At 52.1% G+C, this 57,338-nt stretch carries 52 protein-coding genes, 2 tRNA genes, 2 other RNA genes and 2 pseudogenes (1 of these 58 running past the window's edge); 23 read left to right on the top strand and 35 right to left on the bottom strand.

Annotated features, from left to right (window positions below):
* Positions 1 to 714: the 3' portion of a tyrosine--tRNA ligase gene (gene tyrS, locus ACSZO4_RS04200; RefSeq protein ID WP_437887590.1), read on the top strand. Its footprint begins 561 nt before the window's first position; only the last 714 of its 1,275 coding nucleotides appear in the window; the start codon falls outside the window, past its left edge; it ends in the stop codon at positions 712 to 714.
* Between the two features lie 55 nt (positions 715 to 769).
* Here the strand turns inward: tyrS and gstA are convergent, their stop codons facing one another.
* Entirely contained in the window at positions 770 to 1,372 is a 603-nt protein-coding gene (gstA, locus tag ACSZO4_RS04195) for a glutathione transferase GstA (RefSeq protein ID WP_437887589.1), read from the bottom strand.
* Between the two features lie 104 nt (positions 1,373 to 1,476).
* Entirely contained in the window at positions 1,477 to 2,982 is a 1,506-nt protein-coding gene (gene dtpA, locus ACSZO4_RS04190; protein ID WP_437887588.1) for a dipeptide/tripeptide permease DtpA, read from the bottom strand.
* Between the two features lie 744 nt (positions 2,983 to 3,726).
* Here dtpA and ACSZO4_RS04185 point away from each other — a divergent pair.
* The gene (locus ACSZO4_RS04185) at positions 3,727 to 4,158 is read left to right on the top strand and encodes a CopD family protein (RefSeq protein WP_437887587.1); all 432 of its coding nucleotides are present in this window, start codon (positions 3,727 to 3,729) and stop codon (positions 4,156 to 4,158) included.
* 11 nt (positions 4,159 to 4,169) lie between these two features.
* Here the strand turns inward: ACSZO4_RS04185 and nth are convergent, their stop codons facing one another.
* The 11 genes and pseudogenes from nth to blr form a co-directional block, all read right to left on the bottom strand.
* Positions 4,170 to 4,805 (bottom strand): endonuclease III, encoded by a 636-nt coding sequence (gene nth, locus ACSZO4_RS04180; protein ID WP_437887586.1) that lies wholly within the window; start codon positions 4,803 to 4,805, stop codon positions 4,170 to 4,172.
* Positions 4,805 to 5,497 carry an electron transport complex subunit E gene (locus tag ACSZO4_RS04175; RefSeq protein ID WP_437887585.1) on the bottom strand — a complete coding sequence of 231 codons (693 nt, stop codon included), beginning with the start codon at positions 5,495 to 5,497 and terminating at the stop codon, positions 4,805 to 4,807. The genes nth and ACSZO4_RS04175 overlap by 1 nt, the downstream gene beginning before the upstream one ends.
* Positions 5,498 to 5,499: 2 nt before the next feature.
* Positions 5,500 to 6,120 (bottom strand): electron transport complex subunit RsxG, encoded by a 621-nt coding sequence (rsxG, locus tag ACSZO4_RS04170; protein WP_437887584.1) that lies wholly within the window; start codon positions 6,118 to 6,120, stop codon positions 5,500 to 5,502.
* 9 nt (positions 6,121 to 6,129) lie between these two features.
* Complete coding sequence (gene rsxD, locus ACSZO4_RS04165; protein WP_437887583.1) at positions 6,130 to 7,182, bottom strand: electron transport complex subunit RsxD; 1,053 nt, start codon at positions 7,180 to 7,182, stop codon at positions 6,130 to 6,132.
* Entirely contained in the window at positions 7,183 to 9,285 is a 2,103-nt protein-coding gene (gene rsxC / locus ACSZO4_RS04160) for an electron transport complex subunit RsxC (RefSeq protein WP_437887582.1), read from the bottom strand. It abuts the gene before it with no gap.
* Positions 9,278 to 9,856 (bottom strand): electron transport complex subunit RsxB, encoded by a 579-nt coding sequence (gene rsxB / locus ACSZO4_RS04155; protein WP_437887581.1) that lies wholly within the window; start codon positions 9,854 to 9,856, stop codon positions 9,278 to 9,280. The genes rsxC and rsxB overlap by 8 nt, the downstream gene beginning before the upstream one ends.
* Complete coding sequence (rsxA, locus tag ACSZO4_RS04150) at positions 9,856 to 10,437, bottom strand: electron transport complex subunit RsxA (protein ID WP_437887580.1); 582 nt, start codon at positions 10,435 to 10,437, stop codon at positions 9,856 to 9,858. Before rsxA ends, rsxB begins: the two co-directional genes overlap by 1 nt.
* Before the next feature lie 76 nt (positions 10,438 to 10,513).
* The gene (locus ACSZO4_RS04145; protein WP_437887598.1) at positions 10,514 to 10,879 is read right to left on the bottom strand and encodes a DUF2569 domain-containing protein; all 366 of its coding nucleotides are present in this window, start codon (positions 10,877 to 10,879) and stop codon (positions 10,514 to 10,516) included.
* Positions 10,858 to 10,951: pseudogene (locus ACSZO4_RS04140) on the bottom strand (DUF2569 domain-containing protein); the annotation flags it as partial. The gene ACSZO4_RS04145 and the pseudogene ACSZO4_RS04140, both read right to left, overlap by 22 nt.
* A gap of 74 nt (positions 10,952 to 11,025) precedes the next feature.
* On the bottom strand, positions 11,026 to 11,241 hold the full coding sequence (ydgT, locus tag ACSZO4_RS04135; protein ID WP_044177000.1) for a transcription modulator YdgT: 216 nt from the start codon (positions 11,239 to 11,241) through the stop codon (positions 11,026 to 11,028).
* 245 nt (positions 11,242 to 11,486) lie between these two features.
* Positions 11,487 to 11,624 (bottom strand): division septum protein Blr, encoded by a 138-nt coding sequence (blr, locus tag ACSZO4_RS04130; protein WP_437887579.1) that lies wholly within the window; start codon positions 11,622 to 11,624, stop codon positions 11,487 to 11,489.
* 226 nt (positions 11,625 to 11,850) lie between these two features.
* Here blr and ACSZO4_RS04125 point away from each other — a divergent pair, with 226 nt between their 5' ends.
* Complete coding sequence (locus tag ACSZO4_RS04125) at positions 11,851 to 12,891, top strand: oxidoreductase (protein ID WP_437887578.1); 1,041 nt, start codon at positions 11,851 to 11,853, stop codon at positions 12,889 to 12,891.
* A gap of 45 nt (positions 12,892 to 12,936) precedes the next feature.
* On the opposite strand, the gene add is transcribed toward ACSZO4_RS04125, so the two are convergent.
* The 3 genes from add to malX all read right to left on the bottom strand — a co-directional run bounded on the left by add (position 12,937) and on the right by malX (position 16,852).
* Complete coding sequence (gene add, locus ACSZO4_RS04120) at positions 12,937 to 13,938, bottom strand: adenosine deaminase (protein WP_437887577.1); 1,002 nt, start codon at positions 13,936 to 13,938, stop codon at positions 12,937 to 12,939.
* Positions 13,939 to 14,038: 100 nt separating this feature from the next.
* The gene (locus tag ACSZO4_RS04115; RefSeq protein ID WP_437887576.1) at positions 14,039 to 15,211 is read right to left on the bottom strand and encodes a MalY/PatB family protein; all 1,173 of its coding nucleotides are present in this window, start codon (positions 15,209 to 15,211) and stop codon (positions 14,039 to 14,041) included.
* Positions 15,212 to 15,259: 48 nt separating this feature from the next.
* Positions 15,260 to 16,852, bottom strand: a complete 1,593-nt coding sequence (gene malX, locus ACSZO4_RS04110; protein WP_437887575.1) for a maltose/glucose-specific PTS transporter subunit IIBC — start codon at positions 16,850 to 16,852, stop codon at positions 15,260 to 15,262.
* 155 nt (positions 16,853 to 17,007) lie between these two features.
* Between malX and malI the strand changes: the two genes are divergently transcribed.
* Positions 17,008 to 18,036 carry a Mal regulon transcriptional regulator MalI gene (gene malI, locus ACSZO4_RS04105; RefSeq protein ID WP_437887574.1) on the top strand — a complete coding sequence of 343 codons (1,029 nt, stop codon included), beginning with the start codon at positions 17,008 to 17,010 and terminating at the stop codon, positions 18,034 to 18,036.
* Between the two features lie 28 nt (positions 18,037 to 18,064).
* Here malI and ACSZO4_RS04100 read toward each other — a convergent pair whose 3' ends face one another.
* Positions 18,065 to 19,621, bottom strand: a complete 1,557-nt coding sequence (locus ACSZO4_RS04100; protein ID WP_437887573.1) for a YdgA family protein — start codon at positions 19,619 to 19,621, stop codon at positions 18,065 to 18,067.
* Between the two features lie 99 nt (positions 19,622 to 19,720).
* Positions 19,721 to 20,899, bottom strand: a complete 1,179-nt coding sequence (gene manA, locus ACSZO4_RS04095) for a mannose-6-phosphate isomerase (protein ID WP_437887572.1) — start codon at positions 20,897 to 20,899, stop codon at positions 19,721 to 19,723.
* A 197-nt stretch (positions 20,900 to 21,096) separates the two neighbouring features.
* Here manA and fumA point away from each other — a divergent pair, with 197 nt between their 5' ends.
* Both fumA and fumC read left to right on the top strand, forming a co-directional pair.
* Positions 21,097 to 22,743, top strand: coding sequence for a class I fumarate hydratase FumA (gene fumA, locus ACSZO4_RS04090; protein WP_437887571.1), 1,647 nt, complete (start codon positions 21,097 to 21,099; stop codon positions 22,741 to 22,743).
* A gap of 145 nt (positions 22,744 to 22,888) precedes the next feature.
* On the top strand, positions 22,889 to 24,289 hold the full coding sequence (fumC, locus tag ACSZO4_RS04085) for a class II fumarate hydratase (RefSeq protein ID WP_437887570.1): 1,401 nt from the start codon (positions 22,889 to 22,891) through the stop codon (positions 24,287 to 24,289).
* Here the strand turns inward: fumC and tus are convergent.
* The 3 genes from tus to rstA all read right to left on the bottom strand — a co-directional run bounded on the left by tus (position 24,286) and on the right by rstA (position 27,327).
* Entirely contained in the window at positions 24,286 to 25,215 is a 930-nt protein-coding gene (gene tus / locus ACSZO4_RS04080) for a DNA replication terminus site-binding protein (RefSeq protein WP_437887569.1), read from the bottom strand. The genes fumC and tus overlap by 4 nt on opposite strands.
* A gap of 78 nt (positions 25,216 to 25,293) precedes the next feature.
* Positions 25,294 to 26,583 (bottom strand): two-component system sensor histidine kinase RstB, encoded by a 1,290-nt coding sequence (rstB, locus tag ACSZO4_RS04075; RefSeq protein WP_437887568.1) that lies wholly within the window; start codon positions 26,581 to 26,583, stop codon positions 25,294 to 25,296.
* A 27-nt stretch (positions 26,584 to 26,610) separates the two neighbouring features.
* Positions 26,611 to 27,327, bottom strand: a complete 717-nt coding sequence (gene rstA / locus ACSZO4_RS04070) for a two-component system response regulator RstA (protein ID WP_437887567.1) — start codon at positions 27,325 to 27,327, stop codon at positions 26,611 to 26,613.
* A gap of 128 nt (positions 27,328 to 27,455) precedes the next feature.
* Between rstA and ACSZO4_RS04065 the strand changes: the two genes are divergently transcribed.
* Positions 27,456 to 27,791, top strand: a complete 336-nt coding sequence (locus ACSZO4_RS04065) for a GlpM family protein (protein ID WP_437887566.1) — start codon at positions 27,456 to 27,458, stop codon at positions 27,789 to 27,791.
* Here the strand turns inward: ACSZO4_RS04065 and folM are convergent, their stop codons facing one another.
* The 3 genes from folM to ydgH all read right to left on the bottom strand — a co-directional run bounded on the left by folM (position 27,792) and on the right by ydgH (position 31,056).
* A complete protein-coding gene (gene folM / locus ACSZO4_RS04060; protein WP_437887565.1) occupies positions 27,792 to 28,514 on the bottom strand; it encodes a dihydromonapterin reductase in 723 nt (240 codons plus the stop codon).
* Between the two features lie 33 nt (positions 28,515 to 28,547).
* Positions 28,548 to 29,930, bottom strand: coding sequence for an amino acid permease (locus tag ACSZO4_RS04055; RefSeq protein ID WP_437887564.1), 1,383 nt, complete (start codon positions 29,928 to 29,930; stop codon positions 28,548 to 28,550).
* A gap of 181 nt (positions 29,931 to 30,111) precedes the next feature.
* Positions 30,112 to 31,056 carry a DUF1471 family protein YdgH gene (gene ydgH / locus ACSZO4_RS04050; RefSeq protein ID WP_437887563.1) on the bottom strand — a complete coding sequence of 315 codons (945 nt, stop codon included), beginning with the start codon at positions 31,054 to 31,056 and terminating at the stop codon, positions 30,112 to 30,114.
* A gap of 524 nt (positions 31,057 to 31,580) precedes the next feature.
* Between ydgH and pntA the strand changes: the two genes are divergently transcribed.
* A complete protein-coding gene (gene pntA / locus ACSZO4_RS04045) occupies positions 31,581 to 33,110 on the top strand; it encodes a Re/Si-specific NAD(P)(+) transhydrogenase subunit alpha (RefSeq protein ID WP_437887562.1) in 1,530 nt (509 codons plus the stop codon).
* A gap of 10 nt (positions 33,111 to 33,120) precedes the next feature.
* Complete coding sequence (gene pntB / locus ACSZO4_RS04040) at positions 33,121 to 34,509, top strand: Re/Si-specific NAD(P)(+) transhydrogenase subunit beta (RefSeq protein ID WP_437887561.1); 1,389 nt, start codon at positions 33,121 to 33,123, stop codon at positions 34,507 to 34,509.
* 154 nt (positions 34,510 to 34,663) lie between these two features.
* On the opposite strand, the gene ACSZO4_RS04035 is transcribed toward pntB, so the two are convergent.
* The 6 genes from ACSZO4_RS04035 to ACSZO4_RS04010 form a co-directional block, all read right to left on the bottom strand.
* Positions 34,664 to 34,795, bottom strand: a non-coding RNA gene (locus tag ACSZO4_RS04035) — RtT sRNA.
* 44 nt (positions 34,796 to 34,839) lie between these two features.
* Positions 34,840 to 34,924 (bottom strand) — tRNA-Tyr (locus tag ACSZO4_RS04030).
* 29 nt (positions 34,925 to 34,953) lie between these two features.
* A non-coding RNA gene (locus ACSZO4_RS04025) (RtT sRNA) lies at positions 34,954 to 35,084 on the bottom strand.
* Between the two features lie 43 nt (positions 35,085 to 35,127).
* A tRNA-Tyr gene (locus ACSZO4_RS04020) sits at positions 35,128 to 35,212 on the bottom strand.
* Between the two features lie 162 nt (positions 35,213 to 35,374).
* Positions 35,375 to 36,217, bottom strand: a complete 843-nt coding sequence (purU, locus tag ACSZO4_RS04015; RefSeq protein WP_437887560.1) for a formyltetrahydrofolate deformylase — start codon at positions 36,215 to 36,217, stop codon at positions 35,375 to 35,377.
* Positions 36,218 to 36,265: 48 nt separating this feature from the next.
* Positions 36,266 to 36,724, bottom strand: a complete 459-nt coding sequence (locus tag ACSZO4_RS04010) for a YchJ family protein (protein ID WP_437887559.1) — start codon at positions 36,722 to 36,724, stop codon at positions 36,266 to 36,268.
* 111 nt (positions 36,725 to 36,835) lie between these two features.
* On the opposite strand from ACSZO4_RS04010, the gene ACSZO4_RS04005 reads away from it, so the two are divergent.
* From ACSZO4_RS04005 to galU, 3 genes are all read left to right on the top strand, one after another.
* Positions 36,836 to 37,309, top strand: a complete 474-nt coding sequence (locus tag ACSZO4_RS04005) for a patatin-like phospholipase family protein (RefSeq protein ID WP_437887558.1) — start codon at positions 36,836 to 36,838, stop codon at positions 37,307 to 37,309.
* A 93-nt stretch (positions 37,310 to 37,402) separates the two neighbouring features.
* A complete protein-coding gene (rssB, locus tag ACSZO4_RS04000; protein ID WP_437887557.1) occupies positions 37,403 to 38,416 on the top strand; it encodes a two-component system response regulator RssB in 1,014 nt (337 codons plus the stop codon).
* A 198-nt stretch (positions 38,417 to 38,614) separates the two neighbouring features.
* The gene (galU, locus tag ACSZO4_RS03995) at positions 38,615 to 39,526 is read left to right on the top strand and encodes a UTP--glucose-1-phosphate uridylyltransferase GalU (RefSeq protein ID WP_437887556.1); all 912 of its coding nucleotides are present in this window, start codon (positions 38,615 to 38,617) and stop codon (positions 39,524 to 39,526) included.
* A 241-nt stretch (positions 39,527 to 39,767) separates the two neighbouring features.
* On the opposite strand, the gene hns is transcribed toward galU, so the two are convergent.
* Positions 39,768 to 40,181, bottom strand: coding sequence for a histone-like nucleoid-structuring protein H-NS (gene hns / locus ACSZO4_RS03990; RefSeq protein ID WP_437887555.1), 414 nt, complete (start codon positions 40,179 to 40,181; stop codon positions 39,768 to 39,770).
* 554 nt (positions 40,182 to 40,735) lie between these two features.
* On the opposite strand from hns, the gene tdk reads away from it, so the two are divergent.
* On the top strand, positions 40,736 to 41,344 hold the full coding sequence (tdk, locus tag ACSZO4_RS03985; RefSeq protein ID WP_437887597.1) for a thymidine kinase: 609 nt from the start codon (positions 40,736 to 40,738) through the stop codon (positions 41,342 to 41,344).
* A gap of 94 nt (positions 41,345 to 41,438) precedes the next feature.
* Here the strand turns inward: tdk and adhE are convergent, their stop codons facing one another.
* Positions 41,439 to 44,123, bottom strand: a complete 2,685-nt coding sequence (gene adhE / locus ACSZO4_RS03980) for a bifunctional acetaldehyde-CoA/alcohol dehydrogenase (RefSeq protein WP_437887554.1) — start codon at positions 44,121 to 44,123, stop codon at positions 41,439 to 41,441.
* Between the two features lie 474 nt (positions 44,124 to 44,597).
* On the opposite strand from adhE, the gene ACSZO4_RS03975 reads away from it, so the two are divergent.
* From ACSZO4_RS03975 to oppF, 6 genes are all read left to right on the top strand, one after another.
* Positions 44,598 to 45,245 carry a YchE family NAAT transporter gene (locus ACSZO4_RS03975; protein ID WP_437887553.1) on the top strand — a complete coding sequence of 216 codons (648 nt, stop codon included), beginning with the start codon at positions 44,598 to 44,600 and terminating at the stop codon, positions 45,243 to 45,245.
* A 771-nt stretch (positions 45,246 to 46,016) separates the two neighbouring features.
* Entirely contained in the window at positions 46,017 to 47,648 is a 1,632-nt protein-coding gene (gene oppA / locus ACSZO4_RS03970) for an oligopeptide ABC transporter substrate-binding protein OppA (protein WP_437887552.1), read from the top strand.
* A gap of 84 nt (positions 47,649 to 47,732) precedes the next feature.
* Positions 47,733 to 48,653: an oligopeptide ABC transporter permease OppB gene (gene oppB, locus ACSZO4_RS03965; protein WP_437887551.1), complete on the top strand. Its 921-nt coding sequence runs from the start codon at positions 47,733 to 47,735 to the stop codon at positions 48,651 to 48,653.
* A gap of 14 nt (positions 48,654 to 48,667) precedes the next feature.
* A complete protein-coding gene (gene oppC, locus ACSZO4_RS03960; protein ID WP_437887550.1) occupies positions 48,668 to 49,576 on the top strand; it encodes an oligopeptide ABC transporter permease OppC in 909 nt (302 codons plus the stop codon).
* An 11-nt stretch (positions 49,577 to 49,587) separates the two neighbouring features.
* Positions 49,588 to 50,601 (top strand): ABC transporter ATP-binding protein, encoded by a 1,014-nt coding sequence (locus tag ACSZO4_RS03955; RefSeq protein WP_437887549.1) that lies wholly within the window; start codon positions 49,588 to 49,590, stop codon positions 50,599 to 50,601.
* The gene (gene oppF / locus ACSZO4_RS03950) at positions 50,598 to 51,602 is read left to right on the top strand and encodes a murein tripeptide/oligopeptide ABC transporter ATP-binding protein OppF (RefSeq protein WP_437887548.1); all 1,005 of its coding nucleotides are present in this window, start codon (positions 50,598 to 50,600) and stop codon (positions 51,600 to 51,602) included. The genes ACSZO4_RS03955 and oppF overlap by 4 nt, the downstream gene beginning before the upstream one ends.
* Before the next feature lie 46 nt (positions 51,603 to 51,648).
* Here the strand turns inward: oppF and ACSZO4_RS03945 are convergent, their stop codons facing one another.
* On the bottom strand, positions 51,649 to 51,978 hold the full coding sequence (locus tag ACSZO4_RS03945; RefSeq protein WP_437887547.1) for an HI1450 family dsDNA-mimic protein: 330 nt from the start codon (positions 51,976 to 51,978) through the stop codon (positions 51,649 to 51,651).
* A 34-nt stretch (positions 51,979 to 52,012) separates the two neighbouring features.
* The gene (gene cls / locus ACSZO4_RS03940) at positions 52,013 to 53,473 is read right to left on the bottom strand and encodes a cardiolipin synthase (protein ID WP_437887546.1); all 1,461 of its coding nucleotides are present in this window, start codon (positions 53,471 to 53,473) and stop codon (positions 52,013 to 52,015) included.
* Positions 53,474 to 53,613: 140 nt separating this feature from the next.
* Between cls and ACSZO4_RS03935 the strand changes: the two genes are divergently transcribed.
* The 3 genes and pseudogenes from ACSZO4_RS03935 to ACSZO4_RS03925 all read left to right on the top strand — a co-directional run bounded on the left by ACSZO4_RS03935 (position 53,614) and on the right by ACSZO4_RS03925 (position 55,928).
* Positions 53,614 to 53,787 carry a YciY family protein gene (locus tag ACSZO4_RS03935; RefSeq protein ID WP_437887545.1) on the top strand — a complete coding sequence of 58 codons (174 nt, stop codon included), beginning with the start codon at positions 53,614 to 53,616 and terminating at the stop codon, positions 53,785 to 53,787.
* Positions 53,788 to 53,932: 145 nt separating this feature from the next.
* A complete protein-coding gene (locus ACSZO4_RS03930; protein ID WP_437887544.1) occupies positions 53,933 to 54,271 on the top strand; it encodes an SMR family transporter in 339 nt (112 codons plus the stop codon).
* 143 nt (positions 54,272 to 54,414) lie between these two features.
* Positions 54,415 to 55,928: pseudogene (locus tag ACSZO4_RS03925) on the top strand (anion permease).
* 76 nt (positions 55,929 to 56,004) lie between these two features.
* Here ACSZO4_RS03925 and ACSZO4_RS03920 read toward each other — a convergent pair.
* Positions 56,005 to 56,301: a YciI family protein gene (locus ACSZO4_RS03920; RefSeq protein ID WP_437887543.1), complete on the bottom strand. Its 297-nt coding sequence runs from the start codon at positions 56,299 to 56,301 to the stop codon at positions 56,005 to 56,007.
* Between the two features lie 220 nt (positions 56,302 to 56,521).
* Between ACSZO4_RS03920 and tonB the strand changes: the two genes are divergently transcribed.
* Positions 56,522 to 57,241, top strand: coding sequence for a TonB system transport protein TonB (tonB, locus tag ACSZO4_RS03915; protein WP_437887596.1), 720 nt, complete (start codon positions 56,522 to 56,524; stop codon positions 57,239 to 57,241).
* Positions 57,242 to 57,338: the final 97 nt, after the last annotated feature.

The raw sequence follows: 57,338 nt of genomic DNA, 5'->3' as shown, positions 1-57,338 counted from the left end.
AATCTGCACGGCGTTGCGCTGCAAATCGGCGGTTCCGATCAGTGGGGTAACATTACCTCCGGTATCGACCTGACCCGTCGTCTGCACCAGAACCAGGTCTTTGGTCTGACGGTCCCGCTGATCACCAAAGCTGATGGCACCAAGTTCGGTAAAACTGAAGGCGGCGCAGTCTGGCTGGATCCGAAGAAAACCAGCCCGTACAAGTTCTATCAGTTCTGGATCAACACCGCCGATGCGGACGTTTATCGCTTCCTGAAATTCTTCACCTTCATGGATATTGCGGAGATCAATGCCCTGGAAGAAGAAGATAAAAACAGCGGTAAAGCGCCACGTGCGCAGTATGTGCTGGCCGAACTGGTCACCCGCCTGGTGCATGGTGAAGAAGGGCTGGTGGCTGCCAAACGCATTACCGAAAGCCTGTTCAACGGCACCTTAAGCGCGTTGAGTGAAGCGGACTTCGAACAGCTGGCGCAGGATGGCGTGCCGATGATCGAAATGGAAAAAGGTGCGGACCTGATGCAGGCGCTGGTGGATTCCGAGCTGCAACCGTCCCGTGGTCAGGCGCGTAAAACCATCGCATCAAACGCAGTGACCATTAACGGTGAAAAACAGGCCGACCCGGAATATTTCTTCGCCGAGAGCGATCGTCTGTTTGGGCGTTATACGCTGCTGCGTCGTGGTAAGAAGAACTACTGCCTGATTTGCTGGAAATAAGCGGGCGGGAATGTAACAGAAGGGAGTGAGAAATCACTCCCTTTTTTTTGGCGACTTAAATACCTTCCGCAGCCATCGCGGCGGCAACCGCAGGACGGGCGGCCACACGCTGCATCCAGCCACCGATATGCCCCGTCTCTGGCAGCGTCAGTTTTACCGCAACGGCCCAGCGCAACACGGTAAACAGGTAAGCATCGGCAATGGAGAAGTGCTGACCATTAATCCACTGCTGATGTGCCAGCGCGTCTTCAACGTACTGGAGTTTTTTCTCCAGAAGCGCGCGGGCCGTAGGCTTGAACTCTTCCGGCGTATCCGGGCGGAACAGGGGCGTAAAGCCTTTGTGCAGCTCGGTGGCAACGAAGTTAAGCCACTCCAGCGTCTTGTAACGGGTAAAGTCCCCGACAGGCGCCAGCAGATGACTGTCCGGCGCGCTGTCTGCAACGAACTGCATAATGGCGACGCCTTCGGTTAACAGGGTGTCGGCGTCAATTTGCAGGGCAGGGATCTGCCCTTTAGGGTTGATGGCAAAAAAGTCATCACCGTTTTCCAGACGCTTTTTCATCAAATCCACGCTGATAAGCGTTACATCTTTCTCTGCTTCACGCAGGACAATATGGGAAGCCAGCGAGCAGGCGCCTGGTTTATAAAACAGTATCATGCATTACTCCGGATGGTTTTATTCCGCTATAGATTATTCCCTGCGGGAATAAAAAAAAGCCGCTAACAAAAAGTTAACGGCTTTGTAAGCTTTAGCAGCAAACCTTAAGCGGTTGCCGTCTCAGCGGTTTTCTCGTCTTTGCTGTCAGACTGCGTCATGCGGTTCAGTTTCGGGGCTGCCAGGATCATCAGCACCGAGATAACGGCAGTCACGATCCCAATTTGCAGGAAGACACGACCGTAAATTTCCAGCGACATCAGTGGGTCAGTCACGTTTTCCGGGATCGCCATCTGGTTGGCGACGTAACCGGCGATAATGTTAGCGCCCGCAGTGGTCAGGAACCAGCTACCCATGATAAAGCCCATCAGACGCTGAGGAACCAGCTGCGCCACCATTGCCAGGCCCAGGCCTGAGATCATCAGCTCACCAATACTCTGCAAACCATAGCTTGCCACCAGCCAGCTCACGGAAACGATACCGGCATCAGAGGCGAATTTGGTCCCCAGCGGCAGCACCAGGAATGCGGCACAGCACAGCACCATACCAATCGCGAATTTGTGCGGCATCGGCAGCGTGTCGCCCATCTTGTTATAGATAGCGGCCAGAATAGGGCTACCAATGATGATCCAGAACGGGTTCAGCGCCTGGAACTGTTCCGGCTCGAAGGCAATACCCAGCAGGGTGTGTTCAACGTTGCGAATGGCGAAGAAGTTCAGGGAAGTCGGCATCTGGCTGTACAGCACGAAGAAGATAATCGCCTGCAACATCAGAATAAAGGCCACAATCATTTTACGACGTGCCGCACCCTGAAGGGCGAAGGTCTCTTTGGCGAAGATGCAGACAATACACAGAGCCACGACACCCAGCACCATACGGGCGATCCCCTGGTTGTGCAGCAGCCATGTTGCGATAGTCACCAGCACCACGACGCCGACGATGGTTGCCAGCAGGTAGCCAACGCGCAGCGGTTCGAAGTCCGGTTTGGAACCATAGTTTTTGACCCAGCGCTTACAGAAGGCGAAGTTGACGATGGTGATCAGCAGGCCGACAACGCTCAGGGCGAAGGCGACGCTCCAGCCAAACTGCGCGGCAAGCCACGGGGTGGCAAGCATAGAGAAGAAAGAACCAACGTTAACGGACATATAGTACATTGTGAATGCACCGTCCAGGCGTGGATCATCCTTAGCATAGCAAGTGGAGAGCAGGGATGAGGGGTTGGCTTTGAACAGGCCGTTACCCACGGCAATTGCCGCCATACCCATATAAACGATACCTGCATCATGACCGGACCATGCCACCAGCGCGTAACCTACCGCCAGTACGATTGCGCCCAGCATAATCACGCGCTTGGTACCCAGCACCTTGTCGCCTAACCAGCCGCCGATGGCGACGAGGCCGTAGACCAGCGCACTAAAAGAGGAGAACAGGGTAATAGAATCTGACTCAGACATGCCCAGTTGTTTAACCAGGTAGACCGCCATGATCCCTTGCAGACCGTAAAAGCCGAAACGTTCCCACAACTCAATGGAGAAGATCAGATAAAACGCTTTTGGTTGTTTGAAAGCGTTCAGGCTCACGCTTTCCGTTGGTTTATTGTTTGCAGTAGACACAAATACCTCTTTTTTTACATCCCATTTTAACAGGGGTGATTCGACACGCGATTCCCAGTATTCATCGCGCTTATAATTATTGCGGGAAGGAAAACGGCGGGTAATGTTCCTTATCCTGGAGTTTGAGGCAATACTTTTGCAATAAACTGTTACATTTATCTTTTCCGATATTATAATCCGCGTCGACAAATATTATTCAGCGTTAAATTTCGCAACTTCAGTTATGGCAGCTTTTTTGACTACACAGCACCCTCTGATTTTCCTTTCAAGTGATATCTTCTGCTGTTTTGCTTTCAAGGTAGTTTATCGGACTATTATGATTTAATTTTATGGTGGTATCTGTTGTGTTTTGGCGAGTGTCAGGTGGGCTACGCAATCGTTATCGTCGCCGTGATCCAAAAATTAACATAATTTGATCGAGGCGCTAGCATTTATAACTGAGTAGAATTTTTTTGCTATAAAAAAACTATGCGCCAGGATAAATGCTAATAAGCAACATTAAGTGTAATAGCATGACGGTTTATGCGGGATAATCAGCGTGAAATACAGTCTGTCGCAGAGATGGCCTGCTTAACCCTACTGCTTTGCTTGTGTTGCGGTCGATAAGGGTACAAACCGGCGCGGGCGACAGTCTGTAGTAGATCAATGTTTTTGCGGATTTTGTTGTGCGACAGGCAGTAGTCGATGACAGCTCCGAAAGGCACTGGCAGACTTCTAACCACACTTTTTCTCGGAGTTTACCCCATGAATTTACACCCATGGCTGAATGCTGTGCATATCATTGCGGCCATCATCTGGATTGGCGGAATTTTGGTGATGGCCGTTGTCGCCAGCTGGTGTCAGCACCGGGTCAATCAACAGGCCGCCATACCCACGGAACTGCTCTCATTCGTCCGCCAGTGGAGTCGTAAGATAACGTCGCCGGCGATGGTGCTGTTATGGCTGGTGGGGATAGCGATGGTGATTATTCATGGCAAGATGCCGCACCTGTGGCTGGTGCTGAAAATCCTGCTGGTTGTGGGGTTGTCCGGCATCCACGGGGTGTTGACCGCAACCTTGAGAAGACTGGCAACAGGCACGACGACCCGGATCCCGGCGATTATCGGCCATGCCTCTGCCATTGTGCTGCTGCTGGTGACCCTGATTATACTGCTGGCAATCATCAGGCCGTTCTGAAAAGCGTAAATTCAGAGTTCTGTTTTGCTCTCGAATTCGCACAGATCTTCAATGATGCATGAGCCGCAGCGTGGTTTGCGCGCCACACAGGTATAACGGCCGTGCAAAATCAGCCAGTGGTGACAATCAACTTTAAATTCCGCCGGGACGACGCTGAGCAGTTTATCTTCCACCTGCTCGACGTTTTTACCCGGCGCAAAATGGGTACGATTGCAGACGCGAAAAATATGCGTATCAACGGCGATAGTCGGCCAGCCAAAGGCCGTGTTAAGCACCACGTTAGCGGTTTTACGCCCGACGCCGGGCAGCGCCTCCAGCGCCGCTCTGTCTTCAGGCACCTCGCCCGCGTGCTGTTCCAGCAGAATACGGCAGGTCTTAATCACGTTTTCGGCTTTGGTATTAAACAGGCCAATGGTTTTGATATAGCTTTTAAGCCCGTCGACGCCCAGCGCAAGCATGGCCTGCGGCGTGTTCGCGACAGGGTAGAGCAGCGCCGTGGCCTTGTTAACACTCACATCAGTGGCCTGTGCTGAGAGCAGCACGGCAATCAGTAGCTCAAAGGGGGAGTTAAAATTGAGTTCCGTTGTCGGATGCGGGTTGTTATCCCGCAGGCGGGTGAGAATTTCCCGCCGCTTCATTTTATTCATTAAGCCTTCCCGGGCAGCGTCTGAGTCGTTTCGCTGGCTTGCACCACCGCACGGCGCTTCTTCGAACGTTCATCAATCAGGTATTTAATCGCCAGCAGCATACCCAGGCCGATAAATGCGCCAGGAGGCAGCATGGCCAGCAGAAATGATGAATCGGTGTGGAACACTTCAATACGCAGTACTTTCGCCCAGTTACCCAGCAGACTGTCAGCACCGTCAAACAGGGTGCCATTGCCGAGAATTTCGCGAATCGAACCAAGGGTAAACATGGTACAGGTGGCGCCCATACCAATTGAAAAGCCGTCCAGAGCTGAAAGACCTGGCCCTTTTTTGGCGGCGAAGGCTTCGGCGCGACCCACCACAATACAGTTGGTTACGATCAGCGGGATGAAGATACCCAGCGACTGATACAGCCCGTAGGCATAGGCGTTGATCAGCATTTGCACGATGCTCACCACTGAGGCGATGATCATCACGTAAATAGGAATGCGGATTTCCGACGGCGTCCAGCGGCGCACCAGAGAGATGGTGAAGTTGGTCAGGGTTAAAACCAGCGTGGTGGCAAGACCCAGACCTAAAGCGTTGGTGGCGGTGGAGGTGACCGCCAGCAGCGGACACATTCCCAGCAACTGCACCAGCGCGGAGTTATTTTTCCACAATCCCTGGACGATAATTTCTTTAATTTCGCTCATGGTTACTCCCCACAGGTCGGTAAGCTGGCAAGTTGCGTCGGCAACGTTTGGGCATAAAGGCCTGCGCGTTTTACGGCGTTGACTACCGCGCGCGGGGTGATGGTTGCCCCGGTGAACTGATCAAAATCACCGCCGTCTTTCTTCACGGCCCAGTGCGTGTCATTCGCGCCAGCGATCTTTTTGCCCGTAAAATGAGTTATCCAGTCGGAAATGCGCAGCTCTATTTTATCCCCAAGTCCCGGGGTTTCGTGATGTTCCGTCACGCGGGTACCGAGCACCGTTCCGTTGAAATCCGCGCCAACCAGCAGCTGGATCACCCCGGAATAGCCATCGGGCGCGGTGGCTTCGATCACGGCGCCTGTCGGGGTGTCGTCGCGGCGGGCAATATACACCCGGTGTTTGCCTTTACCCAGCTCCGGCGCGTCGACCAGATAGCAGCTGTTTTGCAATGCATTATTATAGCTGTCGGCAGGCAGGACCTGACTAAACAACGCTTTTTGTTGCAGTACTGCCTGTTCGGCAATGGTGGATTTGGTCAACTGGTTAATGGCCGCAGTCATACCGGTTGACGCCGCAGCAAACAGCGTCAGGGTCATGCCATATTTACGCATAGTATCCAGCATGGCGGTTCCTTAGCGATGGCCGTACACGCGCGGGCGTGTAAAGTAATCAATTAATGGCACGGTAATATTCGCCAGCAGGACGGCGAAAGCAACGCCGTCCGGGTAGCCGCCGAAACTGCGGATAAGCCACACCAGCAACCCGGCCAGCGCGCCAAAGATCAGGCGACCTTTGTTGGTCGTCGAGGCGGTGACCGGATCGGTCAAAATAAAGAAGGCGCCCAGCATGGTGGCTCCGGAGAGCAAATGCAGCTGCGGCGAGGCCAGGCTTTCAGGTGACAACACCCAGCCAAGCGTGGCGCAGATCGCAAGCGACAGCAAGAAACTGAGTGGGATATGCCAGCGGATGGTTTTGCTCCATAGCAGCACCACGCCACCAAGCAAATAACCTAAGTTAACCCACTGCCAGCCCATGCCTGCCAGCACGCCGCCATAGATGGGGGCCTGGAGGATCTCATTGACGCTGTGCCCGGCATGCAATGAGGTCTTGAAGGTATCAAGCGGGGTTGCCTGACTGATACCGTCAATGCCCATACGCAGGCCATCCATCGTAAGACCTGTCGCGGTATGGCCGCTGAAAATAATGCCGAGCGCATCCATAAATCCGGGTACTGTTTTTGCGATTTCATAAGGCGGCAGCCAGCTGGTCATCTGCACCGGGAAAGAGATCAGCAAAACGACGTAGCCTATCATCGCCGGGTTAAATGGGTTATGGCCCAGACCACCGTAAAGCTGTTTGGCAATAATAACGGCGAACACCGTCCCCAGCACTACCATCCACCAGGGGGCGAAGGGCGGAATACTGATGGCCAGCAACAGCCCGGTGAGCAGGGCGGCGTTATCCGCCAGGATTGCTTTCACATTTTGCTTTCGCAGGCGCAGAACCAGTGCCTCTGCGGCAAGCGAAGTGGCGATGGCGAGAAGGATTTGGATCAGCGTCCCCCAGCCAAAAAACCACAGTTGCGCCGCGATGCCAGGCAGGGTCGCAAGGACAACCAGCAGCATAATGCGCGATGTCTGGCGCTGGTTATGGGTATAAGGGGAGCTTGCGATTCTGAAAACCATTTAATCCTCGTTAACAACGTGCTGTGCGGCTTTTTTTGCCTGAACCCGAGCGATGGCTGCCGCTACTGCCGCTTTACGGGGATCATCATTTGCGGCATCCGTCGGTGCGGTCTGCTGCTGTAATTTTCTGGCTTTCGCTCTGGCGATGGCGGCCTCAACGGCGGCTTTGCGTGGGTCAACCGGCTCTGCCACCGGCGCAGGCTCTTCAGCGCGTGGTGCGGTCTCCGCCGCCGTCTGCTGCTGTAATTTTCTGGCTTTCGCTCTGGCGATGGCGGCCTCAACGGCGGCTTTGCGTGGGTCAACCGGCTCTGCCACTGGCGCAGGCTCTTCTGCGCGTGGTGCGGTCTCCGTCGCCGTCTGCTGCTGCAATTTTCTGGCCTTCGCTCTGGCGATGGCAGCCTCAACGGCCGCTTTACGGGGATCGGCAGATTCAGTAGCGTCAGCAACAGGCGTGGTTGCCTCATTAGCCTGCAAGGCTTTTTCTGCCTGGCGGGCGCGCGCCTGCGCTTTGCGCGCTTCACGGGCGGCAATCACATCGCTGTTATCCGGCGTGCTGCCAGCCTGCACCACCAGGGTCTGAGCCGCAGAGGTGTGTTTTTCTCGCACCCGGGCCAGGGCGGCGTCAATGGCCTGCTGATCCTGGGCTGCGGGTTGCGCGGCGGCTTGTTTATGGCGCTGGGCACGGGCCGTTTTTTCTCGTTCCAGGCGTGCTTGGCGGGCTTCAAAGCGGGCTTTGGCTTCCGCATTGCGCTTTTCTTCCTCAGCGATGGCATAGATTTCTGCCTTCTCCTGACGGAAGTATTGCACCAGCGGAATACTGCTCGGACAGACCCAGGCGCAGGCGCCGCACTCAATACAGTCCGAAAGATTATGGGCTGTGGCTTTATCGTGTTGCTGGCCTTTGCTGAACCAGTAAAGCTGCTGGGGTAACAGATCCGCAGGGCAGGCATCAGCACAGGCGCTGCATCGAATACAGCCTTGTTCTTCCTGCTGTTCACCCATTTCACTGGCGGAGGGGGCGAGCAGACAGTTGGTGATTTTTACCACCGGCACATCCAGCCACGGCAGGGTAAAGCCCATCAGCGGTCCACCCATAATCACCAGTTGTTCAGCCCCAGGACAGAATCCTGCGTTATCCAGCAGATGACGCACTGGCGTACCCAGACGCGCCCAGACGTTACCCGGTTGGTTGATGCTTTCGCCGGTCAGGGTCACCACGCGTTCAGTTAACGGCTCACCATCGATAATGGCGCGCTTTATGGCATAAGCGGTGCCGACGTTCTGCATCAGGATACCGATATCAGATGAACGGCCGCCGTGCGGAACCTGTTTGCCGGTCAGAATTTGGGTCAGCTGTTTGGCCCCGCCGGATGGATACTTGGTCGGGATGACGCGCAGTTGAATATCATGAGAATTCGCCAGCACGGCGCGCAGCATTGAAATCGCCTGTGGCTTATTATCCTCGATACCAATCAGTACCTGACGCGGTTGCAGGATATGCATCAGGATACGAACACCTTCAATAATTTGCGCGGCGCAATCCTGCATCAGGCGATCGTCGGCAGTGATGTAAGGCTCGCATTCGGCAGCATTGATAATCAGCGTTTCGATCAGGTCGCCGCCACCTTTAAGCTTCACCCCGGTCGGGAATCCGGCGCCGCCTAATCCAGCCACGCCGAACTGATGAATGCGCTCAATCAGCGCACTGCGGTCGCGAGTGCGGTAATCGTTCCAGCCGTCACGTTCAATCCATCTGTCTTCGCCGTCGGCATCAATGATGACGCTCAGCTCCGGTAACGCGGAAGGGTGGGCTGTGGAGTGGGGGGCTATCGCACTAATTATACCGGAGGTAGGAGCATGCACCGGTAGCATACGGCCGCGTCCACGGGTTAAGGGCTGCCCGCGCAGAACCCGATCGCCGACGCTTACGCACAGCTCGCCTTCAGCGCCAATATGCTGTTTTAGCGGAATAGCAAAACGTGTCGCCAGCGGCACATGGCGCAGCGGCGTGCTGGCAGACTGCATTTTCATCTCAGGCGGATGAATGCCACCGTGGAAATCCCACAGTTTGTCTTTGCGAAAAGCGGAAAATAACTTAAGCATGTTGTTCCACGGGAATAATACGCACGGGAATTGTGTGCAGGTCCCATTTCCAGCTGGCGGTCGTTGTGGCCACCGGACGCAACTCAATACAGCGGGTCGGACACGGATCGACACACAGATTACAGCCAGTACAAAGGTCGCTCATTACCGTATGCATGGCCCGCGTGGCGCCAACAATGGCGTCAACCGGGCAGGCCTGAATACATTTGGTGCAGCCAATACAGTTGGCTTCATCAATGATGGCGAGCATACGTACGGGTTCCTGCGCTGTCTCGTCACCGTCGACAGGCTGGGGATCCACATTTAACATTTCGGCGATTTTGAGCATCACCGCTTCTCCGCCGGGTGCGCAGCGGTTAATTTTTTCGCCTTGCAGGCCAACGGCCTCAGCGTAAGGGCGGCAGCCAGGATAGCCGCATTGCCCGCACTGACTTTGAGGCAGCAGGTTATCAATTTTTTCGACAACCGGATCGTCCGCAACCGCAAAGCGGCGCGACGCATAACCCAGAATGACGCCGAACAACAGCCCGAGAATGCTCAGGGCGACAATGGCTATCCAGATTGCATTCATTACAACTTCACCAGCCCACTAAAGCCCATAAAGGCCAGAGACATTAAACCTGCGGTGATCAGCGCAATGGCATTACCGCGAAACGGTGCGGGCACATCGGCAACGACAAGGCGTTCGCGAATGGCGGCAAACAGCACCATAACCAGTGAAAATCCGACGGAGGCAGAAAAACCATATAACGCGGATTGCAGGAAATTATGCCCAAGGTTGATGTTGAGCAGCGGCACACCGAGTACAGCGCAGTTGGTGGTAATTAACGGCAGAAAAATACCCAGCAGACGATAGAGCGCAGGACTGGTTTTACGCACCACCATTTCGGTGAACTGCACCACTACGGCAATAACCAGAATGAAAGCCAGGGTCCGCAGGTAGACCAGATCCAGAGGGATAAGCAGCCAGGTGTCGAGGATCCACGCGCAGACTGAAGCCAGCGTGATCACGAACGTCGTGGCAAGCCCCATGCCCATTGCGGCTTCGAGTTTTTTGGATACGCCCATAAACGGACACAGGCCAAGAAACTTCACGAGAACGAAATTATTGACCAGAACGGTTCCGATAAAGAGCAGCAGATAGTCTGTCATGAGATGGCCTGAAATAAAAAAGCCGCCTATTATCCGTCAAATGACAGCAGGCGACAACTGTATAACTGTAAGGTTATTACGGATTCACAAAAGTCTGTTTGACCCGCTGTGAGCGTTTGAAATAAGGCACTGTCAGTGCGGTGGCAACAAGAGCATACAGCAACTCACGGACGGCCACATCATCCGAAACGGCGGAAAAGGCAAACATCTTTAACGCCAGCAGGAGGGTGATAAGTAGCCAGACGATCATATGTTTTAAGACGCTGCGACGGCGCTTAAAAAAGGCCGCTACCAGCCACAGCGTGTAGCACCAGACTCCAAGAGCAAAGGCGAACGAGAGAAACCAGAGAGCAATGCTGGCGAAGGGAACATTACCGACGGCGGCAATAACCTGCGGAACCAGATCGCGGATAATATAAAATAAACTCCGTGACTGGCCCAATAGTGAAACCAGCAACCACGCCAAAGGGGCCAGTAGCCAGCCTCCAATTCTCTCGTCAGGCATCGTTGTCATGCTTTATCCTCGTCAACCATCAGGAATTTACCGGCCTGGGAGTATAAAGCATTATGCAGCGAATGCTACCGGCACTATTGAACGTAATGCCAGACTGATTTAGGTACACAGCCAATATCGAACAAACGGCCGCCAGAGACCAGTTCGGCACGGCGATGATCGGCAGCGCGGTACATGTTAATGATTTCCGTGTTATCAGTCAGAGTGTAGTTGAGGTGATCGAACAGTTTTTCCAGACTTTCAAGGGAACTGATTTTGCGAAATTTTAATAAATAGTCCTGAACGGTCATGTTAAGCGTTATCCATATAATAGAAAGACAATAAAACATTCGCGGGTAATTCGTTTGAATAATAAACTGGCCGGACAACGTGTAATTGTCCCAGAATGCCCAGCCAGCATTAATTAAGAATTTTCTTTAAAAGGTTACAACAGACACCAGAACGCTGTCTGGTGATGAAGATTAGCGCTCTTCGCAACACCTGGCAATACACAACTGATTGCCATAATTAAGGATGTGCGCGTTCTCTTTGCCCTTTATTTCTTCTGCGTGACGATACTCTGCTCAGGCGGTTGGTAATTATCGATATGACTGGCGAAGACTAAAAGAACGGTCGAAACGCCCAGCACAACCCACCCCATTAATTCAATGATACGATTGAAGATTGAGACCATCTGTTTACTACTCCCTGCTAAAACTCCCTGAACTCAGTTAACGGATGTTACCGATGAGAGAAGATAACGACAAGATACTGTCTGTATTTTTCAGCAAATACCGCTAACTGAGATGAATTACTGCGAATATTCCTGGTTCTCCGGCTATTGTTACTGACTAACTCATTGTTGTGAGCGAGTGAGAGATAGTGTGAAATAGCTGTTCCAGTGAAATGAGGCCGCGAGTATGAGTGAAAATATCCGTGTTGGATTAATAGGCTATGGTTATGCCAGTAAAACCTTCCATGCACCGCTGATTGCGGGTACGCCAGGTATGGAGCTGGCTGCAATATCCAGTAGCGATGCCGCCAAAGTAAAAGCGGACTGGCCTGCAGTGCCGGTTGTTGCGCAACCAAAGCACCTGTTTGACGACCCCAAAATTGACCTGATTGTCATCCCGACGCCCAACGATACCCATTTCCCACTGGCGAAAGCCGCGCTGGAGGCGGGTAAACATGTGGTGGTGGATAAACCCTTCACCGTCACGCTGTCGCAGGCAAGAGAGCTGGACGCGCTGGCAAAAAGCGCCGGACGTGTGTTATCGGTTTTCCATAACCGTCGCTGGGACAGCGACTTTCTGACCCTGAAAGGGCTGCTTGCCGATGGCTCGCTGGGTGAGGTGACATACCTGGAGTCGCATTTTGACCGCTATCGCCCGGAAATCCGCAACCGCTGGCGTGAACTGGCGGGGCCGGGGAGTGGTATCTGGTACGATCTTGGTCCGCATCTGCTGGATCAGGTGGTGAATCTTTTCGGCTTACCTGTCGCCCTGAATGTCGATCTGGCTCAGTTACGGCCAGGAGCCCAGGCAACGGATTATTTCCACGCGGTGCTCACTTATCCACAGCGACGGGTTATTCTGCACGGTACTTTACTGGCGGCTGCGGAGTCCGCACGCTATATCGTGCATGGCACCCGGGGCAGTTTTGTTAAATTCGGCCTCGACCCACAGGAAGAGCGGCTTAAAAGTGGTGCTCGTCTGCCGCAGGAAGACTGGGGCTACGATATGCGTGATGGGGTACTGACACGTGTTGAAGGGGAAGAGCGGGTGGAAGAGACCTGGCTGACCGTTCCGGGAAATTATCCGGCCTATTACGCCGGTATCCGTGATGCCTTGACTGGCCTCGGTGAAAATCCGGTTCCGGCAAGCCAGGCGATTCAGATAATGGAATTGATCGAACTTGGGATCGAGTCCGCAAAGCATCGAGCGACACTCAGTCTGACCTGATGATACTGCCGCTCTACAGAGCGGCGTAACTTCTGCATCGAGTGTTTAGCCCCGAAGCACTTTATCTTTCAGCGCCTGTTTTTCTGCCGCGCTGAGGAAGGCCATTTCCAGACCGTTAATCTGCGCCTGGCGGATCTGTTCGCGGCTTAAGCCCGCAGCAGGCGCTGCAACGTTATATTCATGGCCGATCTCCACGCCCTGGACCGCAGGGTCATCGGTGTTAATCGACGCCAGCACGCCCTGTTGCAAGAAGGTTTTCAGCGGATGGCACGCCAGCGAAGGGACGGTGCTGGTTTGAATATTCGAGGTTAAGCAGGACTCGATACCAATACGCTGCTCAGCGAGAAACGCCACCAGCGCCGGATCCTCAATAGCTTTTACCCCATGACCAATACGCTCGGCGCCCAGCTCGCGAATAGCCTGCCAGATACTTTCAGGGCCAGCGGCTTCACCCGCATGTACGGTAATATGCCATCCCGCGTCGCGGGCGCGATTGAAGTGAGGCAGGAAAAGGGCGCCCGGGAAACCCAGCTCATCACCGGCAAGATCAAGCGCCGTAATTCCATCACGATGGGCGAGCAGGGCCTCAAGCTCCTGCAGACAGGCGGCTTCGCCAAAGGTACGGCTTAAAATACCAATCAGTCGCGCTTCAACGCCAAAGGCTTTACTTCCTTCGCGCACGCCGGCAATCACCGCCTCCACCACACCGGCAACGGGGAGATGATGGGTCATTGCCATATAGCCAGGTGAAAAGCGCAGTTCGACATAATGCAGACCGTTTCGCGCTGCATCTTCCATATTCTCGAAGGCTACCTGACGGCAGGCATCAAGAGAAGCCAGCACTTTCACTCCCCAGTCCAGTTTTGCCAGGAAGCTTACCAGGTCCGGCTCGTTTTGGGTGACTTGTACATGGGGGATAAGGCTTTCCAGCGTTTGTGCAGGCAGATTGAGATTAAACTCACGGCCAAGATCGAGGATGGTTTGTGCCCGAATGTTGCCGTCCAGGTGGCGGTGAATATCAGTTAAAGGCAGGTTAGTATCAATCATGGTCGCACTCTTATTTTAGTTAAAGTGCCGTCCATTATAAAAAGAAACGAAGCTAAAAAGCCATGTTGCGCAAAAAACATCATTCCTCACGCAATCAGGGTCAGCAAATGGCACGGATCCCGGCCAGCAAACGCGCCACGCCCTGCTCGAGTTTTTGCCGCGGGCAACCGGCATTCAGACGGACAAATTGCTGGTAAGGTGCGCCATAGGTCAGCCCTGGCATGATGGCCACCTTCTGGTTGTTGATAAGCTCTTGTTGCAGTGCGTTATCATCAATGTCCAGTGGGGTCAGATCAATCCAGGCCAGATAGGAGGCGTCGGATACCTGCCAGGCCAGTTGTGGGAAAGCGCTATTCAGCGCATCGGCGACAAAGCGCAGGTTTTCCCTGAGGTAGCAGCGCAGAGCATCAAGCCAGGGCGCGCCATCACGGTAAGCGGCAATATGTGCCACCAGCGAGAGTACCGCAGGGGAGGATAGACCGTCTCTGCCTTTGAGAGCTGAAAGGTAGCTTGAGCGCGACGGATCATCGGCAATAAACCCGTAGGCTCCCGTCAATGCCGGAATATTGAAACTCTTGGAAGCGGAGGTAAACAGCGCCCAGGGGCCCCGGGCCACATTGCTCCACGGAATATGCTGATGTTTACTCCACACCATATCCATATGTATTTCATCACTGATCACTTTTACGCCATAGCGTTCACAGAGCAGGGACATTTCGTTGAGCTCATCGCGCGTCCAGACCTTACCGGTGGGATTATGGGGACTGCACAAGAGTAAAATTTTGTTCTGCGGCTGTGCTAGTGCAGACTCCAGCCGTACCATATCGCACTGCCAGCCTGTTTCATGATGTTCCAGTGCAACGGGAACAAGCTGGCGCTGATTTTCAGCGATTGTTTTATAAAACGCATCATACATCGGGGTATGTACCACCACGCCATCACCGGGCTGTGACCACTGGCGGATCATTTCAGCAATCATATAGATAACAGATGGACCGTAAACCAGCGTATTGCTGTCGGTTTCAGTATTAAAACGCTCCCGGAACCAGTGATGTATTGCGCCACTAAACTCTTCATTTTGCCAGCGACTGTAGCCGAGTACGCCGTGACTCAGGCGCTGCTGGATGGCTGAGAGCACGCAAGGGGCGGTGGCGAAGTCCATGTCAGAAATGGTGAACGGGAGCAGCCCCGCGTCACCAAACCGATCTGCAACATAGTCCCATTGGGTACACCATGTGCCGTGGCGATCCACCGTCTGTGAAAAATCAAACATCTGGCCTTCCTTCTGGCAATCGCCCCCAGCGAAGTGAGGGCGGTAATATTAAGCCTGTACTGAGTTCATCAACTCGGTCATTTCGTCTTTTACCGACTGCACCTGCGGGCCAATGACGACCTGCAAATTGTGCTGATTCAACTGAACAATCCCAATCGCGCGATTGGCCTTCAGTGCATTGGTGTCAACCTGCGACATCTCTTTTACCGACAGACGCAGACGTGTGATGCAGTTATCGAGCGTGATAATGTTTTCACTGCCGCCGAGTGCGGCAAGGATCGCTGGTACGTCATAGCCCGACTTGCCCGTTACGCCGCTGACTGCTTTTTCTGGATTGTTTGCGATATCAGTTTCACGTCCAGGTGTTTTAATGTTGAAGCGCAGAATGGCGAAGCGGAAAATAGCGTAGTAAGTAACAAACCAGACGGCAGCTACCACTGGCACCAGATACCATTTGGTCGCCAGCCCGTGCAGAATACCGAACACCACAAAATCGATCACGTTGCCGTCAGTATTGCCGATGGTCACCCCCAGAACGGCCATTACGGTAAAGCCCAGACCGGTAAGCACTGCATGGATGGCGTACAGCGCCGGAGCGACAAACAGGAACAGGAATTCAAGCGGTTCAGTGGTGCCTCCGACCATACAGGCTATAATGCCGGAGATTAACAACCCTTTAATTTTGTGGCGATTTTCCGGTTTCGCACAATGGTACATCGCCAGTGCCGCACCCGGTAATCCACCAAGGAATGCGGGCATTTTACCCTGCGACAGGAAGCGGGTCGCACTCTCGGAGAAACCCTGGGTCGTCGGGCAACTCAGCTGCGCCTGGAAAATGGTTAACGCACCGCTCACACTATGTCCGCAGACATCCATCGTCCCGCCTGCTTCCGTAAAGCGAATAATCGCCACCAGAATATGTTGCAGGCCGAAGGGGAGTAACAGACGTTCGCCGGTGCCAAAGATCATCGGGCCGAAATTACCCGCACCGTTGATAATCTGGCCAAGACCGGTGATGCCCATGGCGAAGTATGGCCAGACCAGGGGGATGAGCAGCCCGACCAGGCCCATAACGACGCTGGTTATGATCGGCACAAAGCGCGTACCACCGAAGAAGGCCAGCGCATCGGGCAGGCGAATGGTATTAAAACGCTCATGCAGGTTCCAGATAATAATCCCGGCAATAACTGCGCCAAGGATCCCGGTATCAATAGACTGGATCCCCAGTACATTCTGGATATTGTTGGCTTTCAGAATAGCCGCATCGGTGGTGGGTAAGATTCCTTTGGCGGTAAGCCAGAAATTGACGGCCAGGTTCATAACCGCGTAGCCCACGAACCCGGCGAAGGCGGCAACGCCTTTGTTTTCACGGGCCAGCCCCAGCGGGATTGCGATACAAAACATTACCGGCAGGAAGCTGAACGCAAAAGAGCCAACTTTTCCCATCCAGATAAAAATCGCCTGCAAAATAGGATTACCCAGTACGGGCAACAGTGTGATAACGCTCTGGCTGCTCAGCGAGCTACCAATCCCCAGCATGATCCCGCAGAAAGAGAGCAGGGCAACAGGCAGCATAAACGTTTTTCCTAATTGCTGGAAAAACTCCCAAAGCGATATTCTTTGCCTTTTTCTACCGGGCATACGTGCTCCTGATTCTTATGTTGAGGTAGTAATGGGCAACAAGATAAAACGTTTTACCTAATTTTAGTGCGAAATAAATCACATATTCAGAGCTGACTTTAGTTTATAAATAACGATATTGATAAATCGTTTTATCTGGCAATAACGATCCCGCTATGTCGATAGTTAAAAAAATCACAATTAATGATGTGGCGCTGGCGGCTGGTGTTTCCGTCACGACGGTTTCTCTGGTGCTCAGCGGTAAAGGTCGCATTTCTGCCCAGACCGGGCAGCGCGTGCATGACGCAATTGAAGAATTGGGATTTGTGCGTAACCGGCAAGCTTCAGCGCTGCGCGGGGGGCAAACGGGGGTTATTGGACTGATTGTCTGCGATCTTGCGCAAACCTTCTATGCGGAAGCGACCTCCGGGTTAAGTGAAGCGCTGGAAAGCGAAGGGCGTATGGTTTTTTTGCTTCACGGCGGGCGAGAGGGTGAGCATATGCTGACGCGCCTGAACACCTTGCTGACACAGGGCGTTGATGGGGTGATTGTGGCCGGTGCGCCGGATGAACAGGGTATGGCATTGCGTGCACGGGCAAAAGAAGTCGGAGTGCCGCTGATTTTTGCTTCGCGTGCCAATTACCCTGATGACCAGGATACCGTACGTCCCGACAATATGCTGGCAGCACAACGGGTGACGGAGCATCTTATTCAAAAGGGACATCAGCGCATTGCCTGGTTAGGGGGGGAAAGCTCGTCGCTGATTCGTGCCGAGCGTGTCGGCGGTTACTGCGCCACACTGCTAAAGTTTGGTCTGCCGTTTCATAGCGACTGGGTTGTAGAGTGTGACGCCAGCCAGAAGCAGGCCGCAGAAGCGATACAGCTACTCCTTAGCCATAATCCAACGATTGATGCGGTTGTCTGCCATAACGGTCCTACTGCCGTAGGTGCATGGTTCGGTCTGATGCGGGCGGGACGCCAGACCGGAAGTGGAATGGATCGCTACTTCGAACAGCAGGTATCGCTGGCCGCTTTTGCCGACGCATGGGAACAAGGGCAATATGATATCCCGGTCACCTGGGCTACCCTCTCGGGCAAAGAAATGGGCTATCTGCTTGCAGAGCGTATTCTGCAACGTATTGAGGAGCCTGAGCGAGCATTGCACCATGTGATGTTGACGCCGGGGCTGGAGGTTAGCCCATAAAAAAGCCCCTCCGCAGAGGGGCCATTCATTACTGTTGCGGTACCGCAGGTACGGCGGGCTCTGCTGGATCCGCCGGAGCTTCTTCTTCCGGTTCTTCTGCGCCCATCTGCCCCAATGCTGGCAGGCCGAACATACCGACAAACTCTTCAAGCGACATCTTTTCGCCATTGAGCGTTACCTGGCCATTCGCGTACTGAAGGCTGGCGCCGATAGTGTTGTTTTCCAGGGTAGTGATGCGGAACATCTGTCCCATCGCCGCTAAGCCTTTTACCTGCTGACTGGCGAGTTTTTCCGCTTCAGCCTGCTGATAATCCTCAAGTTTTGCTACCTGGGTCATAAACTCAACCGCCATATCCATTGGGATGGTGAGTTTGCTGTCCAGTGATTTCACATTACGATCCACTTCATCGGCAAGCGTCTGCGCCGGCGCGGTGTTTGTTGCCGGATCCTTCAGGAACAGTGACAGGTTAAACGCCGTCTCGCCTTTGGCGTTTTTCCAGCTCAGTGGCGCGACGGTAACAACAGGTTCGCCTTTCAGCAGCAAAGGCAGTGCACTAATGAACGCTTCTGCGGCTTTCTGCTGGTACAGCACCGGGTCTTTTACCACCTCTGGCTGCGCCATCAGCGCCTGAGTCTGGTCGGTATACTGCTGCCTGAACTGGTGCCAGGACTGGCCATCAATCTGGCCCACTTTCAGTGTCAGCTTGCCGCTGCCGAGATCCTGGCCCTGAACTTTAAGGCTGCCAATCGTATAATCAATCAGACTGTCGATATTTTTCTTGTCGGCGGCAACTTCAGATTTTGCATTCAGATCCATGCCTTCCAGCACGGCCATCTCTTTGTTTTCGACGGCAATCGCCAGCTTGTCCAGCGTCAGCTTCTGGCTACCAAGACGCTCGTTAAAGCTGGAAAGTTCAGAGCTCCCTTCCGTTTTCAGGTTATTGAAGGAGACCTGTACCCGCTGGTTGTATTCGTTTACCGCGTCAACCAGCGTGCTCTGTACCTGGCCGCTGAAGGTCATGGTGTTGCCGTCTTTATCGGTGCTCAGGCGGAAGTCACCACCGCTAAAGGCCACTTTCTTGCCCTCTTTTTCTGAGTTGAGCGGGCGCAGAGAGATATCGCTACGGGAGTCGCCGGCGTAGCCAATACGGGTATCGACAACAAAGGGTGATTCACCTTTGGCAATATCGAACAGCGGCTTCGTGACCTCATTGTTCACAAGCGTTGAGTGAACAGAGGCCATTGACGGGATCAAACTGAATGATTTGAGCTCTGCCAGCGGGAAGGGACCATGGTCTACCACTTCATGCAGAACAATACTTTGCCCCGCTTTAAGCCAGGGATTCTCTCTGCCATCGGCAGGTTTAATCACCAGCTCAAGCTGGCTGCTGAACAGGCCGCGCTGATAATTTTGCGAGGAGATGACTACGCTGGCTTGTGGCGCAACGCGTGCTATCTGACTATTTGCAGCCGCCACCATTTGTGTCATACGGCTTTCAAGTTGTTTTCCTGTATACCAGGCACCCCCGGTCCAGACCACGCCCAGGGCAACAATAACGCCCGCAGCAACCAGCGATTTTTTCATAACATTTATCCCTAAAAAGAAAACCAGGCGGGATAATCCGCCTGGATTGATGAAAAGGCTGAATAAATCTTAGCAATCCTTGCTAAAAAGTTCAGTAACTTAGTTCAGCTTATTGTAGACCCGCGCAATGCGGCCAGCGCCGCTCACGCTCACCGGCGATTCGTTGGCCGCCACAAACGCGGACTCGCCCGGTTTCAGTATCAGCTGCGTATTTCCCTTACTGAGCACGGCTTCACCTTCCACGCAGAACACAATGGCTGCGCTTTGCTGCGCCAGCTCTACGGGGGTTGCGGCAAGCTCATGCAGGGAAAAGGCGAAATCTGCAACAGGGATGGGAAACTCAAGGGTGGACCCTTCTTTGACCGGTTGAGTCAGCAATTCACTGGCCGGTTTGGCGCTGAATTTGACGTTGGCAACCAGTTCGGGGATATCAATGTATTTAGGTGTCAGACCCGCGCGCAGCACGTTATCCGAGTTGGCCATCACTTCCAGCGCCACGCCTTGCAGATAGGCATGGGGTGTTTCAGCGAACAGGAACATCGCTTCACCCGGATTAAGTTTGACCACGTTCAGTAGCAGAGGGGAGAACAGGCCGCTGTCGTCAGGGTAGAACGCCGAGATAGCGCGGATAGTCTCCCAGGGCTCACCCTGCTGAGTGTTAAGCGCGGCGTTGAGCACGTTCAGCGCGTGGGATTTTTCCTCCCCCTGCATACTTAACAGACCGGCAAACAGCTGGCTCAGTGTGTCAGCCGCCGGTGCCTTCAGAAAATGGTCGATTGCCGTATGGGCGCTGGCGACCGGCTGAAGCAGCGAGGCAATTTCAGTGAAAGGACGAAAGGCATTCATCGCCAGGAAAGGCGTAAGGGCGAAAACCAGCTCGGGTTTATGATTCGGATCTTTGTAATTTCGCTCGGCGGCGCTGAGTGGAATACCGGCGGCATTCTCTTTAGCAAAGCCGATTTCCGAAGCCTGCTTGTTGGGATGCACCTGGATAGAAAGCGGTTGATCGGCGCACAGCACTTTAAACAGAAAAGGTAACTCACCGAAACGTCGGGCAACCGCCGCGCCCAGCAGTGCCTCGGAATCACGCTCAATCACCTGCCGTAACGATTGCGGATTGCCCCCGGCATCCTGTACAGATGAACTGCTCTTTGGGTGTGCTCCCATCCACAATTCTGCCATGGGCAGATTGTCAGGATTGGCAATGCCGTAGAGTTCCGTTAACGCAGTTTTACTTCCCCAGGCATAGTTTTGCACGGAGTTGATCAGTTTTTGCATTATCCCGCCCTTAATTATGTTCAACGTAAGTGCAGGTATTAAAGCAATAAAGCGCCGCGATGTAATTAGCGCATATAAAAAGTCGTACTAGTCTCAGTTTTTGTTAAATAATTGTGTAGGATATGCGGACTCGCTTTTTTGTGGCAGATGGACGTCCTGCCGAACAATAATCAGACTGTGTCGTAAGTGAGAGAACAATGTCGACTAAAACCTTTACTTATCAAGATCCTTTTCCGTTGAAAAAGGACGATACCCAGTACTATTTGCTCAGCAGTGATTACGTGTCAGTGGCCGAATTTGATGGTCAGGAGATCCTCAAAGTAGATCCGCAAGCGCTGACATTGCTGGCCCGGCATGCCTTCCATGATGCCTCTTTTTTGCTGCGACCGGCTCACCAGCAACAGGTAGCCGATATCCTCAGCGATCCTGAGGCCAGTGAAAATGACAAGTACGTCGCTCTGCAATTTTTGCGTAACTCCGAGATAGCCGCCAAAGGGATCCTGCCTACCTGTCAGGACACGGGCACGGCGATTATCATGGGCAAAAAAGGCCAGCGTGTCTGGACCGGCGGTGGCGATGAAGCCGCACTGGCCAGAGGTGTCTACGCTACCTATACCGAAGACAACCTGCGCTATTCGCAAAATGCCGCGCTGGATATGTACAAAGAGGTGAATACCGGCACTAATCTGCCGGCGCAGATTGATTTGTACAGCGTGGATGGGGACGAATACAAATTCCTGTGTATTGCCAAGGGCGGCGGTTCAGCCAATAAAACTTATCTGTATCAGGAAACCAAAGCGCTGCTCAGTCCCGGAAAGCTGAAAAACTATCTGGTGGAGAAGATGCGTACTCTGGGCACCGCCGCCTGCCCGCCGTACCATATCGCTTTTGTGATTGGCGGGACCAGCGCGGAAGCGACACTGAAAACCGTCAAACTCGCCTCAACAAAGTATTACGACGGTTTGCCGACGGAAGGAAACGAGCACGGACAGGCGTTTCGTGACGTGCAGCTTGAGAACGAATTGCTGCTGGAAGCTCAGCAACTCGGGCTTGGCGCGCAGTTTGGCGGTAAATACTTTGCCCACGATATTCGTGTTGTGCGTCTGCCGCGCCACGGGGCCTCATGCCCGGTGGGAATGGGTGTCTCCTGTTCGGCTGACCGCAATATCAAAGGCAAAATTAACCGCGAAGGCGTCTGGCTGGAAAAACTGGAGCAAAATCCGGGTAAATTTATTCCTGAGTCGTTGCGCCAGGCGGGAGAAGGGGAGGCCATTAAGGTGGATCTCAACCGCTCAATGGAAGAGATCCTCGGCCAGCTCAAGAAATATCCGGTTTCCACGCGGCTGTCACTGACCGGCACCATCATCGTGGCGCGAGATATCGCCCATGCCAAACTCAAAGAGTTGATGGATGAAGGTAAGCCGTTACCGCAATACGTTAAAGATCACCCTATTTATTATGCCGGTCCGGCCAAGACGCCAGAAGGCTATGCCTCCGGTTCGCTGGGGCCAACAACCGCAGGCCGTATGGACTCGTATGTTGATCAATTGCAGTCCCAGGGCGGGAGTATGGTTATGCTGGCGAAGGGAAATCGCAGCCAGCAGGTGACGGATGCCTGTCACCGCCATGGTGGTTTCTACCTTGGTAGCATCGGCGGCCCGGCTGCAATTCTGGCGCAGAACAGTATCAAGAGCCTTGAATGCGTGGCTTACCCGGAACTGGGAATGGAAGCCATCTGGAAAATTGAGGTAGAGGATTTCCCGGCCTTTATTCTGGTCGATGATAAAGGCAATGATTTCTTTCAGCAGATCCAGTCGGGCCAGTGCGGCCGCTGCGTAAAATAATCATATCCGCCCTTCGGGGCGGTTTTTTGCGCCCATTTAAGCGCACGAAGCAATAAACGTCGTCATAACAAGCATCAATACTTACGCTTTGTTTGCAGGTGAGCAATGTCGGTACTCAACATCACTTCGTAACAGGGAGAAGGTAATGACAACGGCACGCCGTGAAACAGATTCAATGGGCGCGATTGACGTCCCGGTAGATAAACTTTGGGGAGCGCAAACCCAGCGCTCACTTGAGCATTTTCGTATTTCGACGGAAAAAATGCCGGTCTCGCTTATCTATGCCCTGGCGCTGACCAAACGGGCAGCGGCAAAGGTCAACCAGGATTTAGGACTGCTGGCGGCAGATAAAGCGCAGGTGATTATTGCGGCGGCGGATGAAGTGCTCAGCGGAAAACATCCGGATGAGTTTCCGCTGGCTATCTGGCAAACCGGTTCCGGTACCCAGAGCAATATGAATATGAATGAGGTGCTGGCTAACCGCGCCAGTGAGCTGCTTGGTGGCGAGCGCGGAATGGCGCGTAAAGTGCATCCTAATGATGACGTCAACAAAAGCCAAAGCTCGAATGACGTTTTCCCGACCGCGATGCACGTTGCGGCGATCATTGCCCTGCGTGAGCATCTTATTCCTCAACTGCATGTGCTGAAGAAAACCCTGCATCAGAAAGCCGTTGCTTACGCGGATATTGTCAAAATTGGTCGCACCCACCTACAGGACGCCACACCCTTAACCCTTGGGCAGGAAATTTCTGGCTGGGTGGCGATGCTTGAGCATAACCTCAAACATATTGAGCTGAGTTTACCGCATTTAAGTGAACTCGCCCTAGGGGGGACGGCGGTAGGTACCGGGCTGAACACCCATCCGGAATATGCCGTAAGAGTGGCACAAGAGCTGGCATCATTTACCCGCCAGCCTTTTATCACCGCGCCCAACAAGTTTGAAGCGCTGGCGACCTGCGATGCGCTGGTCCACGCTCACGGTTCGCTGAAAGGGCTGGCGGCGTCATTGATGAAAATTGCCAACGATGTGCGCTGGCTGGCCTCTGGTCCGCGTTGCGGGATTGGCGAAATCGCGATTCCTGAAAACGAGCCGGGTAGCTCCATCATGCCGGGTAAAGTGAACCCCACGCAGTGCGAGGCGATGACCATGCTCTGTTGCCAGGTGCTGGGCAACGATGTGGCCGTCAACATGGGCGGGGCGGCGGGCAACTTCGAGCTGAACGTTTTCCGGCCGATGGTTATCCATAATTTCCTGCAGTCGGTGCGTTTGCTGGCAGACGGCATGGAAAGCTTCAATGAGCACTGCGCGGTGGGTATTGAGCCGAACCGGGATCGGATCGAACAGTTACTCAATGAATCGCTGATGCTGGTCACGGCCCTGAATACGCATATCGGTTATGACAAAGCCGCGGAAATTGCCAAAAAAGCGCATAAGGAAGGGCTGACGCTGAAGGCTGCGGCGCTGGTGCTCGGCTACCTGACGGAAGCCGAGTTCGATACCTGGGTTCGTCCTGAATCGATGGTCGGCAGTATGAAACCGGCCTAACTGGCGAGGTAGAGGTGCAACCGGGGAATAATTAATGTCAACGGCTGCGCCTGCGGTTTATACCGATGCTGAACATTGTCGGCCTGGTAGTTAAGCAACTCGCCAATGTCCGGCACCTTCCCTCCCTGTTCTTCGGATACCAGGGCAATCAATGGCGTGGGGCAGGCGTACTGCACCTGCTTTTGCGAGCCGGAGTACCAGACGCGGGCAATGGGCTGAACTTTGACCGGGCGTTTGATTTTCAGCCTGGCCTGCTGAGGTAGCGCGGCAATATCCTGATACTCCTGCTCAATCCGCTCCTGCCATTGTTCCCTGGTCCATGGAGCGACTGCGCGCGGAGACTTACGGCTTTTATCCAGTACAGCCAGCACCTCGTCGCGGCTAAAGTTCTTGATAATATGTTTGTTCGCCCAGCCAAAGCGCAGAGTTGCCGGGTCGCGGAGCACGCTCAGTGTGCGATAGGCGTTGAGGGTGATAAGTCCGGGCAAATGACGATGCACCCACTCAAAGCGGGCCGCAGAGGGCAGACCGGACTCCAGAGTAACGATGCGCTCAAAGGTCATTTTCAGCGCATTGATGGTATTGACTGAGGTTTCCAGTTGGCTGCGGGTTGGGGCGTCGACCTGATAACAGATAACCCCCGGTAACCGCACGGCGGACTTACTGCTGCGCTTTTCCGACTGTTGCTGAATAAAAAGATGGGTGTAATGTTTCAGCGCCAGCCCGGCGGCCTGTTTGCCGATATGCTGCTTCACTTCAATGGTGGGTAAGGGGTCGTGTTCCGCCCCTTTTTCGACCTCTGGCAGGGAGAATACCCGTCCGGCCAGCAATCTGCATTCTGCAAGTGTGGTCGTAAAATCTGCCAGTTCTCTTTCCAGTTGTCGAAAGGTGGTGTTCAGACGTTCGATAAGGTCATAGCTTGCCATCAGGATACCCAATTAGTTACAACATACTTTTGATATAACACATCAGGTACTGCCTGAAAAGCCTGGTCACTTCGCTTTTCAGGGCAGATCAATATTGTGGTAAATCGGCCAGCGAAAATTGAACCTGGCGCCGCCGGCAGCGCTCGCATCGCAGGTGACTTCACCGCCCATCGCCTGCGCAATGGAGTGGACAATCGCCAGCCCCAGGCCGCAGCCTCCGGTCGCCCGATCGCGGCTGGGATCGAGGCGAACAAAGGGTTCAAACACGCGCTGGCGCTCATCAGGAGCAATGCCCGGGCCGTCATCCTCAACGCTCAGTAAGGCGCTGGCACCGTCGCGTACCAGCGTCACCTGTACCCTGCTTTCACAATAACGCAGCGCATTATTGATAAGATTATCCAGCACCCGCTCCATTAAACGCATATCCAGCGCGCCATAGTCAGCATTTTCATGACTCAGCAGCAGTTGGCGAGCAGGGTTGACGATACGGACATCTGCCATATAGCTGGCAATCCATGCGGCGAAATCGGGAGTCGTGAGCTTAAGTTCGTTTTGCGGTCGGTCAAGACGGGCATACGTCAGTAGCTCTTCGATCAGGGCTTCAAGCTGGCCGATATCGCGATTCAGCGCGGCATGTTCACTTTCATTCAGGTTGTCACTCATTTCGAGACGATAACGTAACCTGACCAGCGGCGTGCGCAACTCATGGGCAATGCCATCAATGAGCTGTTTCTTACTGGCAATCAGGGCGTTAATATTATCGGCCATCTGGTTGAAGGCGATGCCTAAGCGCTCGAAGCTGGAGGTGCTGTCGAAATGAATACGCTCCTCAAGGTGACCTTCGCCAAAGCGTTGCGCTGCTGACTCCAGGCGCAACATCTCCTGCCAGTGGGGGCGCATCCAGATAAATACCGGGAAGGCAAGGGAAATGGCGATAAACACCATCAGCGTAATATCCAGAATGCGCATCTCATGCATATAAAACAGATAGGGCACCGGCCCCACTGCCAGCACGTAATGGCTGCGGGGAATACGCTGAATAAACGTGTACTCGGAATCGAGCGCTACTATGTCACCTTCGCGCATGCGCTGGTCGGCGGGAGGATCGAGCCGGTACTTGCTCATTGGCTCAATGCGTAAATTGAAGGACAGGTTTAAATCCAGATCTTTGAGGGTCTTGTTCCACTGGTGAGGTGGAATTTCCCGCAGTTCGCTGCGCATCAGATACAGCGAGCTTTTCATCAAATCATCAAGAGACTGGCGGCCAGCACGCTCGGCGGTAAATTTATATACCAGTCCCACCAGCATGGTCATCACCAGAAAGCAGACAAACAATAGCAGATAAAACTGGACGAAAAGCTTTTTCATGGCGGCACCGGTGGATGATAAGCGAACTCAGTTATCCCAGGCGTGTGGGGCGAAGAGATAGCCTTTATTGCGCACGGTTTTAATGCGGTAGGGCTCAGTGGCGTTATCAAGCAGCTTTTTGCGTAAGCGGGAAATGGCTACGTCAACACTGCGATCCATACCGTCATAAGTGACGCCGCGCAGGTTTTTAAGTAATGCATCGCGATCCATAATCTGCCCGGCATGGGTGGCAAGCTCCCAGAGCAGATCGAAATCCGCGGTTGAGAGGATAACCTGCTCGCCGGAGAGTAGCACCTGGCGATTGACCGGATCGATGGTCAGGCTGCCAAATCTCAGCGTCTTATGCTGCCTGAGTGCCGGGGCGGGTTCATGTTGCGTCACTTCAGCGCGCTGGCGCAGATGCAGGCGCAACCGTGCCAGCAATACTACGGGCGGCGTCGTTTTGAGAATATAGTCGTTAGCCCCCATCTCGAGAGAAAGAATATGATTCATATCGCTGTCGAGGGAGGTGAGCAGCACGATAGGACCGTTCCAGGTTTTGCGTAAATCACGGCACAGCGTCATACCGTCTTTGCCCGGCAGCATAATGTCCAGCAGCACCAGCTCCGGATCTTCACGGGCGATAACCTCTTCGGCGCGATCGCCACGAGGTTCAACAATAACATCCATATCGTGTTTGCCCAGATAGGCTGCGATCAATGCGCCCACTTCCGGGTCATCTTCCACAAAAACGAGTTTGTTCATATGTCATCGTACTGAGTCGAAAAAGAAAACATACACCGCCTTGGAGGAACCTGCCATTAATCTTTTCTAAAAGAGCGGGCTTCCGTTATGCTGTAGGTCTTTGTTGTTTATGAATTATAGGTATATGTATGGGGCTGGTGATAAAAGCGGCATTAGGTGCTCTGGTGGTGCTTCTGATTGGCATTTTAGCCAAAACCAAAAATTACTATATTGCCGGGCTGATCCCCTTATTTCCGACATTTGCCTTGATTGCTCACTATATTGTGGCCAGCGAGCGGGGCATTGATGCGCTGCGCACCACCATCGTATTCGGTATGTGGTCCATCATTCCCTACTTTCTTTATCTGCTTTCGCTATGGTACTTCACTGGTTTTATGCGCCTGGGACCAGCGCTGGGCGGAGCCGTTATCTGCTGGAGCCTCAGCGCATGGGTACTGATTTTCTTCTGGAGCCGCTTCCATTAATTAACGTAGCGGACGGCCGCCATCAACAGCAAAACTGCGTCCGGTGACATAACAGCTGGTCAGCAGATAATCGACGATATCAAGGATCTCTTTCTCGCCAGGGGCGATTTTCATCAGTGATTTATTCAATGCCTGCTGGCGATATTCAGCGTCATCAGATTCATTGAACAAAATCATCGCAGGGGCAATGGCGTTGACTTTTACCTCCGGGGCGAGCTTTTTGGCAAAGGAGCGGGTCATATTATCCAGCGCCGCTTTACTGGCGGCATAGGCGATATGCTTATCGCTGCCGCACTCAACGACATAATCCGTTATGTGGATGATATCACTGGCGGCGTGGCCGAATCCGCGCAGCAGACCCTCCAGCGCGTGATTAAGCAGATAGGGGGCGTGGACGTGAATTTGCAGCATGTTTGACAGCACGTCCGTCAGCGGCGTGCCGCGCTTTTCTGCCTGCCAGTCGCTGGCATTATGAATAATGGCCCGCAGGCCAGAGGTTTCCGTTTTAACCCTTGCGGCGAAGGCGTTAATTCCCTCATCGGTACTGAAGTCGGCCTGAATACAGACCGCTCCTGCCTTCTCTAACTGGTCGATTGCCGGATAATGCGTCCGGTAGCTCACAATGACGGGCTGTTGCTGGCTGAGTAAATGGTGGGCAAGGGCGAGGCCGATACGTCGACCTCCACCAGTAATCAAAATCGGACGCGCTTTGGTCTTTCCCATCGGGTTTCTCCATTAACGATGGGGAAGATCCTCTTACCCCATCAACATCCACGTGGCCGGAACGGCGGCGATCAAGAGAAAAGCGATCAGCACCTGTTCCCGGCGTTTGAGCAGGCTGGTTATGTCATGCGTTCTGCGGGCGTACATAAACACCAACAGCCCCGGCGCATAGAGCACAACCGAGAGCAGCAAATGCATCGGACCGGACGCATACAGCAACCACAAACCATAGACACAGGCGCCAACAGCGACGGCTTTATGCAATGGGCGGCAGGCAACTTTGAATAAAAATGCCCCCACCAGCAAATAAGGGACCAGAATCATCTCCGACGCAATGGTCAACAGGGTGTTGTAATCTGAACCTGTGAGCCAGATCAGCACCAGACAAACCTGAACGCTAATATTGGTGAGCCAGAGCGAAGCTGACGGGGCGTTGTTTTTATTCTGCCAGGCGAAGATCCGCGGGAAGGCTTTGTGGGTTGCCGCCAGCAGCGGAACCTCGGCGGCCATAATCGTCCAGCTCAGATAGGCTCCGCAGACAGAAACAATTAATCCGGCCGCAATGACCACATCGCCCCAGGATCCCATCAAATTCACCATCAGACCGGCCATGGAAGGATTACGCATCGCTGCCAGCTCCGGGCGGGCAATCACCCCCATCGACAGTAACGTCACCAGCAGATAGACCGCCAGTGCCGCCAGAACGGCCATCAGCGTGGCGCGTCCAACATCCTGCTTATTGCGGGCGCGGGCCGAAACCACCACAGCGCCTTCGACCCCGATAAAGACCCACAGAGTGATGAGCATGGTATTTTTCACCTGCTCCCAGACCGGTACGCCAAGTTCAATACCTGAAAAATCGAGCCGGAAGGTATCAAAATGAAAGGCAAGGGTCGCAAGAGCAATAAACAGACCCAGAGGCACCAGTTTTGCCAGCGTCGCGGCGAGGTTAATACTGGCGGCTGTCTGTACTCCGCGCAAAATCAGCGCATGCACAACCCACAGCAGCACGGAAGCGCCGACGATAGATTGCCAGGTGTTTCCGTCGCCAAACAGGCGTAATTCAGGTGTGTCGGTAAAGAAGCTAAGGGCGGAAAAGACGATAACCAGGTAGGAGACGTTGGCGATAACCGCGCACAGCCAGTATCCCCACGCCGAACAAAATCCGATTAATTCGCCAAAACCTTCTCGGGCATAGGTGAAAATCCCGCCATCCAGATCGGGGCGGATGCGGGTCAAAATTAACATCGCAAAAGCGAGGAACAGGATCCCGGTGCCGGTAATCGCCCAGCCAATCAGTAAAGCCAAAGGACTGGCGACCTGCGCCATATTTTGCGGAAGGCTGAATACACCCGCTCCCAGCATTGAGCTAAGAACCAACGCAGTTAAAGCACTCAAGCCAAGTTTCTTTTCCATGGGTATCCTGTTAAGAAAGAACTCAATCCAGAATAATTATTTTGCACAAGCGCATAAAAATGGTGGATATGACTAAGGCGCGGGATTTTACGGAGAGTCGCAATGGCCTGCAATGCAGGATGGCTGAAATTTGCAGAAAAAATGAAAAAAAGGCGACTGATGCCGCCTTTAAACGCGAGAATTACTTGTAGAGGTCCGCGCTGATGGTGATGTTACTGCCGTTTTCCTGCCACTGGCGGGTAATATGGTAGTACTTCGCACCTTTCTTCGCCGCACGCTTGGCAACCTGATAGGAGATTTCCGTCATGTTGCCGTAGTTACCGGTGAACTTGATGCTGTCAAACGGCACCATTTGCGCAGCAGTGACCTTATTCACCTCTTCGATTTTGGTGCCATCAGGCAGATTTACCGTGTAACGGCCAGCTTTTGAACTTTGCGTTTCAAAGAAACGTCCCACTTCATAGCTCGGAGCCGCGCTGGTGGCAACGCCTGGGATTTCGACGTTTTTGGCTTCTTCGCCACCTTTCGCCAGTGCTGCGCGTCCGGCTTCAGAGTCACGAGGAATCGCATCCGGGCTTTGCAGTACGCGTTTTTTCGCATCGGCTTTATACACGTAGGCGGTAATCATCTGGTTGCCGCCCTGGTTGGCGTCAACCTGACGCACGATATAGAACGACGCCGCGCCTTTGGCTTTTGCCGCTTTGCTGATGGCATCGTTGACTTCAGGCTGGGTACGATAAAAACCCTGCACGCTTACCGTGTCAAAAGGTTCCAGTGCAATGGCTTGATCTTTAGGTAATTCGGTCACGCCATTCATCACGCGGAGTTTGACGGTATCGGCTTTCGGCGCATCGGCCTTGTACAAATCGGCGCTGACACGCTGGTTGCCGCTGTTGCCGAAGTCTGACATGTCCACAACATAGAATGAGGCCGCGCCTTCTTTATCTGCACGGTTGGAAACAGCGTTGACGGCATCGCCAATCGAGTTATAGCGACCATTAATTACAACACGGTCATAGGGTTTTAACGCTGCTGCTTGCTCCGGCGTTAACTCTGTCGCTGCATTTGCCGACAGGGCCGTTACGGACAGAAATGCTGACGCCAGGAGGGTGAACTTATGCTTCATAAAAATAATCCTTCGCCTTGCGCAAACCAGTTACTGGTGTGGTAGTTGTCTAAAAAACGTTGGAGATTATTGCATTTAAATATCACTACTGTCTGCGTCATTTTTCACTGCGCGTGCTACCCGGAAGACGTTTTTCGATAACCTTTAGTGATATGTTGAAAAAACACCCGCTTGACCATCAAAAGCGATAAAGCATACGCATTTTTTAGGTTAATACTTTGTTAATTGCCTGTTTATTGATGGAGATAAATCGTGTTTTGCCCCGCCACATGAGCGGAATATCGGCCTGTTGTGACGAATTAAAGGGAAATAACCATGCCAGCTTGTGCTGTTACCCGGTTTTCACAGATAAAAAAGGAATTTCTGTTTTCTGGTGCTAGATCACAAGCGTGATTTTCAGTAGGTTATAGAAAGTTTGTTACTGTTTTATTTTCCGGGATGCACCTCTTCGCAGATGTATTTGTGATTGTGCTGCCCGGTCATCACTGACAAACCATCATCTAAAATCGATGGAAGGGAAAACTATGCGTATTGGTGTACCAAAAGAACGGTTGGCCAATGAAACCCGCGTTGCGGCGACGCCGAAAACGGTCGAGCAACTGCTTAAATTGGGTTTCACCGTCGCGATTGAAAGCGGCGCTGGCAAGCTGGCAAGTTTCGACGATCATGCCTTTACCGAGGCTGGCGCCTCCGTTGTGGACGGCAATGATGTCTGGCAGTCAGATATTATTCTCAAGGTGAATGCTCCTGGCGATGATGAAATCGCGTTGCTTAACCCTGGTACAACCCTGGTGAGTTTTATCTGGCCTGCGCAAAACAGCGAGCTGATGGAAAAACTGGCCGCACGTAATGTTACCGTGATGGCGATGGACTCCGTGCCGCGTATTTCACGCGCTCAGTCGCTGGATGCATTAAGCTCGATGGCTAACATTGCGGGCTATCGCGCTATCGTTGAAGCGGCGCACCAGTTTGGTCGTTTCTTTACCGGGCAAATCACGGCGGCAGGCAAAGTGCCGCCAGCGAAAGTCATGGTGATCGGTGCGGGTGTGGCGGGTCTGGCGGCGATTGGCGCGGCTAACAGCCTTGGGGCGATTGTTCGCGCATTCGATACCCGACCAGAAGTGAAGGAACAGGTCCAGAGTATGGGCGCTGAGTTCCTTGAGCTGGATTTCAAAGAAGAAGCGGGTAGCGGCGACGGCTACGCGAAGGTAATGTCTGAAGCCTTCATTAAAGCAGAAATGGAACTCTTCGCCGCTCAGGCGAAAGATGTCGATATTATCGTCACCACGGCACTGATTCCGGGCAAACCTGCTCCGAAGCTAATTACCCGTGAAATGGTCGACTCCATGAAGTCTGGCAGTGTGGTGGTGGATCTGGCGGCGCAAAACGGCGGCAACTGTGAATACACCGTCTCTAATGAAGTCGTTACAACAGCCAATGGCGTCAAAATTATTGGTTACACCGACTTGCCGGGCCGCCTGTCTGCGCAATCTTCCCAGCTCTACGGCACCAACCTGGTCAACCTGCTTAAGCTGCTCTGCAAAGAGAAAGATGGCAATGTGGCGGTCGATTTCGAGGATGTAGTGGTGCGCGGCGTGACCGTCATTCGTGACGGTGAAGTGACCTGGCCGGCTCCGCCGATTCAGGTATCCGCCCAGCCTCAGGCTGCAGCAAAAGCCGCCCCTGCGGCAAAAGTTGAAGCAAAACCGGCATCGCCATGGATCAAATACGGCATTATGGCACTGGTTGTCGTGCTGTTTGGCTGGCTTGCTGACGTTGCGCCGAAGGAGTTCCTTGGCCACTTCACCGTGTTCGCCCTGGCCTGTGTGGTGGGTTACTACGTGGTGTGGAACGTATCGCATGCGCTGCATACGCCGCTGATGTCGGTAACGAACGCCATCTCCGGCATTATTGTGGTTGGGGCGCTTTTACAGATTGGTCATGGCGGCTGGGTTAGCTTCCTGAGCTTTATCGCTGTACTGATCGCCAGCATTAATATTTTTGGTGGTTTCACCGTCACTCAGCGCATGCTGAAAATGTTCCGGAAGAACTAAGGGGTAGCAAATGTCTGGAGGATTAGTAACTGCTGCATACATTGTTGCCGCGATCCTGTTTATTTTCAGCCTGGCGGGGCTATCGAAGCACGAAACCTCTCAGCAGGGTAACCGTTTCGGCATCGCCGGGATGGCGATTGCGCTGATTGCCACTATTTTTGGGCCTGACACTGGTAACGTGGCATGGATCCTGGTGGCGATGATCATTGGTGGCGCGATCGGTATCCGTCTGGCGCGGAAAGTTGAAATGACCGGTATGCCGGAGCTGGTTGCGGTACTGCACAGCTTTGTGGGTCTGGCTGCGGTGCTGGTGGGCTTTAATAGCTACATCTACCACGAAGCGGGCCTGGAACAGATTCTGGTCAACATTCATCTGACGGAAGTATTCCTCGGTATCTTTATTGGCGCGGTGACCTTCACGGGTTCTGTCGTGGCCTTTGGTAAGTTGTGCGGCAAACTGTCTTCAAAGCCGCTGATGCTGCCGCATCGCCACAAGCTGAACCTTGCCGCCCTGGTGGTCTCCTTCCTGCTGCTGGTTGTATTCGTTCGCACTGACAGCGTTGCTACTCAGGTTCTGGCGCTGCTGGTGATGACCGCGATTGCGCTGGTGTTTGGCTGGCATCTGGTGGCGTCCATCGGCGGTGCAGATATGCCTGTTGTGGTCTCTATGCTGAACTCCTACTCCGGTTGGGCGGCAGCGGCGGCAGGCTTTATGTTGGGCAACGATTTGCTGATTGTGACCGGTGCGCTGGTGGGTTCTTCAGGGGCGATTCTGTCTTACATTATGTGTAAGGCAATGAACCGTTCATTCTTCAGCGTTATCGCCGGTGGCTTTGGTACCGATGGTTCCTCTACGGGGGCGTCAGAAGAAGTCGGTGAGCACCGTGAAATCAATGCGGAAGATACGGCGGATCTGCTGAAAAACTCGCACTCTGTCATCATCACCCCCGGCTATGGTATGGCTGTTGCTCAGGCTCAGTATCCGGTGGCTGAAATCACCGAAAAGCTTCGTGCGCGTGGTATTAAAGTGCGCTTTGGTATTCACCCGGTTGCGGGACGTCTGCCAGGCCATATGAACGTACTGCTGGCGGAAGCGAATGTGCCGTACGATATCGTACTGGAAATGGATGAGATCAATGATGATTTCTCCGACACTGACACCGTACTGGTTATTGGTGCCAACGATACCGTTAACCCGGCAGCGCAGGATGATCCGAACAGCCCTATCGCGGGCATGCCGGTGCTGGAAGTATGGAAAGCGCAGAATGTGATTGTGTTTAAGCGCTCCATGAACACCGGCTACGCTGGCGTACAGAACCCGCTGTTCTTTAAAGAGAACACGCAGATGCTGTTTGGCGATGCCAAAGCTACTGTGGATGCGATCCTGAAAGCGCTGTAATCGCTTAACGTCTTAACAAACCGCCTGGCAGTCACGGGCGGTTTTTTTTGCCTGGATTTTAGTAACAGCGGATAACGATAAGGCTTAAAGAGGGTGATGACGGAAGAACATATAGCTTATAAGGTGTAATTGAGTGGGGTGTGACAAGAAGAGATGGTGGTGGGGGACGGAACATTCGTCGCTGCGCTCCTCACTCTTCGGGTCGTTGCCTGCGGCAACGCTTTCTCGCATTCGCTCGAATCGAACCTTAGTCGAAGCTTCTCATCCTCCCCCTGACGGAAGAACATATAGCTTATAAGGTGTAATTGAGTGGGGTGTAACAAGAAGAGATGGTGGTGGGGGAAGGATTCGAACCTTCGAAGTCGATGACGGCAGATTTACAGTCTGCTCCCTTTGGCCGCTCGGGAACCCCACCAGGGGTAATTCAAATTGTATAAAGCAGGATGGTGATGGGGAAGGATTATTCGTCGCTTCGCTCCTCACCCTTCGGGCCGTTGCCTGCAGCAACGTTCTCTCGCTTTCGCTCGAGTCGAACCTTAGTCGAAGGTTCTTACCCTTCCCCGATGAGTGCAAACTTTGCAAATATCACCGGAGTTACCACATTGCAGTGGTGAATAATGGTGGTGGGGGAAGGATTCGAACCTTCGAAGTCGATGACGGCAGATTTACAGTCTGCTCCCTTTGGCCGCTCGGGAACCCCACCACGGGGTAATGCATAACGCTACTGGCCTGCTTCCGCAGTGGGGAGCGGGGCGCATCATATCAAATGACACGCCGCTGTAAAGTATTCGTTTTACAGAAATGAACCGTTTGCGTACTTTTCAGCCGTAACGCATTAAACCTAATCAATTCATTTCATTAGCGATTAAAGAATAATCGTTCTGTTACCGTAAACGAATACGCGCTGCGCCAGTACCTGGTACAGGGCACGGCTCAATACATTCTTCTCAACATCACGACCTGCGCGCATCATATCTTCCGCGGTGTAGGTGTGGTCGACGTGGATCACGTCCTGCATGATGATCGGACCTTCATCGAGATTGTCATTCACATAGTGAGCGGTAGCACCGATGATCTTCACGCCGCGTTCATAAGCCTGGTGGTATGGGCGAGCGCCAATAAACGCTGGCAGGAATGAGTGATGAATATTGATAATTTTATTCGGGAAGCGGGAGACAAAGTCCGGCGTCAGCACACGCATATATTTCGCCAGTACCACATAGTCCGGCTGGTGGGCTTCAATCGCCTGCGCCATCCGCTCGTCGTGCTCTTCCCGGGTAAGGCCTTCATGGCTTACCAGTTCGAACGGAATATCAAAACGTTCAACCAGCGTACGCAGTGTTTCATGGTTGCCAATGACTGCCGCAATGTCGACATCCAGCCCACCGTAATTGGCTTTCATTAACAAGTCGCCCAGGCAATGCGCCTCTTTGGTGACCAGAATGACCACGCGACGCTGACCCGCCGGGTTCAGTTCGCGCACGGAGCCTTCCGGCAACGCGCTGTCGAGGTCGGCCAGCAATGTCGCATCGTTAAAAATGCCTTCCAGTTCGGTACGCATAAAGAAGCGGCCGGTACGATGATCGACAAACTCATTGTTTTGTACAATGTTGAGTTCGTGTTTGTAACAAATATTGGTAATACGCGCGATAAGACCTTTCTGGTCAGGGCAAATGGTGCGCAGAATTTTACGTTGTAATAAATGCATTGCCGGGTAAATCCTGTTGATGGTGTTTGCTATGGGGTGTTGCTGGGCTTATTGCCCGCAGCACTTCTTAAATTTCTTGTCCGAACCGCAGGGGCAGGGATCATTTCGGCCCAAGGCAGGGCGCTTGCCGTCAATATAGTACCACCGCCCGCTCTCTTTTAAGAATCGCGAGCGTTCGATAATGGCACCCGATTTTCCTTGCTCAGTGAAACGGGCAACAAAGCTTACGTAACCTTCGTTCTCGCTTGCGCCGTCGGCTGTCTCAAACAGGGTCAGGCCCTGCCATTGCGTATGCGCAAAACCTGTTTCAATATCTTCGCGGAAAGTCGCCGCCTGGCAATCAGGATGCCAGGTATTAATCAGATATTCAGCCTGCTTTAGCACAAAGGCGGTGTAGCGAGAGCGCATAAGATGTGATGGATCTGGCGCTACCTGCGTACCGGACAGATAAGGCTGACAACATAAGCTATACTCCACTGCGCTACCGCAGGGACAGAGTTGAGACACAATCGACTTCCTGAACAAATAAAACGGCATCATAAGCCTGGGTAGCGATATGTTAACTGAGCTATGGCGTTGTGGCTATGCCAGTCGTTCCGGGGGACAGAAATCCAGGTAATGAGAAGCGTAAAAATAGGGTTGGCTTTGGGGTCTGGCTCTGCCAGAGGATGGTCGCATATTGGTGTGATTAATGCGTTGCAGCGTGCAGGCATACACATAGATGTGGTGGCAGGATGTTCAATCGGCTCACTGGTAGGTGCGGCTTTCGCCTGCGGCAAACTGCCTGAGCTGGAAACCTGGGTGCGTTCTTTTAGTTACTGGGACGTGCTCAAGCTGATGGATGTGTCATGGCGACGCGGTGGCTTGCTGCGTGGCGCTATGGAAATTATGACCACCTCTATTCAGGTACTTGAGAATCGTCTTAAGCGTAACCGTATGGCGGGCGACCCACCCGATATTCTGCTACAACCACTGTGCCCACAAATTTCTACCCTCGACTTTCATCGTGCAGAAGCGGCCATCAGCGCTGGTCAGTTAGCCGTCGAGAAAAAAATTGATGAGCTATTACCGCTGGTAAGGGCAACGATATGAGTCCCTTTTTATTATGGTACTTAAGCGAAATTTGACAGGCGATTATTGATAGAACATGCCACTATTTATCTATCGTCGGGCAGGGGAGAAAGAATGACACAGCCGTTAGCAGGAAAACAGATAATGATCGTTGAAGACGAGCCCGTCTTCCGTTCCCTGCTGGATTCCTGGTTTTCCTCTTTGGGCGCAGAAACTGTACTGGCAGAGGACGGTATTGTTGCGCTGGAAAAACTGGAGTCCGCCTCCCCGGATTTAATGATCTGCGATATCGCTATGCCACGCATGAACGGTCTGCAGCTGGTTGAACAGATGCGCAATCAGGGGCTGCAACTGCCCATTCTGGTGATTTCGGCTACTGATAATATAGCTGATATCGCCAAAGCGCTGCGTCTGGGGGTTCAGGATGTGCTGCTTAAGCCGGTAAAAGACTTTAATCGCCTTAAAGAAACCGTGTTCGCCTGCATCTACCCGAACATGTTTAATTCACGGGTAGAAGAAGAAGAAAGATTATTTCACGACTGGGACGCATTAGTTGAAAATCCACAGCTTGCGGCAAAACTCTTGCAGGAGCTGCAACCGCCTGTGCAACAACAGATGTCAGGCTGTCGGGTAAATTATCGCCAACTTGTTTCCGCTGATAAACCAGGCCTGGTTCTTGATATTGCACCCATCTCCTCTAATGACCTCGCGTTTTATTGCCTTGATGTGACCCGAGCCGGAAATAACGGCGTGCTGGCTGCGTTATTACTCCGTGCACTGTTCAATGGCTTGTTACAGGAGCAGTTATCACATCAGCATCAAAGGCTACCAGAAATGGGGAGTTTGCTTAAACAAGTTAATCAGTTGCTGCGCCAGGCTAATTTGCCCGGGCAGTTTCCTCTGCTGGTTGGTTATTATCATAGCGAATTAAAAAATCTTATTTTAGTTTCGGCAGGGCTTAATGCCACATTAAATACGGGTGAACACCAGATTCAGATCAGTAATGGAGTCCCGCTGGGGACATTAGGCAATACTTATCTTAATCAATTGAGTCAGCGCTGTGACGCCTGGCAATGTCAGGTGTGGGGGGCTGGTGGGCGTTTGCGTTTAATGTTGTCTGCGGAATGAGCAATCGCTACATATTTTAACAGATAGCTTTACCAGGGCGTTTCTCCGAGTGGTACTATCGCCACAGTTTTGCGTATTAGTCCTAATTAAACATTGCCGCACCCTTTTCAGACCAGTGTGTCGCGGTGGTACTGATATAATCAGTCGCGTGTAAATTCATGAGCATGCTCAACGCGTGAACAGACCAGGAGATTTTCAATGGCTGCCTTAAATTCAAAAGTAACAAAAGCAGTTATCCCCGTTGCGGGATTGGGAACCAGGATGCTGCCGGCAACAAAGGCCATTCCTAAAGAGATGCTGCCGCTGGTTGATAAGCCATTAATTCAGTATGTCGTGAATGAGTGTATTGCTGCGGGCATTACCGAAATTGTTCTGGTTACCCACTCATCTAAAAACTCTATCGAGAACCACTTCGATACCAGTTTTGAACTTGAAGCGATGCTGGAAAAACGTGTTAAGCGTCAGTTGCTGGAAGAAGTGCAGTCTATCTGTCCACCGCATGTCACCATTATGCAGGTGCGCCAGGGTCTGGCAAAAGGTCTGGGCCATGCCGTGCTGTGCGCACATCCGGTGGTAGGGAATGAACCTGTTGCGGTGATTCTGCCTGACGTTATCCTTGATGAGTTCGAATCTGACCTCTCTCAGGATAACCTTGCTGAGATGATTAAGCGTTTCGACGAAACCGGCGCCAGCCAGATCATGGTTGAGCCTGTTGCTGATGTCACGGCATACGGTGTTGTTGACTGCAAAGGCGCACAACTGAACGCCGGGGACAGCGTGCCGATGGTGGGGGTTGTTGAGAAGCCGAAAGCGGATGTTGCCCCGTCAAATCTTGCCGTGGTTGGTCGCTATGTGCTGAGTGAAAACATTTGGCCGCTGCTGGCGAAAACCCCTCCGGGAGCCGGTGATGAAATTCAGCTGACTGATGCTATTGATATGCTTATCGAGAAAGAAACGGTTGAGGCCTATCATATGAAAGGCAAAAGCCATGACTGCGGTAATAAACTCGGATATATGCAGGCATTTGTCGAATACGGTATTCGTCACAACACCCTGGGTGAAGAATTCAAAAGCTGGCTGCAAGGTCAACTTGGCCTGACTAAAGGCTAAGTTGCATTAGCGATACAATAAAAACCGGGATAAGTTCCCGGTTTTTTATTGCCTGCCATTCGCCGGCGGTGTTCTGAGCAGGGGAAGATAATCTTGTTAGCAGACGAGGGAATAACAATCCCTGGCGATAGTGTGAGCAAAAACCTTCAGCGATGCACGGTTATCCTCATAAACCGAATATAAATCGATATTACGGGCAAAAAAAATCCCGCCATTAGCGGGATTTTTAAAATGAGTTGGATTACTCATTGATCAGGAAGTCATCCAGCTGTTTGCCTTCATCATCCATTGCTTTTTTGATCACTGCCGGAGTACGACCCTGGCCTGTCCAGGTTTTAGTTTCGCCGTTCTCGTCAACATAGCTATATTTAGCCGGGCGCGCAGCGCGTTTAGCTTTAGTACCGGTTTTGGCGGTTACCATGCTATTCAGCAGTTCGTTAGGATCAATACCGTCAGCAATCAGCATCTCGCGGTATTGTTGCAGTTTACGGGTGCGTTCTTCGATTTCAGCAGCAGCAGCGCTTTCTTCTTCACGACGTTCATTAACGACAACTTCTAATTTCTCCAGCATTTCTTCAAGCGTCTCGAGAGTGCATTCTCTTGACTGCGCACGAAGAGTACGGATGTTGTTCAGAATTTTAAGTGCTTCGCTCATTTTTGTAATCTCAAACTTATATTGGGGTGGTTTGTTGGGCTAATAATAGAGCGTTAATGTGCGAGGTGCAATAGGTGAGAATGTAAGGAATTCAAATTTCCCCTTTATATATCTCATTTATAAAAACGCTAACTTAAATTTATGCGGGTCTGACAGACGAAAGGCACATATAGAAGGGTGGGGGCGGTTGCAACAAAACGGTGCATTGTTTCGAAAGGCGTTGTTGATAATTCGTATGAGATTTATAGTTTCAGTGGATAAATATCAACCTTTCTTATTAGTTCTTCAAAGCAGGGTGGAGAGCATAAAACATTAATAATTTCTGAAGCCTGGCGCGAAAAATCTCGATTTTTAATACCAGGTTGATACCAGTAATGGCTTATTGTGTGTTTCTTTGGCAGTAACATAGATGAGGTTGAAATAAGCAAAATCAGTATGGGTAGCGTAGCCGATCGCAATGCCAGTGCCCGGCATAAGGCTTTCGGAAGCAAAAAGTTAAAATATGATACAATCCTTCGCAGGAATATCACACTTTGATTGAGGTTTTGCGGGCAATGGCGCAACTTTATTTCTATTACTCAGCGATGAATGCAGGTAAGTCCACGGCGTTACTCCAGTCGTCCTACAATTACCAGGAACGTGGCATGCGGACGCTGGTCTATACGGCTGAAATTGACGACCGTTTTGGGGCAGGCAAGGTAAGTTCACGGATTGGGTTATCATCTCCGGCGAAGTTGTTTAACCAGCAGACGTCTTTGATAGAGCAAATCAGCGCCGAGCATGCTCTTGAGCCGATTCATTGTGTTCTGGTGGATGAATGCCAGTTTTTGACGCGTCAGCAGGTATATGAGTTGTCTGATGTGGTTGATGAACTGGATATTCCCGTCCTGTGTTATGGACTGCGAACAGATTTCCGCGGTGAGCTTTTTACGGGCAGTCAATATCTGTTGTCATGGTCAGATAAGCTGGTGGAGTTGAAAACTATCTGCTTTTGCGGGCGTAAAGCGAGCATGGTGCTGCGTCTTGATCAACAGGGGCGACCCTACAACGAGGGCGAGCAGGTAGTTATCGGCGGCAATGAACGTTACGTCTCTGTATGCCGTAAACATTATAAAGAAGCGCTGGCTAAAGGCTCACTGGCTGAAATTCAGACTCACAGTTGAGGTTAATCGCCAGGGTATAAGAAACCGGCTTGCTTAATGTTTTCAGGACATAAAAAAACCCGCTGCCAGCGGGTTTTTTTATTACTGCTGCTTATTAAGCGGTTTTTTTCGCTTTTTTGTCAGCTTTATCGGCTTTAGCGACCACTTCAGCTTTCGCTTCTGCTGCATCACCTTCTTTGAACTCACGTCCGTAGAAAGTATCCAGCAGGATCTGTTTCAGTTCAGCGATCAGCGGATAACGTGGGTTAGCACCGGTACACTGGTCATCAAACGCATCTTCAGACAGTTTGTCCACGTGCGCCAGGAAGTCAGCTTCCTGAACACCTGCTTCGCGAATTGACTTAGGAATGCCCAGTTCAGCTTTGATGCTTTCCAGCCATGCCAGCAGTTTCTCAATTTTCGCTGCAGTGCGATCGCTCGGAGAGGTCAGACCCAGGTGGTCAGCAATCTCTGCGTAACGACGACGAGCTTGCGGACGGTCGTACTGGCTAAATGCAGTCTGCTTAGTCGGGTTGTCATTCGCGTTATAGCGGATAACGTTACAGATCAGCAGGGCGTTGGCCAGACCGTGTGGAATGTGGAACTGAGAACCCAGTTTGTGCGCCATTGAGTGGCACACGCCGAGGAAGGCGTTGGCAAACGCGATACCAGCGATGGTTGCAGCACTGTGCACACGCTCACGGGCAATCGGGTTTTTAGATCCTTCGTGGTAAGACGCCGGCAGGTTTTCTTTCAGCAGTTTCAGCGCCTGCAGAGCCTGACCGTCAGAGAACTCAGACGCCAGTACAGAAACGTAGGCTTCCAGTGAGTGCGTTACCGCATCCAGACCACCGAAGGCACAGAGTGATTTCGGCATATCCATCACCAGGTTGGCATCGACAATCGCCATATCCGGTGTCAGCGCGTAGTCTGCCAGTGGGTATTTCTGGCCGGTTGCATCGTCAGTTACAACGGCAAACGGCGTCACTTCTGAACCTGTACCGGAGGTGGTAGTGATAGCAACCATTTTTGCTTTCACGCCCATTTTCGGGAACTTGTAGATACGTTTACGGATATCCATAAAGCGCAATGCCAGTTCTTCGAAGTGAGTTTCCGGATGTTCGTACATTACCCACATGATTTTCGCGGCGTCCATCGGGGAACCACCGCCCAGCGCGATAATCACGTCTGGTTTGAAGGAGTTCGCCAGCTCAGCACCTTTACGCACGATGGTCAGCGTTGGGTCAGCTTCAACTTCGAAGAAGACTTCAGTTTCCACGCCGGATGCTTTGAGGACAGAGGTGATCTGGTCTGCATAGCCGTTGTTGAACAGGAAGCGGTCAGTCACGATCAGCGCGCGTTTGTGACCATCAGTAATCACTTCATCCAGCGCGATTGGCAGAGAGCCACGGCGGAAGTAGATAGATTTCGGAAGTTTATGCCACAACATGTTTTCAGCTCGCTTAGCAACGGTTTTCTTGTTGATCAGGTGTTTTGGACCAACGTTTTCAGAGATGGAGTTACCACCCCAGGAACCACAACCCAGAGTCAGGGAAGGTGCAAGCTTGAAGTTATAAAGGTCACCGATACCACCCTGAGAAGCCGGGGTGTTAATCAGGATACGCGCGGTTTTCATTTCCGCGCCGAATTTCTGTACGCGCGCCTGTTGGTTATCCTGGTCGGTGTACAGGCAAGAGGTGTGGCCGATACCGCCCATCGCAACCAGTTTCTCTGCTTTGACTACCGCGTCATCGAAATCTTTCGCACGGTACATTGCCAGAGTCGGGGACAGTTTTTCGTGAGCGAATGGCTCGCTTTCGTCAACGGCAGTCACTTCACCAATCAGGATTTTAGTGGTTGTCGGGACGGTAAAGCCTGCCAGTTCAGCAATTTTGTATGCCGGTTGGCCTACGATGGCTGCGTTCAGTGCACCATTTTTCAGAATGATGTCCTGAACCGCTTTCAGCTCTTTACCCTGTAACAGGTAACCGCCATGGCTGGCGAAACGTTCGCGAACAGCGTCATACACGGAATCAACAACGACAACGGACTGCTCTGACGCACAAATTACACCGTTATCAAATGTTTTGGACATCAGAACAGAAGCAACGGCACGTTTGATATCCGCTGTTTCATCAATAACTACCGGGGTGTTACCGGCGCCAACGCCGATAGCTGGTTTGCCGGAGCTGTATGCCGCTTTAACCATGCCTGGACCGCCGGTCGCAAGGATCAGGTTAATGTCAGGGTGGTGCATCAGCGCGTTAGACAGCTCAACGGAAGGTTGGTCAATCCAGCCAATCAGATCTTTTGGTGCGCCCGCAGCGATTGCAGCCTGCAATACAATATCGGCGGCTTTATTGGTGGCATCTTTCGCACGTGGGTGCGGAGAGAAAATGATCGCGTTACGGGTTTTCAGGCTAATCAGTGATTTGAAGATTGCGGTGGACGTTGGGTTAGTGGTCGGAACGATACCGCAGATGATACCGATAGGTTCAGCGATGGTGATGGTACCAAAGGTGTCATCTTCGTCGAGGATGCCGCAAGTTTTCTCGTCTTTATAGGCGTTGTAGATATATTCGGAAGCGAAGTGGTTTTTAATCACTTTATCTTCAACGATACCCATACCGGATTCGGCAACGGCCAGTTTTGCGAGAGGGATACGGGCATCAGCAGCAGCCAGGGCGGCGGCGCGGAAGATCTTGTCAACTTGTTCTTGAGTAAAGTTGGCATATTCACGCTGGGCTTTTTTTACGCGCTCTACGAGTGCGTTAAGTTCAGCGACATTAGTAACAGCCATAATGCTCTCCTGATAATGTTAAACTTTTCTAGTAAATCATCTGCTCAATACGACAGTATAGGCAGGCTGATTGCAGGTTGCGTATATTACAGAAAAACAATAAGTTAACGCTTTTCCTGCCCCACTGATTTACTGGAAGAGTCTAAACAAAACATCATTCTTAATGATGATTAGAGGACCCTGACGACGTAACCAAGAGTACTCACTTATGGGGAGCGATTACGTGATCTAAATCAAGTTTCAGCAAAGCTGACACCTTTCAGCATGCTGTTTTTGGGCATTTGTATCAAATGTTAATGATAAAAGGAAAGCGCCAGCTAAGATTATCATAATTAACACAAATGCATAACATGCTGAAATTGAGCGGGAATGGCGGTATTTGTGGTGAGTAATACTGCATTTAAGCGTATATTTAGCAGGGTTTTGTTGACGATTTTATGACTTTATTTGTCTTGTTATATTGCGGAGCATTTTGTGATTCAAACCGCCTTTGATTTTCCCGTCTGGTCTAAGTTCTTTATTGGTCTGTTCGCGCTGGTAAACCCTATTGGCATCATTCCGGTGTTCATCAGCATGACCAGTTACCAGACTGCGTCGGCAAGGAATAAAACCAACCTCACGGCCAACCTTTCGGTGGCGATAATCCTGTGGACCTCACTCTTTTTGGGCGACGGCATATTGCAACTTTTTGGTATCTCTATTGATTCATTCCGCATCGCCGGGGGGATCCTGGTGGTGACCATTGCCATGTCGATGATCAGCGGTAAGTTGGGGGAGGATAAGCAGAACAAACAGGAGAAGTCGGAGACGGCAATAAGAGAAAGCATTGGGGTGGTGCCTCTTGCGCTTCCTTTAATGGCTGGCCCCGGTGCCATCAGCTCCACTATTGTCTGGGGGACACGCTACCATTCCGCCGAGTATTTAATTGGCTTTTCCGTGGCCATTGCGCTATTTGCCGGCTGCTCATGGGGGCTATTCCGTATTGCGCCCTGGCTGGTGCGCCTTCTCGGTCAGACCGGCATTAACGTCATTACCCGAATCATGGGGCTGTTGCTTATGGCGCTGGGCATCGAATTTATTGTCGCCGGGATTAAAGCGATTATCCCGGGCCTGCTGCAATGAGTCAGCGTCACTGACAACCTGACTCTTTCAGGCGTTTCGTTTAGCGCATTATCAGTAAAACGTATAAATATTGCCAAAAAAAACCTAAATATAATAAAACGAAATGCCCAGGATTAATCACGCCATTTCAATAGATTACATTTTGTTGCAGGGTTTGCTGGTGATAAAACCCTCACTTAGTCCTGTTATTTTCCTCACATGATACTCTGGGGGTTGCTGTAGGATAATTGAAATGTTATTAGTATTTTCCCCATTCAGACAGACTAATGTGCTAAATAATAATCGAATGTTGATTTATTGTGTAAAAAACAACCTGCGTGACAGGTGGCGCAAAGTTGTCGAATGATTTTCATGTAATGCATTGATTTTATGTGAAAAATTCTGATGGCGCATGCAAAGAGCACAGTCTGCCGGGGCAAGTAAAAGAAATAAAAGAGAATTGGTTAACAAATTTGCAAATTGTATTGGCGGCGAATATACGCATTTGGTACTTTTCGGCCTTATATTTTTCTGACGAATAAATGCGGATGAGAATTATTTTCAAATGTGATTCTTGTCTCATGCGGTATAACGTGCGTCCCGACAGGGGGGCGTACAAAGAATCGACGTAAGGGTGCCGTTCGAGCATTCCGTAATAAAAAAGTCGGTGATAGCAGGCAGTAAAAGATATCTGGCAGCAGCTAAAAGCTCCTGCGCTGACCAGGTGCCCCGCAAGGGAACAAAACAGCTGGTATTAATGCCAGTAATTATAATGAGTGGAGTATCAACACAATGTCCATCATCACAAAAAAAAGTCTCGTAGCAGCAGGGATTTTCACTGCGCTAATGGCGGGTAACGTGGCCATGGCGGCTGACGTACCGGCAAATGTTAAACTGGCTGACACGCAAACGCTGGTTCGTAATAACGGTTCCGAAGTGCAATCCCTCGATCCGCACAAAATTGAAGGCGTACCAGAATCCAACGTCAGCCGCGATCTGTTTGAAGGTTTGTTGATTTCTGACGTGGATGGCCACCCAAGCGCTGGCGTTGCTGAAAAATGGGAAAACAAAGACTTTAAAGTCTGGACTTTCCATCTGCGTAAAGATGCAAAATGGTCTGATGGCACCCCAGTCACCGCGCAGGACTTCGTTTATAGCTGGCAGCGTCTGGCCGATCCTAAAACCGCTTCTCCGTATGCAAGCTATTTGCAGTATGGCCACATCGCCAATATCGACGACATTATTGAAGGTAAAAAACCTGTCACCGATTTGGGCGTAAAAGCGATTGATGACAATACTTTTGAAGTCACGCTGAGCGAGCCGGTTCCCTATTTCTACAAACTGCTGGTACACCCGTCTGTATCACCAGTGCCCAAATCCGCCGTTGAGAAGTTTGGCGACAAATGGACTCAGCCTGCGAATATCGTCACCAATGGCGCGTATAAACTGAAAAACTGGGTTGTTAACGAACGTATCGTGCTGGAGCGTAACACCAATTACTGGGACAACGCGAAAACCGTCATTAATCAGGTAACCTACCTGCCAATCTCTTCTGAAGTAACGGATGTAAACCGTTACCGCAGCGGTGAAATCGACATGACCTATAACAACATGCCGATCGAACTGTTCCAGAAACTGAAAAAAGAGATCCCGACAGAAGTTCACGTTGATCCGTATCTCTGCACCTATTACTACGAAATCAACAACCAGAAAGCGCCGTTCACCGATGTTCGCGTACGTACTGCACTTAAACTGGCACTGGATCGCGATATCATCGTGAATAAAGTGAAGAACCAGGGCGATCTGCCAGCATACAGCTATACGCCGCCATATACCGATGGGGCAAAACTGGTTGAGCCTGAGTGGTTCAAACTGTCTCAGGAAAAACGTAATGAAGAAGCGAAAAAACTGCTGGCGGAAGCTGGCTATACCGCTGATAAGCCTCTGACGTTCAACCTGCTGTATAACACCTCCGATCTGCACAAAAAACTGGCTATCGCCGTTGCCTCTATCTGGAAGAAAAATCTGGGTGTGGACGTGAAGCTGGAAAACCAGGAATGGAAAACCTTCCTCGACAGCCGTCATCAGGGCACCTTTGATATCGCGCGTGCAGGCTGGTGTGCGGACTATAACGAACCGACTTCCTTCCTGAACACCATGCTGTCTGACAGTTCAAACAACACCGCGCACTATAAGAGCGCTGAGTTTGACAAACTGATTGGCGACACGCTCAAAGCCACCAGCGAAGAGCAACGCGCCGAGCTTTACACTAAAGCAGAACAACAGCTCGATAAAGATTCTGCCATTGTTCCGGTCTACTACTACGTCAACGCCCGTCTGGTGAAACCGTGGGTGGGTGGTTATACCGGTAAAGATCCGATGGATAATATCTACGTTAAGAACCTTTATATTATCAAGCACTAATGGCAATGAGTGGGGCAGAGTAATCCTGCCCCACGGTGTCTTATTTCATCGCACTACAAAGGCACAGGCCAGAAGGTACGGGCAATGTTGAAATTTATCCTACGTCGCTGTTTAGAAGCGATTCCAACTCTATTTATTCTTATTACTATCTCCTTCTTTATGATGCGTCTCGCACCGGGAAGTCCATTTACCGGCGAACGTACGCTGCCGCCAGAAGTGATGGCGAATATCGAAGCGAAATATCATCTGAACGATCCTATCCTGACGCAATACACCAGTTACCTGAAGCAACTCGCGCATGGTGATTTTGGTCCATCGTTCAAATACAAAGATTACACGGTAAATGATCTGGTGGCTGCCAGCTTCCCTGTTTCGGCGAAACTCGGGGCTGCCGCATTTATCATGGCCGTTATTTTTGGCGTCGGTGCGGGCGTCATCGCCGCCCTGAATCAAAATACCAAATGGGATTATACGGTGATGGGGCTGGCAATGACCGGGGTGGTTATACCCAGCTTTGTGGTGGCGCCATTACTGGTGATGATCTTCGCCATAGTACTTAAATGGCTACCTGCAGGTGGCTGGAACGGCGGGGCGCCCAAATATATCATTCTGCCGATGGTTGCCCTCTCACTGGCTTATATCGCCAGTATTGCGCGTATCACCCGCGGCTCAATGATTGAAATTCTGCATTCAAACTTTATTCGTACTGCAAGGGCGAAAGGTTTGCCGATGCGGCGGATTATTTTCCGTCATGCCCTGAAGCCTGCGTTATTACCGGTGCTCTCTTATATGGGACCGGCTTTCGTTGGCATTATTACCGGCTCGATGGTTATCGAAACCATTTATGGATTGCCGGGGATTGGGCAGTTGTTCGTTAATGGCGCGCTTAACCGTGACTACTCCCTGGTGTTGAGTCTGACGATTCTGGTCGGGGCTCTGACTATTCTGTTCAATGCGGTTGTTGATGTGCTGTATGCCGTTATCGATCCGAAAATTCGTTATTAACACTGGAGCACGCCATGATGTTCAGTAAGAAAAACAACGAGGCGCTGGAAAACTTCAGTGAAAAACTGGAGGTAGAAGGTCGTAGCCTCTGGCAGGATGCGCGCCGTCGCTTTATGCATAACCGCGCTGCGGTTGCCAGCCTGTTCGTATTGGTGTTGATCGCCTTGTTTGTTACCCTGGCGCCGATGCTTTCGCAGTTCAGCTATTTCGACACGGACTGGGGCATGATGTCCAGCCAGCCGGATATGGAATCCGGGCACTATTTTGGTACCGACTCCTCCGGACGTGACCTGCTAGTACGTGTGGCGATCGGCGGCCGAATTTCACTGATGGTCGGCATCGCAGCGGCACTGGTTGCGGTGGTTCTGGGGACGTTATATGGCTCGTTGTCGGGCTATCTAGGCGGAAAAATTGACTCCGTTATGATGCGTATCCTCGAAATCCTGAACTCCTTCCCGTTTATGTTTTTCGTTATCCTGCTGGTCACCTTCTTCGGGCAAAATATCCTGCTGATATTTGTCGCCATCGGTATGGTTTCCTGGCTTGATATGGCGCGTATTGTCCGCGGACAGACGCTGAGCCTGAAGCGCAAAGAGTTTATTGAAGCTGCGCAGGTTGGCGGTGTCTCAACCGGTAATATCGTTATTCGTCACATTGTGCCTAACGTATTAGGCGTGGTGGTGGTGTATGCGTCACTGCTGGTTCCCAGCATGATCCTGTTTGAATCCTTCTTAAGCTTCCTTGGTCTGGGGACGCAAGAACCCTTAAGCAGTTGGGGAGCACTGTTAAGCGATGGCGCAAACTCAATGGAAGTTTCGCCCTGGCTTCTGCTCTTCCCGGCGGGATTCCTGGTCGTGACGTTATTCTGTTTCAACTTTATCGGCGATGGCCTGCGTGATGCCCTCGACCCGAAAGATCGTTAAGGAGTGCTGTGATGAGCATGCATGAAACCTCATTTGCGCCCTCGGCGCAGCAGCAATCGGACATCCTGCTGGATGTTAACGATCTGCGTGTAACTTTTACCACTCCGGATGGCAACGTCACCGCAGTTAACGACCTCAACTTCAGCCTGCGGGCAGGGGAAACCTTAGGGATTGTGGGTGAGTCTGGCTCCGGTAAATCCCAGACCGCATTTGCGCTGATGGGGCTGCTGGCGTCTAACGGTATTATCGGTGGGTCGGCAAAATTTAACGGACGTGAAATTCTCAACCTGCCAGAGAAAGAGTTGAACGCGCTGCGCGCTGAGCAGATTTCGATGATTTTTCAGGATCCCATGACCTCACTGAATCCCTATATGCGGGTCGGTGAGCAGTTAATGGAAGTGCTGATGCTGCACAAAGGGATGAGTAAAGCGGAAGCCTTTGAAGAGTCCGTTAAGATGCTCGATGCGGTCAAAATGCCGGAAGCGCGTAAGCGCATGCGCATGTATCCGCACGAGTTTTCCGGCGGTATGCGCCAGCGTGTGATGATCGCCATGGCGCTGCTGTGCCGGCCAAAACTGCTGATTGCGGACGAACCGACCACTGCACTGGACGTTACCGTTCAGGCGCAGATCATGACCTTGCTGAATGAACTGAAAAGCGAATTCAACACCGCAATTATCATGATTACCCACGATCTCGGCGTCGTTGCGGGGATTTGCGACAAAGTGCTGGTGATGTATGCCGGTCGTACCATGGAATATGGTAAAGCCCGCGATGTGTTTTATCATCCGGCCCATCCGTACTCCATCGGCCTGCTCAATGCGGTCCCTCGTCTTGATGCTGAAGGCGAATCCCTGCTGACGATCCCGGGTAATCCGCCAAATCTGCTGCGTCTGCCTAAAGGCTGTCCTTTCCAGCCCCGTTGCCCGCATGCAATGGAGATTTGTACGAGTGCTCCACCACTGGCGGAGTTTGCCCCGGGACGCCTGCGCGCCTGCTTTAAGACGGTGGAGGAGCTGGTATGAATGCCGTAACCGAAGAAAGAAAAGTACTCCTTGAAATTGCCGACCTTAAAGTTCATTTCGATATCAAAGACGGCAAACAGTGGTTCTGGCAGCCGTCCAAAACGCTGAAAGCCGTCGACGGCGTGACTCTGCGATTGTATGAAGGGGATACCCTTGGGGTTGTCGGTGAATCTGGCTGTGGTAAATCCACGTTTGCGCGCGCCATTATCGGGCTGGTAAAAGCAACGGACGGAAAAGTCGCCTGGCTGGGGAAAGACCTGCTGGGTATGAAGCCGGATGAGTGGCGTGCCGTGCGCAGTGATATTCAGATGATTTTCCAGGATCCGCTGGCCTCGCTGAACCCGCGTATGACCATCGGGGAAATTATCGCTGAACCGCTGCGTACCTATCACCCGAAAATGTCACGTCAGGACGTGCGCGATCGCGTCAAAACGATGATGTTAAAGGTTGGCTTGCTGCCGAACCTGATTAACCGCTATCCCCATGAGTTTTCAGGGGGCCAGTGCCAGCGTATCGGTATTGCCCGGGCGCTGATCCTCGAGCCAAAGCTGATCATTTGCGATGAGCCAGTCTCTGCGCTCGACGTTTCTATCCAGGCCCAGGTGGTGAATCTGCTGCAACAGCTGCAACGTGAAATGGGGCTGTCGCTGATCTTTATCGCTCACGATCTGGCGGTGGTAAAACACATTTCCGACAGGGTACTGGTGATGTATCTGGGGCATGCGGTTGAGCTGGGCACCTACGATGAGGTGTATCAGAATCCGCAGCATCCTTATACTAAAGCGCTGATGTCGGCGGTGCCGGTCCCGGACCCGGATCTGGAGAAGAACAAAACTATCCAGCTACTGGAAGGGGAGCTTCCCTCGCCGATCAACCCGCCGTCAGGCTGCGTGTTCCGCACGCGCTGCCCGATTGCCGGACCGGAATGCGCCAAAACACGCCCGGTGCTGGAAGGCAGCTTCCGTCACGCTGTTTCCTGCCTGAAGGTGGATCCGCTGTAAATCCGCTGCAAATAAAAAAGGCTGACGAAAGTCAGCCTTTTTTATCTTATTCACGCCACAGTATATGGCAGAGCTTATGGTCTTTCTCGCGACACAGCAGCACGCGGGCGAAGATGTGATTAATTTCCCCCCCGTCGGTATCCGCAAGACCGATTACTACTTCGGCGAAGAAATCCGGGTTCAGATCGAAATCCACATGTTCTTGCCAGTCTTCACTGGGATCAAACAATTCTGCGCCGCCGCGCTCCTCAAACTGCAGGTTGAAGAGGATCACGTCAGCCGGGTCAAGATTATCAACCGCCAGTTCGAGAAAAATATCGTAAGCCTGTTCCAGCGTCTCATCTTCGCTCAGGCGATTGTTCAGATCCATTTCCATAATAACTACCTGTTTATCGTCATTTGCGCTCGTTTTACAGCAACGGGCTAAAGAAGTAAAACAGTCGTTCAGCGATTCGGTGCCAGAACGGGCGTTTTACCCAAAGGCGGGCATCCAGTAAGCGAGAACGGGAGATATAATCATCCTGAACGGCGGCCAGATCGCCACCAAAACCGGCGTCATCAATCACCAGCGTAATTTCAAAATTAAGCCACAGACTGCGCATATCGAGGTTCACCGTTCCCACCAGGCTCAGCTCGCCGTCGACCAGCACGCTTTTGGTATGCAGCAGGCCACCTTCGAACTGATAAATCTTCACTCCGGCCGCCAGCAGCTCCGTGAAAAAGGCACGGCTGGCCCAGCCAACCAGTACTGAATCGTTATGACGCGGCAAAATAATACTCACATCCACGCCACGTTGGGCTGCGGTGCATATTGCATGCAGTAAATCATCGCTGGGGACGAAATAGGGCGTGGTCATGATGAGATATTCACGGGAAGCGTAAACAGCCGTCAGCAGCGCCTGATGGATCAGATCTTCCGGGAAACCCGGTCCGGAGGCAATGGTATGAATGGTATGCCCGCTCGCTTGCTCAAACGGCATAATATTGGCATCGGGCGGAGGGGGGAGAATGCGCTTGCCGGTTTCGATTTCCCAGTCACAGGAATAGACCACGCCCATCGCCGTTGAAACCGGGCCTTCCATACGGGCCATCAAATCTATCCACTGACCGACCCCGGCATCCTGTTTAAAATAACGCGGGTCGACCATATTCATGCTGCCGGTATAGGCAATATAGTTATCAATCAGCACCATTTTGCGGTGCTGACGCAGATCCATGCGGCGCAGAAAAACACGCATCAGATTCACTTTTAACGCTTCCACCACCTCGATACCGGCATTGCGCATCATCTCCGCCCATGGGCTGCGGAAAAAGGTCACGCTGCCGGCGGAGTCGAGCAGCAGACGGCAATGGACGCCACGGCGCGCTGCGGCCATCAGTGATTCAGCCACCTGATCGGCCATCCCGCCAGGATGCCAGATATAGAACACCATCTCGATGTTATGGCGGGCGAGCTGGATATCCCGGATCAGCGCCTGCATCACATCGTCAGAGGTCGTAAGAAGCTGAAGTTGATTTCCTTTAACGCCCGCAATTCCCTGGCGACGCTCGCAGAGTTTAAATAACGCGCTGGCGACGCTGCTGTTTTCAGTGGCAAAGATATGATGATGGGCTTTGAGATCTTTCAGCCATTTCGCCGTCGAGGGCCACATGGCTCTGGCCCGCTCAGCGCGACGTTTGCCCAGATGCAGCTCACCGAATGACAGATAGGCAATAATCCCGACCAGCGGCAGAATATAGATAATCAGCAGCCAGGCCATGGCAGAGGGAACCGCGCGACGCTTCATGAGGATGCGCAACGTCACCCCCGCGATCAGCAGCCAGTAGCCTAAAATGACCAGCCAACTCACGACGGTATAGAAGGTTGTCATACAAAATCCTTTTTAAAAGCGCATACCAAGAGTTTACGCATAAGGATTCATCTGGCAAATAAAAACGGTTCGCAAAAGCGCTGGTATGGCGGGAGCCAGGGTCTATAATGGCACGTCTGCATGCATAAAGAGTCGTAATAATGAAACGTAGTAGAACGGAAGTGGGACGCTGGCGCATGGCGCGACAGAGTAATCGTCGTAAAGCACGCTGGCTGGAAGGTCAGTCACGTCGCAATATGCGTATCCACTCCATAAGAAAGTGCCTCCTGAACCGTCACCGCAATGCATTAGTTTTTGATTTTTATGTGTTCTGATGACACCGGGGCACCTTCGTGGTGCCCTTTGTTTTACGCCGTATCACTCCGCCATTGTCTTGATCATCACCGTGTCATGTTGCGGGGATACCCTGGCGCAGATATCTTCCTTGTAGCCTGAACACACTTTTCCTTATGGGATCACATGACTAAAGAAGCACTGCTTTTTCTGGCTATTGCCATCATCGCCGAAGTGATTGCGACAACCGCATTAAAATCCTCTGAAAGTTTTACCCGCCTGATCCCCTGCGTGGTGAGTATTGTGGGTTATTGCATTGCTTTCTGGTGCCTGACCATTCCCATGCGTACCATTCCGACGGGTATTATTTACGCTATCTGGTCAGGGGCTGGTATTGTGCTGATTGGCGCCGTGGGCTGGCTGGTTCATGGGCAAAAATTAGATATTCCCGCCATGCTGGGGATGGGCTTAATTATTGCCGGGGTGATAACCATTAATCTGTTTTCGAAAAGCGTTGCACATTAGGCGTAACCTGCATCAGACAAAACCTTACTTTACTTCTCATCGTGTCCATTGTTGGTGGACACGACGGATCAATTATCCGGGCAGCTTGAATCACAAAATTTTGTGCTAAGGCGTTAAAACCTGATTATTAACCGCTGTTATTGATGCGAATCAATATAAGTAGCGGGTTTTTTGTTCAGAAAGGGAGAAGGAAAAAGCAAAAGGGAGTGATTATGACTGAACATGTTCAGGTAAAATTAGCCTTTCCTGTCTGGAAAGGCGTACTGACATTACTTGTTGGGATGGTAATCTGGTTTACCCCACCGCCTGCGGGCCTAGATATTATCGCCTGGCATATGTTTGCGATATTCGTCGCGACTATTCTTGCCATTATCTTAAAAACCATGCCGATGGGGGCCGTAACCATGGTCGCGTTGGTTATTTCCATCATGACCGGCCTGACGCCGCTTTCAGGAGGTGCTGGAAAGGTAACGGCGCTGTCGGGGTTTGCCAACGGTACGATCTGGCTTATTGGCATCGCGATGTTCATTTCCCGGGCGGTCATTAAAACCGGGTTCGGAAGACGTATTGCCCTGTGGTTTATCTCAAAGTGTGGCTATAGCATGCTGGGCGTCGCTTACGGACTGGCGCTGTCGGACATGGTTCTCGGCCCAGGCATCCCGTCAGCCTCTGCGCGTGGCGGCGGCATAATGTATCCGATCACCCAGTCTATTGCCTCCGCTTACCAGTCAGAGCCTGGACCTTCCGCCAGAAAAGCCGGGGCATTCCTGATGATTTGCGTTTCCCAGATAGATGCTGTCATCTGTGCAATGTTTCTGACGGCGATGGCCGGGAATCCGCTGATTGCCGAACTGGCTTTTGGTCAGGGTATCCAGATTAACTGGATGACCTGGTTTCTGGGGCCATTGTGCCGGGACTACTGGCGCTGGTGATAATTCCGCTGTGTATTTATTTTTTATATCCGCCTGAGCTGAAAAAGACCCCGGAAATACCCGGCATCGCTCGGGAAGAGTTGCGCAAGATGGGGCCAATGAGGCTTGCTGAGAAAATTCTGGCATTCGATTTTGTATTGCTGATTCTGTTGTGGACGGCTGGCGACATCTTCTTCAACATTCCCGCCACGCTCTCGGCATTTATTGGACTGGTGATTCTGCTTCTTTCAAATATTATGTCGTGGAAAAATATTATTGAAGAGAAAACGGCCTGGGATACCATGTTCTGGTTTGCAGTACTGGTGATGATGGCAAATGCCCTGAATAAATATGGAATGATCGCATGGATTTCAGAGGGTATAGCCGGTTATATTGGCCACTTCGACTGGACCTTAGTCTTCCTTGTCTTAATACTCGTCTATTTTTATACCCGTTATTTCTTTGCCTCCGCGATGGCGCATATTTCTGCAATGTATCTGGCCTTTCTGGCCGTGGCGGTGTCCGTTGGGGTTCCTCCGCTGCTGGCTGCTCTGACGCTGGGTTACACGTCAAATCTTTCTATGGGGCTGACCCAGTATTCCGGCGGCCCTGGGCCGGCGCTGTTTGGCTCTGGTTATAATTCAACCGGCCAGTGGTGGGGAATTAGCTTCCTTGTCTCCATCGTCTCCATCGTAATCTGGTTACTGGCCGGAGGGATGTGGATGAAGATTATTGGCCTCTGGTAGTGATACCTCGCTGCTTAAAAGGACACAGTGAGCTTGATGTCCATCATTGTGTCCTTATTAGCCAACAAATCGAGACTTAAAATACCTTCTTGAAGGGTTTGACCGTGACGTTCTGATAAACGCCAGCCGCAACGTAAGGATCGTCCTGTGCCCATGCTTTCGCCGCTTCCAGCGATTCAAATTCAGCAATCACGGTTGAGCCGGTGAAACCGGCAGCACCTGGATCATTGCTGTCAACGGCGGGCATGGGGCCTGCGGTCAGCAGACGGCCTTCATCCTGCAACAGCTGAAGACGTGCCAGGTGGGCAGGGCGCACGGAGAGACGTTTTTCCAGCGAATCAGCAATATCTTCAGCAAAAATAACGTAAAGCACGGGGATTGCTCCTTTCTGATCAGAAAGCACTTAACTTATGTGAATCACCCGATGCCTGCAATGCAAAGATGAGATGCCCGCAATATCTGTGTTTTTTCTGCGTTGTTTTTAGTCGGTTAAGGATCGAAATCAATGATAGATAAGATGTCTGGTTGAATATGATTGCTATTTGCATTTAGAATTGCGGTCTGGTTTTTCAATTGACACGATTATGACTTCAATGACCCTTGATTTACCTCGCCGCATTCCCTGGGCAACAATGCTGTCTGTTGGCATTCATGGAGCTGTTATTACAGGGTTATTGTATATGTCAGTCAATCAGGCGCTTGAATTGCCTGCGCCCGCGCAGCCTATTTCGATAACCATGGTTTCCCCGGCCGACCTCGCGCCGCCTCAGGTTGTGCAACCGCCGCCTCAGCCGGTGGTTGAACCTGAGCCTGAACCCGAGCCAGAGCCGATTCCTGAGCCGCCAAAAGAGGCGCCGGTGGTGATTGAAAAACCCAAACCGAAGCCCAAGCCGAAACCTAAGCCAGTGAAGAAGGTTGAGCAGCCTAAGCGTGAAGTAAAACCGGTTGAGCAGCGCAGCGCTGCGCCATTGACTAATGCGCCAGTAAGTACGGTAACCAATACCACGCCGCCGGTTTCCAGTACGCCAGCGCCAGTGGTACCGGCAGGTCCTCGCGCAATGAGCAGAAACCAGCCGCAGTATCCGGAACGTGCGAAGGCGTTGCGTATTGAAGGGCGCGTGCGGGTTAAGTTTGATGTGACGAGGGATGGCCGTCTGGATAATGTCGAAATTGTCTCCGCTCAGCCGTCCAACCTGTTTGAACGTGAGGTTAAAACGGCAATGCGCAGATGGCGTTATGAAGCCGGAAAACCAGGAACAGGGCTCTTTGTTACCTTTGTGTTCCGTATCGACGGAACGGCAGCCATGGAATAACGACGAAAGCCTCCGCAAGCGGATAATGCCGTTCACTTAAGCGGAGCGGCACTGCGTTTCACCGGATAACGGGTTTTTGATATCTTAACCGCCCTCG

Origin of the sequence: Phytobacter sp. V91 (assembly GCF_965644225.1) — a bacterium.
Taxonomy (GTDB): Bacteria; Pseudomonadota; Gammaproteobacteria; order Enterobacterales; family Enterobacteriaceae; genus CBFFRJ01.
Note: the sequence above shows the minus strand (reverse complement) of the source record. Positions and strands in the feature narration are given on the sequence as shown.

Excerpts from the sequence above, each read along its gene's own strand:
- gstA (WP_437887589.1), bottom strand. The coding sequence starts at position 1,372 with ATGATACTGTTTTATAAACCAGGCGCCTGCTCGCTGGCTTCCCATATT.
- ACSZO4_RS03935 (WP_437887545.1), top strand. The coding sequence starts at position 53,614 with ATGAAACGTAGTAGAACGGAAGTGGGACGCTGGCGCATGGCGCGACAG.
- ACSZO4_RS04125 (WP_437887578.1), top strand. The coding sequence starts at position 11,851 with ATGAGTGAAAATATCCGTGTTGGATTAATAGGCTATGGTTATGCCAGT.
- oppA (WP_437887552.1), top strand. The coding sequence starts at position 46,017 with ATGTCCATCATCACAAAAAAAAGTCTCGTAGCAGCAGGGATTTTCACT.
- oppB (WP_437887551.1), top strand. The coding sequence starts at position 47,733 with ATGTTGAAATTTATCCTACGTCGCTGTTTAGAAGCGATTCCAACTCTA.
- tdk (WP_437887597.1), top strand. The coding sequence starts at position 40,736 with ATGGCGCAACTTTATTTCTATTACTCAGCGATGAATGCAGGTAAGTCC.
- rsxG (WP_437887584.1), bottom strand. The coding sequence starts at position 6,120 with ATGCTGGATACTATGCGTAAATATGGCATGACCCTGACGCTGTTTGCT.
- cls (WP_437887546.1), bottom strand. The coding sequence starts at position 53,473 with ATGACAACCTTCTATACCGTCGTGAGTTGGCTGGTCATTTTAGGCTAC.
- nth (WP_437887586.1), bottom strand. The coding sequence starts at position 4,805 with ATGAATAAAATGAAGCGGCGGGAAATTCTCACCCGCCTGCGGGATAAC.
- rstA (WP_437887567.1), bottom strand. The coding sequence starts at position 27,327 with ATGAACAAACTCGTTTTTGTGGAAGATGACCCGGAAGTGGGCGCATTG.
- ACSZO4_RS04185 (WP_437887587.1), top strand. The coding sequence starts at position 3,727 with ATGAATTTACACCCATGGCTGAATGCTGTGCATATCATTGCGGCCATC.
- rsxD (WP_437887583.1), bottom strand. The coding sequence starts at position 7,182 with ATGGTTTTCAGAATCGCAAGCTCCCCTTATACCCATAACCAGCGCCAG.
- oppC (WP_437887550.1), top strand. The coding sequence starts at position 48,668 with ATGATGTTCAGTAAGAAAAACAACGAGGCGCTGGAAAACTTCAGTGAA.
- ydgH (WP_437887563.1), bottom strand. The coding sequence starts at position 31,056 with ATGAAGCATAAGTTCACCCTCCTGGCGTCAGCATTTCTGTCCGTAACG.
- purU (WP_437887560.1), bottom strand. The coding sequence starts at position 36,217 with ATGCATTTATTACAACGTAAAATTCTGCGCACCATTTGCCCTGACCAG.
- hns (WP_437887555.1), bottom strand. The coding sequence starts at position 40,181 with ATGAGCGAAGCACTTAAAATTCTGAACAACATCCGTACTCTTCGTGCG.
- ACSZO4_RS04005 (WP_437887558.1), top strand. The coding sequence starts at position 36,836 with ATGAGAAGCGTAAAAATAGGGTTGGCTTTGGGGTCTGGCTCTGCCAGA.
- ACSZO4_RS04100 (WP_437887573.1), bottom strand. The coding sequence starts at position 19,621 with ATGAAAAAATCGCTGGTTGCTGCGGGCGTTATTGTTGCCCTGGGCGTG.
- adhE (WP_437887554.1), bottom strand. The coding sequence starts at position 44,123 with ATGGCTGTTACTAATGTCGCTGAACTTAACGCACTCGTAGAGCGCGTA.
- ACSZO4_RS03930 (WP_437887544.1), top strand. The coding sequence starts at position 53,933 with ATGACTAAAGAAGCACTGCTTTTTCTGGCTATTGCCATCATCGCCGAA.
- fumC (WP_437887570.1), top strand. The coding sequence starts at position 22,889 with ATGACAACGGCACGCCGTGAAACAGATTCAATGGGCGCGATTGACGTC.
- rsxC (WP_437887582.1), bottom strand. The coding sequence starts at position 9,285 with ATGCTTAAGTTATTTTCCGCTTTTCGCAAAGACAAACTGTGGGATTTC.
- folM (WP_437887565.1), bottom strand. The coding sequence starts at position 28,514 with ATGGGAAAGACCAAAGCGCGTCCGATTTTGATTACTGGTGGAGGTCGA.
- rsxA (WP_437887580.1), bottom strand. The coding sequence starts at position 10,437 with ATGACAGACTATCTGCTGCTCTTTATCGGAACCGTTCTGGTCAATAAT.
- ydgT (WP_044177000.1), bottom strand. The coding sequence starts at position 11,241 with ATGACCGTTCAGGACTATTTATTAAAATTTCGCAAAATCAGTTCCCTT.
- rstB (WP_437887568.1), bottom strand. The coding sequence starts at position 26,583 with ATGAAAAAGCTTTTCGTCCAGTTTTATCTGCTATTGTTTGTCTGCTTT.
- ACSZO4_RS04065 (WP_437887566.1), top strand. The coding sequence starts at position 27,456 with ATGGGGCTGGTGATAAAAGCGGCATTAGGTGCTCTGGTGGTGCTTCTG.
- ACSZO4_RS04115 (WP_437887576.1), bottom strand. The coding sequence starts at position 15,211 with ATGTTTGATTTTTCACAGACGGTGGATCGCCACGGCACATGGTGTACC.
- ACSZO4_RS04055 (WP_437887564.1), bottom strand. The coding sequence starts at position 29,930 with ATGGAAAAGAAACTTGGCTTGAGTGCTTTAACTGCGTTGGTTCTTAGC.
- fumA (WP_437887571.1), top strand. The coding sequence starts at position 21,097 with ATGTCGACTAAAACCTTTACTTATCAAGATCCTTTTCCGTTGAAAAAG.
- malX (WP_437887575.1), bottom strand. The coding sequence starts at position 16,852 with ATGCCCGGTAGAAAAAGGCAAAGAATATCGCTTTGGGAGTTTTTCCAG.
- tus (WP_437887569.1), bottom strand. The coding sequence starts at position 25,215 with ATGGCAAGCTATGACCTTATCGAACGTCTGAACACCACCTTTCGACAA.
- malI (WP_437887574.1), top strand. The coding sequence starts at position 17,008 with ATGTCGATAGTTAAAAAAATCACAATTAATGATGTGGCGCTGGCGGCT.
- blr (WP_437887579.1), bottom strand. The coding sequence starts at position 11,624 with ATGGTCTCAATCTTCAATCGTATCATTGAATTAATGGGGTGGGTTGTG.
- galU (WP_437887556.1), top strand. The coding sequence starts at position 38,615 with ATGGCTGCCTTAAATTCAAAAGTAACAAAAGCAGTTATCCCCGTTGCG.
- oppF (WP_437887548.1), top strand. The coding sequence starts at position 50,598 with ATGAATGCCGTAACCGAAGAAAGAAAAGTACTCCTTGAAATTGCCGAC.
- ACSZO4_RS03955 (WP_437887549.1), top strand. The coding sequence starts at position 49,588 with ATGAGCATGCATGAAACCTCATTTGCGCCCTCGGCGCAGCAGCAATCG.
- pntA (WP_437887562.1), top strand. The coding sequence starts at position 31,581 with ATGCGTATTGGTGTACCAAAAGAACGGTTGGCCAATGAAACCCGCGTT.
- rsxB (WP_437887581.1), bottom strand. The coding sequence starts at position 9,856 with ATGAATGCAATCTGGATAGCCATTGTCGCCCTGAGCATTCTCGGGCTG.
- tonB (WP_437887596.1), top strand. The coding sequence starts at position 56,522 with ATGACCCTTGATTTACCTCGCCGCATTCCCTGGGCAACAATGCTGTCT.
- manA (WP_437887572.1), bottom strand. The coding sequence starts at position 20,899 with ATGCAAAAACTGATCAACTCCGTGCAAAACTATGCCTGGGGAAGTAAA.
- rssB (WP_437887557.1), top strand. The coding sequence starts at position 37,403 with ATGACACAGCCGTTAGCAGGAAAACAGATAATGATCGTTGAAGACGAG.
- pntB (WP_437887561.1), top strand. The coding sequence starts at position 33,121 with ATGTCTGGAGGATTAGTAACTGCTGCATACATTGTTGCCGCGATCCTG.
- add (WP_437887577.1), bottom strand. The coding sequence starts at position 13,938 with ATGATTGATACTAACCTGCCTTTAACTGATATTCACCGCCACCTGGAC.
- ACSZO4_RS03945 (WP_437887547.1), bottom strand. The coding sequence starts at position 51,978 with ATGGAAATGGATCTGAACAATCGCCTGAGCGAAGATGAGACGCTGGAA.
- ACSZO4_RS04175 (WP_437887585.1), bottom strand. The coding sequence starts at position 5,497 with ATGAGCGAAATTAAAGAAATTATCGTCCAGGGATTGTGGAAAAATAAC.